The organism is Mesorhizobium sp. M1163, from assembly GCF_040318415.1.
GTDB lineage: Bacteria > Pseudomonadota > Alphaproteobacteria > Rhizobiales > Rhizobiaceae > Mesorhizobium.
This window is the reverse complement of record NZ_JAMYMF010000030.1, coordinates 56,494-98,635: the sequence shown is the minus strand read 5'-3', so window position 1 is coordinate 98,635 and position 42,142 is coordinate 56,494. Positions and strand designations below refer to the sequence as shown.

36 protein-coding genes and 7 pseudogenes (1 of these 43 cut by a window edge) are annotated in these 42,142 nt (G+C 60.2%); 10 read left to right on the top strand and 33 right to left on the bottom strand.

Translation table 11 applies throughout. The annotated features are described in order from the left end of the window. From NKH43_RS25690 to NKH43_RS25670, 5 genes and pseudogenes are all read right to left on the bottom strand, one after another. Positions 1-193: 2-oxoglutarate and iron-dependent oxygenase domain-containing protein (locus tag NKH43_RS25690; protein WP_352860407.1), on the bottom strand; the 193-nt coding region annotated here is incomplete at its 3' end. A 952-nt stretch (positions 194-1,145) separates the two neighbouring features. Then, entirely contained in the window at positions 1,146-1,937 is a 792-nt protein-coding gene (locus tag NKH43_RS25685; RefSeq protein ID WP_352860406.1) for a LuxR family transcriptional regulator, read from the bottom strand. 902 nt (positions 1,938-2,839) lie between these two features. Beyond that, positions 2,840-3,676 (bottom strand): 2OG-Fe(II)-dependent halogenase WelO5 family protein, encoded by an 837-nt coding sequence (locus NKH43_RS25680; RefSeq protein ID WP_352860404.1) that lies wholly within the window; start codon positions 3,674-3,676, stop codon positions 2,840-2,842. Continuing rightward, the gene (gene ectB, locus NKH43_RS25675) at positions 3,669-4,925 is read right to left on the bottom strand and encodes a diaminobutyrate--2-oxoglutarate transaminase (protein WP_352860417.1); all 1,257 of its coding nucleotides are present in this window, start codon (positions 4,923-4,925) and stop codon (positions 3,669-3,671) included. The genes NKH43_RS25680 and ectB overlap by 8 nt, the downstream gene beginning before the upstream one ends. A 450-nt stretch (positions 4,926-5,375) precedes the next feature. Next, positions 5,376-5,744: pseudogene (locus tag NKH43_RS25670) on the bottom strand (transposase); the annotation flags it as partial. Between the two features lie 240 nt (positions 5,745-5,984). Between NKH43_RS25670 and NKH43_RS25665 the strand changes: the two are divergent. Further along, positions 5,985-6,728, top strand: a pseudogene (locus tag NKH43_RS25665) (GDP-mannose 4,6-dehydratase); the annotation flags it as partial. A gap of 113 nt (positions 6,729-6,841) precedes the next feature. Here NKH43_RS25665 and NKH43_RS25660 read toward each other — a convergent pair. Continuing rightward, positions 6,842-7,228, bottom strand: a complete 387-nt coding sequence (locus tag NKH43_RS25660; protein WP_352860419.1) for a hypothetical protein — start codon at positions 7,226-7,228, stop codon at positions 6,842-6,844. Positions 7,229-8,185: 957 nt separating this feature from the next. On the opposite strand from NKH43_RS25660, the pseudogene NKH43_RS25655 reads away from it, so the two are divergent. The 3 genes and pseudogenes from NKH43_RS25655 to NKH43_RS25645 form a co-directional block, all read left to right on the top strand. Continuing rightward, a pseudogene (locus NKH43_RS25655) lies at positions 8,186-8,963 on the top strand (acetoacetate decarboxylase). A gap of 414 nt (positions 8,964-9,377) precedes the next feature. Then, positions 9,378-9,833, top strand: coding sequence for an orotate phosphoribosyltransferase (locus tag NKH43_RS25650; RefSeq protein WP_352860402.1), 456 nt, complete (start codon positions 9,378-9,380; stop codon positions 9,831-9,833). Positions 9,834-10,183: 350 nt separating this feature from the next. Beyond that, positions 10,184-10,306: pseudogene (locus NKH43_RS25645) on the top strand (glycine oxidase); the annotation flags it as partial. A 268-nt stretch (positions 10,307-10,574) separates the two neighbouring features. Here the strand turns inward: NKH43_RS25645 and NKH43_RS25640 are convergent. The 19 genes and pseudogenes from NKH43_RS25640 to NKH43_RS25550 all read right to left on the bottom strand — a co-directional run. Then, positions 10,575-11,588, bottom strand: coding sequence for a 1-aminocyclopropane-1-carboxylate deaminase (locus tag NKH43_RS25640; RefSeq protein ID WP_352860400.1), 1,014 nt, complete (start codon positions 11,586-11,588; stop codon positions 10,575-10,577). 324 nt (positions 11,589-11,912) lie between these two features. Next, complete coding sequence (locus NKH43_RS25635) at positions 11,913-12,236, bottom strand: exopolysaccharide production repressor protein (protein WP_352860398.1); 324 nt, start codon at positions 12,234-12,236, stop codon at positions 11,913-11,915. 27 nt (positions 12,237-12,263) lie between these two features. Further along, positions 12,264-12,581: a ferredoxin III, nif-specific gene (gene fdxB, locus NKH43_RS25630; RefSeq protein ID WP_352860396.1), complete on the bottom strand. Its 318-nt coding sequence runs from the start codon at positions 12,579-12,581 to the stop codon at positions 12,264-12,266. Then, positions 12,578-12,781, bottom strand: a complete 204-nt coding sequence (locus tag NKH43_RS25625; RefSeq protein ID WP_352860394.1) for a CCE_0567 family metalloprotein — start codon at positions 12,779-12,781, stop codon at positions 12,578-12,580. The genes fdxB and NKH43_RS25625 overlap by 4 nt, the downstream gene beginning before the upstream one ends. Positions 12,782-12,806: 25 nt before the next feature. Continuing rightward, positions 12,807-13,004 carry a DUF269 domain-containing protein gene (locus NKH43_RS25620; protein WP_352860393.1) on the bottom strand — a complete coding sequence of 66 codons (198 nt, stop codon included), beginning with the start codon at positions 13,002-13,004 and terminating at the stop codon, positions 12,807-12,809. Next, positions 13,004-13,279, bottom strand: a complete 276-nt coding sequence (locus NKH43_RS25615; protein ID WP_352860391.1) for a hypothetical protein — start codon at positions 13,277-13,279, stop codon at positions 13,004-13,006. Before NKH43_RS25615 ends, NKH43_RS25620 begins: the two co-directional genes overlap by 1 nt. Before the next feature lie 339 nt (positions 13,280-13,618). After that, positions 13,619-14,740 carry a TlpA disulfide reductase family protein gene (locus tag NKH43_RS25610; protein ID WP_352860390.1) on the bottom strand — a complete coding sequence of 374 codons (1,122 nt, stop codon included), beginning with the start codon at positions 14,738-14,740 and terminating at the stop codon, positions 13,619-13,621. A 328-nt stretch (positions 14,741-15,068) separates the two neighbouring features. Then, on the bottom strand, positions 15,069-15,362 hold the full coding sequence (locus NKH43_RS25605; protein WP_352860388.1) for a hypothetical protein: 294 nt from the start codon (positions 15,360-15,362) through the stop codon (positions 15,069-15,071). A gap of 768 nt (positions 15,363-16,130) precedes the next feature. Continuing rightward, positions 16,131-16,535, bottom strand: coding sequence for a universal stress protein (locus NKH43_RS35370; RefSeq protein ID WP_502906509.1), 405 nt, complete (start codon positions 16,533-16,535; stop codon positions 16,131-16,133). A 581-nt stretch (positions 16,536-17,116) separates the two neighbouring features. Then, positions 17,117-17,902 (bottom strand): response regulator transcription factor, encoded by a 786-nt coding sequence (locus NKH43_RS25595; protein WP_352860386.1) that lies wholly within the window; start codon positions 17,900-17,902, stop codon positions 17,117-17,119. 27 nt (positions 17,903-17,929) lie between these two features. Continuing rightward, entirely contained in the window at positions 17,930-18,409 is a 480-nt protein-coding gene (locus NKH43_RS25590; RefSeq protein WP_352860384.1) for a NifX-associated nitrogen fixation protein, read from the bottom strand. Between the two features lie 17 nt (positions 18,410-18,426). Beyond that, on the bottom strand, positions 18,427-18,924 hold the full coding sequence (gene nifX, locus NKH43_RS25585) for a nitrogen fixation protein NifX (protein ID WP_352860382.1): 498 nt from the start codon (positions 18,922-18,924) through the stop codon (positions 18,427-18,429). Continuing rightward, complete coding sequence (gene nifN / locus NKH43_RS25580; RefSeq protein ID WP_352860380.1) at positions 18,890-20,272, bottom strand: nitrogenase iron-molybdenum cofactor biosynthesis protein NifN; 1,383 nt, start codon at positions 20,270-20,272, stop codon at positions 18,890-18,892. Before nifN ends, nifX begins: the two co-directional genes overlap by 35 nt. Before the next feature lie 9 nt (positions 20,273-20,281). Further along, complete coding sequence (gene nifE, locus NKH43_RS25575; protein ID WP_352860379.1) at positions 20,282-21,772, bottom strand: nitrogenase iron-molybdenum cofactor biosynthesis protein NifE; 1,491 nt, start codon at positions 21,770-21,772, stop codon at positions 20,282-20,284. 55 nt (positions 21,773-21,827) lie between these two features. Next, positions 21,828-23,369 (bottom strand): nitrogenase molybdenum-iron protein subunit beta, encoded by a 1,542-nt coding sequence (nifK, locus tag NKH43_RS25570; protein WP_352860377.1) that lies wholly within the window; start codon positions 23,367-23,369, stop codon positions 21,828-21,830. A 128-nt stretch (positions 23,370-23,497) separates the two neighbouring features. Further along, positions 23,498-25,000: a nitrogenase molybdenum-iron protein alpha chain gene (nifD, locus tag NKH43_RS25565; protein WP_352860376.1), complete on the bottom strand. Its 1,503-nt coding sequence runs from the start codon at positions 24,998-25,000 to the stop codon at positions 23,498-23,500. Between the two features lie 98 nt (positions 25,001-25,098). Beyond that, entirely contained in the window at positions 25,099-25,992 is an 894-nt protein-coding gene (nifH, locus tag NKH43_RS25560; protein ID WP_352860375.1) for a nitrogenase iron protein, read from the bottom strand. 468 nt (positions 25,993-26,460) lie between these two features. Continuing rightward, positions 26,461-27,438, bottom strand: a pseudogene (locus NKH43_RS25555) (type II toxin-antitoxin system HipA family toxin). Next, a pseudogene (locus NKH43_RS25550) lies at positions 27,422-27,700 on the bottom strand (IS481 family transposase); the annotation flags it as partial. The pseudogenes NKH43_RS25555 and NKH43_RS25550, both read right to left, overlap by 17 nt. A gap of 121 nt (positions 27,701-27,821) precedes the next feature. Here NKH43_RS25550 and NKH43_RS25545 point away from each other — a divergent pair. The 3 genes and pseudogenes from NKH43_RS25545 to NKH43_RS25530 all read left to right on the top strand — a co-directional run. Beyond that, positions 27,822-28,508: pseudogene (locus NKH43_RS25545) on the top strand (transposase); the annotation flags it as partial. Between the two features lie 162 nt (positions 28,509-28,670). Beyond that, positions 28,671-28,919 carry a DUF6118 family protein gene (locus NKH43_RS25535; RefSeq protein ID WP_502906510.1) on the top strand — a complete coding sequence of 83 codons (249 nt, stop codon included), beginning with the start codon at positions 28,671-28,673 and terminating at the stop codon, positions 28,917-28,919. Positions 28,920-28,969: 50 nt separating this feature from the next. Beyond that, positions 28,970-29,410, top strand: a complete 441-nt coding sequence (locus NKH43_RS25530) for a conjugal transfer protein TraA (RefSeq protein ID WP_352860373.1) — start codon at positions 28,970-28,972, stop codon at positions 29,408-29,410. Positions 29,411-29,446: 36 nt separating this feature from the next. On the opposite strand, the gene NKH43_RS25525 is transcribed toward NKH43_RS25530, so the two are convergent. Together NKH43_RS25525 and NKH43_RS25520 are read right to left on the bottom strand one after the other, a co-directional pair. Further along, positions 29,447-30,172: a class I SAM-dependent DNA methyltransferase gene (locus tag NKH43_RS25525; RefSeq protein WP_352860371.1), complete on the bottom strand. Its 726-nt coding sequence runs from the start codon at positions 30,170-30,172 to the stop codon at positions 29,447-29,449. 217 nt (positions 30,173-30,389) lie between these two features. Continuing rightward, positions 30,390-30,656 carry a hypothetical protein gene (locus tag NKH43_RS25520; RefSeq protein ID WP_352860370.1) on the bottom strand — a complete coding sequence of 89 codons (267 nt, stop codon included), beginning with the start codon at positions 30,654-30,656 and terminating at the stop codon, positions 30,390-30,392. A 246-nt stretch (positions 30,657-30,902) separates the two neighbouring features. Here NKH43_RS25520 and NKH43_RS25515 point away from each other — a divergent pair, with 246 nt between their 5' ends. The 3 genes from NKH43_RS25515 (at position 30,903) to NKH43_RS25505 (ending at position 36,015) form a co-directional block, all read left to right on the top strand. Then, a complete protein-coding gene (locus NKH43_RS25515) occupies positions 30,903-32,249 on the top strand; it encodes a flavin monoamine oxidase family protein (protein ID WP_352860368.1) in 1,347 nt (448 codons plus the stop codon). Positions 32,250-32,484: 235 nt separating this feature from the next. Beyond that, positions 32,485-34,632 (top strand): N,N-dimethylformamidase beta subunit family domain-containing protein, encoded by a 2,148-nt coding sequence (locus NKH43_RS25510; protein ID WP_352860367.1) that lies wholly within the window; start codon positions 32,485-32,487, stop codon positions 34,630-34,632. Positions 34,633-35,175: 543 nt separating this feature from the next. Beyond that, positions 35,176-36,015, top strand: coding sequence for a GNAT family N-acetyltransferase (locus NKH43_RS25505; RefSeq protein ID WP_352860365.1), 840 nt, complete (start codon positions 35,176-35,178; stop codon positions 36,013-36,015). Between the two features lie 785 nt (positions 36,016-36,800). Here the strand turns inward: NKH43_RS25505 and NKH43_RS25500 are convergent. From NKH43_RS25500 to NKH43_RS25475, 6 genes are all read right to left on the bottom strand, one after another. Beyond that, entirely contained in the window at positions 36,801-36,986 is a 186-nt protein-coding gene (locus NKH43_RS25500; RefSeq protein ID WP_352860363.1) for a hypothetical protein, read from the bottom strand. A gap of 129 nt (positions 36,987-37,115) precedes the next feature. Then, positions 37,116-38,165, bottom strand: a complete 1,050-nt coding sequence (gene fni, locus NKH43_RS25495; protein WP_352860361.1) for a type 2 isopentenyl-diphosphate Delta-isomerase — start codon at positions 38,163-38,165, stop codon at positions 37,116-37,118. An 85-nt stretch (positions 38,166-38,250) separates the two neighbouring features. Beyond that, positions 38,251-39,153, bottom strand: a complete 903-nt coding sequence (locus NKH43_RS25490; RefSeq protein ID WP_352860359.1) for a terpene synthase family protein — start codon at positions 39,151-39,153, stop codon at positions 38,251-38,253. Further along, positions 39,150-40,700: a hypothetical protein gene (locus NKH43_RS25485; RefSeq protein ID WP_352860357.1), complete on the bottom strand. Its 1,551-nt coding sequence runs from the start codon at positions 40,698-40,700 to the stop codon at positions 39,150-39,152. The genes NKH43_RS25490 and NKH43_RS25485 overlap by 4 nt, the downstream gene beginning before the upstream one ends. 149 nt (positions 40,701-40,849) lie before the next feature. Beyond that, positions 40,850-41,848: a polyprenyl synthetase family protein gene (locus NKH43_RS25480; protein WP_352860415.1), complete on the bottom strand. Its 999-nt coding sequence runs from the start codon at positions 41,846-41,848 to the stop codon at positions 40,850-40,852. 154 nt (positions 41,849-42,002) lie between these two features. Then, positions 42,003-42,142, bottom strand: the 3' end of a protein-coding gene (locus NKH43_RS25475; RefSeq protein ID WP_352860356.1) for a cytochrome P450. It continues 1,204 nt past the right edge of the window; only the last 140 of its 1,344 coding nucleotides appear in the window; its start codon lies beyond the right edge, outside the window; its stop codon occupies positions 42,003-42,005.

Genomic DNA, 42,142 nt, shown 5'->3' with positions numbered 1-42,142 from the left:
TGATCGACTGTGGCAACGCGAAGAACCGCCGGGAAGCCTCGATGGCTTGTGCGATCTGTTCCTTCGGGATGCCGTGCTCGACAAGGTAGAAGAACCCGTACTCCTCGCAGGCCATGCGTAGGCGCTCGCGCTCGTCGTGCCGCGTTGCATCGGCTGCCAGTTTCGCAAGTGAAATTTGTGGTAGCGTGGTCATAATCGTTCATCCCTTGGTGCTTTGGGTCTTGTGAGACTCCTGGAAAACTTAGTAGTCCGCACCCTTGTCGCGATGTATCTGCCGTCGTTTAGGCAGTGTGCCGGCACAGGGATGCCTCGCATCCTGCAGATGGCGCGTCTCGCTTATCAAACGATGTGGCCGCGAACGAGCTCGCACAGCCAATCCGGCCGGACATCGCCGCGCGTAAGACGCCTCCGCGGACCGTGATGCATAATTTGTCCTGGAGTATTCGAAGAGCGGTCCATCAAGGTCGACATTGCCTGGAGATGGCGGCGACCGCGGGTTTGTCGAACCTTTCCGGCCATCTCCCATAAGGGCACTTTCTATTGGTTTTTGAGGTAAACATGGCGGTTTCCTTCTATGGTGGCGGCTGGATATCAGTATCCATACGCGTATATATCTATCGAACCCCTGGTGATCGCAATACAAAATATATTAAGAATATATTGCGATCACGTTTCACTCGCTACTGTTTTAACATTTCTGGCCAGATAACTTTTTCAATTCAAATTCAGAAGGTTACGTTAGAGCGGCCTCCTATAATGCTCGACGAGAGCCTGTTCAACGATACGCCGAAATCGGCCGGAACTCGTTCGATTTTCGCACCGACCGCGCAATCTGAACCTCACAAACGGGATCGTATGGTTAGAGTTTTACGCGTGATTTGCTGACTGAGACGGGAGCGGACAACCGGAGGCAATCGGGGTTTCGGACGCGCGGTAAAGACGGCACGCCGGTGGCCGAAAACCGCAGGGCAGAAGGAAGCGATCCCGAACACCCGGTGAGTGGAAGCGACGGCAAGCTCTGCTTATCGGACCATGCCTCCGCGACATCAAGACGGCCCAATTGTAAGAATGCCCTTCTTCTTCACAGCAGACCAACCGTGACTTCGGCGGGACCGTATTTTGAATGACGGTTTTAATCTCGAGTTTTACAAATCAATAATGCCACATTTTAGGGCTTTTACGGCTGCGGTTGTTCTGCTTGCAGTATCCATTTTTCTCATTACGTTTTTTATGTGGAAATTAACAGTATTTACAGATATCCCTGCAATCTTTCCTATCTCCCATGATGATTTCCCCTTCGCCGCCCATAGGATACACTCTTTTTCTCTAGGAGAAAGATTAGGTGTCTCCTCGATGCCGCTCGAATTAGCGAACTCCGCGACTCTCAGATGGAAATGTAACGCCGCAAGTTGTAAGTACGTGATTGTTCTATTTTGGAATTCACCGTCCCAAGGTTGAGCAAAGTTCATGATCGCAAAGCTGCCGTCGGGGCCGTGCAATGGAACGCTAATGCCTGACCTCAAGCCAAACGTGGCAGCCTCGTCGAAAACGCGCCGTTCGTCTTCAGTCGTGCTTTCGTCATTGTACACCTCGCTCCACCGAAAGGCTTCTGCTCGCCTCCGACTTCTCTTGATGGTGGGGTCTATCCTGTCATAACCCATTTCGGAATAGCGCTCCTGCCATTCATCAGGATAATTCAGCATGATGGCCGGATCGCCTCGCACCGGCTTTAAGCCTTTTTGGTCTGGTGCAAGAGAGCCATAGGCGATCCACGGACAATCCAAATTCAGGGCAAAAGCAGATAACAAGTCGAACAACTCCTCGGGTTTTCCAATACCATCGGTCTGGTCGAGAAATCGGCCGAACTCGACCGCAAACGCCTCCCTGGCCGCCTCAGGAAAATTCATCGCGGGGACCAAAAAAAGCTGGTCGGACACTCTGGTTGAGAGCCCTCGAAGTTGAGAGACAGCAGTCATCCGAGGGCGTTCCATAGTCTCTGCTCCGTAGCCATTTGCGCTGGATGTTGTCCCTGGCGCACCAAAGCTTCCGGCTGTGAGGCTGCGGCTCCGCGGCCGTCCTCGGCAGGCCAACATCGTCAGAGCTCTAGCATCTCACTGCAATTGGGCGGAGTTAATTTTAATTTAAATTGTGCTTCGCTGCCATGATGCGAGCGCAACAAAGATAAAAAACAAAGGCTATATCATGACAATTTTCGTCGCTTTGATGTCATAATCAATAGACATCTGAAGAGTTATTCAGACTACATCATTAGTCGGCGCATAACCTTCCTACCGAGAACAACCCGGAGACCTCGCACCTGCGTGTCAAGCTACATTGGTGGCGGTAAGAGACTCTGAACCTGCGTGTTCCGGGCTGTGGGTGCACTAATTGGATCCAGATCGAAAAAGGTTGAAGCGGCGCACTGCACATTGGCCAAGGTAGACGTCCGCTCGATCTGAGAAGACGTATACATTGCTCGATCACGCGAGGATGTTCTCGCGTTGCTTTTGCTTTGCTCAACATCATTTCGCGTTTCGTGTTCGCCTCCGCACCGGAACAATGGAACGCTGGAAGCCGCTAACATTCAGGAACGTCCGGCAACAAACAATCTCTGGCTAAATTTTTGGATCTATGATCAAGCAACGAGAAAAGAACGCGCAATAGGCAGTGACGCGGATAGATAATTGGCGATCGTATCGGAGACCGGCAGCACCTGAATTGCCAGATAATGTCGGTCTTTGGATCGGCCGAGGACCGTGACTGAAGGGGGCCCCCGTTGAGACCGATGTGACATCTTCCCTGTCGGCGGAGGTCGGTCAGTCGGCCGGGACATCCAGCGTCAGGTCCACCAGAGAACAAGATCCGGCCGCGCAAACCCGAAAAAGCTGTTCAGCACCAGACGCTTTCCGTGGCCTGATTGACCGGTGACCCCGTGAATGAAACCGCCATCAATTAGGGCGATATCCCCGGCCTTGAGCTGGAAGTCGCGACAAGGAACGGCCTCAAGATAAGCTGCCGAATAGGGATAGCCGGTGGTCTCCACACCCTGCGATTTTCGGTCGGTGACTGTCGGCTTGTGGCTCCAGAGCCGCAGATTGCCACCTTCCTCGGCCATGCTGGGATAAAAGTTGAGTGCTGCGACGGTGTTGTGCGCCACGGCAGAAAGCTCGTAATCGTTCCCGGCACACAGGACCTGAGCGACATCATCGTGGGGGTCCAAGGAAAACGTACCGCTGCCAGACCAGCTGAGAGCGCGACAGACATTAGCCTGACCGTGCGCCGAGCGAGCAAGTCTCAATTCAATGCCCTGCTTGTGAAGCTCGCGCTTCAACGCGTCGAACAATGCTCGGACTGGATCAACCAAATTCTCAAAAAGGGCGTCGACGTACGGTCGCGCAGTTTCCGCCTCTGCGAAATAGGTGGTTGCATCCTTCCTGTAGTGGGATGCGCCGACATATTGTCCGGGCACCCCATCTTTACGCTCATTGAGACCGGGACTGCCACTGAAGTTCGCGGTGATCTCCTCGGCTATTTCGGTGCTGAAAGCTTGCCTGATGTGCAGAGCGGTGATCTCACCTTTCAGGACTGAGATGATGTCCGCGGTGCTGATCGAGCCGGTTCGTTCTCTGATCGCAACAGGCGAATGGGCTGGCACTTGAGATATCTGGTTAGGCATTGTCTTGCTCCTGTAGTGCGTGATGAAGGATGGCCATGCCATGATCGAGTTCGACATCGGTGATGGTTATCGGCGGTAGCACTTTGATGACGTCGCGATCTGGCCCTGATGATTCGATCAGCAGGCCATTTTCGAACGCGACATCGTGCACACGGCCGACAACGGTCGGTGAACGGCATTTTATGCCAGCCATCAGGCCACGTCCGCGCTTTTGTTCAATGCACTTGGGAAACTTCGCAACGAGGCGGTCAAGGTGTCCTTGCAGCTTGACGGCTGTCCGCTCGACGCCTGCAGTAAACTGCCGGTCGGACCAGAGTTTGCACATGGCCGCTGCAGTCACGAAGGCGAAATTGTTGCCTCTGAAAGTCCCGCTATGTTCTCCGGGATTCCATACATCCACGTCGGGGCGAATCAGAACAATGGAGAATGGACTACCTGAACCGCTTAGGGACTTTGAAAGGCAAACGATGTCGGGTTCCATTTTCGCGAACTCGAAGGAGAAGAAATCGCCCGTTCGTCCCGCACCTGCCTGAATGTCGTCGACGATCAAAACAACGCCGTGCTTACGGCAAATGCGCTGAATTTCTATGAGCCAAGCTGCGGATGAGGCGTTCATGCCGCCTTCTGCCTGGATGGTCTCCAGAATGATCGCGGCGGGCTTTTCTATGCCGCTCCCCGGGTCGCCGAGAACGCAGTCGATGTAACTCGCTGAATCGAAAGCTTGGTTCGAATAGCCTTCATACGGAACACGAATCACATCGTGGCGAGCAACGCCGCCTAACTCCCTGGTTGACGCTGAACCCGACACCGCCAGAGAGCCGAGTGACATGCCGTGGAACGAATTTGTGAAGGCCATGACGCTCGAGCGGCCGGTATATTTTCGCGCCAGCGCCAGCGCCGCTTCGTTGGCATTTGTGCCGGTCGGCCCAGGAAACTGTATCTTGTAGGAAAGGCCTCTGGGCTTCAGGATCGAATTGACAAACGCTTCAATGAAGTCCCGCTTGGCCGCCGTATACATATCAAGCGACAGAAGGATGTTCTCACCGATGAGATATTCAATTGCTGGCGCAATAATACTCGGGTTGTTGTGTCCGTAATTAAGTGCGCCGGATCCTACAAGAAAATCGATATGAGGCTTACCGGTCTCGTCCCAAATTGTCGCGCCAAGGGCCTTCGTAAAGACTGCGGGAAACGATCGCCCATAGCGACGAACATTAGACTCATAGGCCGTGAAAGTGTCGGTATTCATTTTGAGGTCCTCTGCAGTAGGCGTCGCGTTCAACGAGAGAGCGATTATTGCCTTTGGCGGGTGGTTGTTTTCATTTTCATGGAAGATCAGAACAGTCCGAGCGAAATTTGGTTGTGCCGGATCCAGGCGCTCCGTTTCGTCTGCTGCACAGATGTACTTCAGACCGGCCCTGCGCTGGCTCATCTGCTGCACACAAGCACTTCGAAATCTTCAGCGTCATCACATTGCCCTGCATGCCGATACCTTTCGGCGAATGCGTTTACACGAGCTCGTTTCTAGAGTTGTCGGGCAAGCACCGAAACTACGGCATCTGGTAGTTGACGCATCTGCTCATCACGCACGACGCGCCTGCCAACATCAAAACCTTAGCGCCAACTGCGGTTCACATGTGACAGGCGCTTCCACATCCAGCACCGCACGTTGGGTATTGCTTTGGAGATGCCGCTCATCCAAGCCCTTGACTAGGTCGTCAACCGATCGGGTCCAGATGCCTTGCACATAGGCTTCGTGGATGACGGCGGTCGGCACCTTCTCCGCCATGCGGCTCGGTTCGAGGAAACTGGGAATCAGTTTCTCTTCCTGAGCTTCGGGATACGCAGCTCGACCGTGCCGGCCCGCGTCCCCGTCGCGGCAAGCCACTGCGCTGGGGCGAGTCGCGCGGGTTCTCGCCATGGCCGGCCCGGTGGCCGGGCTCACCTCCATCTTCATCAGGTGCTCTGCGGCAAACCCAATCATCTCCGATAGGGAGATCGGTACCTGGGTCTTCTCCACGAGGTGCGCAGGTTCATCATTGGTCCTTCCGAAACAGGTTGGCGTCAACAGCCAGACCCTACCCCAAAGGTGTTCGGCCCTTCGCACAGCCGCGTCTCGTGGTCGCCTTCTTGCAAACCATCATGCTTGCGATCGTCTCGCGCTTAGGAAAAATGGATGCCCCCGGAATAATGCGATGCGCCGATGGGCCCAAACGCTTGTTCGGTCACGATGATTTCGGAGAAGGCTCCGGCCTTCGAGAGGAGTTGTCCCCGCGTTCGTGTTGTCGAATGTGAAGCCCGAGATCCCAGCAATGCCGACGCTCTCGGCACACTGCGGCTGCTGGAAGCGATCCGCATTCTTCGCCTCGAAGGAAAAAGCGCGGTTTTGCCAGGCCTCCACGTCCGAACTCTTCGGTTCGGTCCAGGGCGTCCCGCAGGAGGAGACTACTCCGTTTTATCCACGCTCGCCCTATGCGGTGGCGAAGCTCTACGCCTACTGGATCACCGTGAACTACCGCGAGGCATACGGGCTCTATGCAAGCAACGGGATTCTGTTCAATCACGAATGGCCGACGCGCGGCGAAACTTTCATCACACGCAATGTGACGCGTGCGGTAGCTGCGATTATGGCCGGGAAGCAGGACTGCCTCTATCTCGGCAACCTGGAGGCAAAGCGCGACTGGGGCTCGGCGCGCGACTATGTCGAGGGCATGTGGCGCATCCTGCAGCACCATGAGCCTGACGATTTTGTGCTTGCGACCGGCGAGACGCATTCGGTCCGCAGCTTTGTCGAGGCTGCCTTCAGGCGGGTCGGCAAGGAGATCGTCTGGCAGGCGACGGCGTCGATGAGGTAGGCCGAGAACGCAGGAGTAACCAGGTGCTGATCCGGATAGACAAGCGTTATTTCCGCCCGACCGAGGTTGACCTGCTAATCGGCGATGCCTCAAAGGCGGCCACCAAGCTCGATTGGAAGCCGAAGACCACTTTCGATGAGCTCGTTTCGGAAATGGTCGAGGCCGACTGCCGCGCCTACGGAATAACGATCGATTAACGGGAAAGTCGCGACATTCCATCGCCGACCAACGAAAAAATTCGGCGTCGCATCGCCGTTGCTGATCCATCTCCTCCGGTCGGCGCCGACGTTGCCAGTCTCATGACCGCACTTCATCTCGCGCCCGAGCCGGTCTTGCTGTCCGGCGCGCCACTAGGATGCGAAGCCTCCGGCACGCTTACCCAAGGTGCACTTAGGGCGCGCCCTGGGGGGCCGAAGACAGCGTCGATCTGTATTCCCTTTTCCTCACCCAACTCCCGGTAAGCACCCAAAACGCCTCGGCTAAGTTTGCTGGCGTCGGATATTACAAATCGGGACAGTTTACCCGCGCTGTCGAAGCGGAACAGAAGAATGGGTGCATTGGTCTTCAGATCGAAGCCGGTGCGAGCGTCGCTCAACCGTTCACCGGACATCCCTGCTTGCCGCAGCGCCTGCCGCGACTGGCGGAGGAGATCCTGCAAGCGCTCCTCAACGAACACCTTGGCGTTAACCTCAAGCACGCGATCCGCCGCGCAGGTCGAGTCCAAGCGTGATTTGCTGTTTCGGGAACCAGCCAGGGAGACCGCCGAGCTGAGCCGATGTGTCACAGTGCTCGCGCACGGACTCAGTCCGGCGGCGAGACCGATCGTGAATAGGGATTGTTGTGCTGGTGGACGCCTCCAGGTTGCGTCCCGATCACACCGCGCGAATTGGCCGCGCGGGTGCTTCAAGACCGAGCGGCGGAGCAATCGGCTCGAACGGCCGTTCGACCGAGACAAAGATAGCACTCCCCGCCACCGAAGAGCAGGATCTCGCCAGGTAGCATCCCACCGACCGCCAACCGCCAGCCGAGGCTAGTCCATGCCGTTTCGTTGAGGCGCGGCGCCGTCGATCGCGATCGAGCGCGCCGCGTCGCGATTGCTGAGACCGGGCTGAGCGGATGGCCCGGATGACGGGCGACTTGAGCATGTGCGCGCGCTGGAAACCATCCAGTGTGTTGGGCGGGCATTGCTGCCCATTAACAGGCCGCAGACCAAAGGCGAACCTCGTCCGCTGCGCCAGTCCTCCTCTCCGCCAAATGTCTGGGCTCGTGCGCTTCAATCAATGTCGATGCGGCTATACTTCGATCGAAAATAGCGGGCTCTCGCTCTTTCGCCAGACATTCGCCTAACAGCGCTGTCTCTTGTTGACGCCGGCGCGCATTCACCCTCTCTCCGCTGATGAGCTGGTACAGCTCCGGGCCGATGGTGGGTGGAGCATAGCGTGGGAGCCATTTGCCTGAGCGGCGGAGACTTTCGAGGCGCAACCTCTTCCGCACGAGCGAGATACTCCCAACCCGCAAGCTGTTCCGTTCGGCGCTGTCCGATATCCGACAATGTCGGATATTCGAGGCCGAACGACGGCGCCAAGGAGAGCCTCGCCGCTAACACCCAGACCGATCTAAGCGCCGGTCGATCCAGCACAACGGAATTTCAGATATGCACCAAGACACCGTCCGGGCGAGAGCTCTCGCCATGCCCTGATCAGCCCGGCCTACCCGGCTGGCCCATATCGCTTCCAAAACCGGGAGTATCTGATCATCACATATCGCACCGATCCGCAGAAACTGCACGACCTGGTGCCGGAGCCGCTTCAGGTGTGCGAGCCTCTCGTCAAATTCGAGTTCATTCGCATGCCGGACTCGACGGGCTTCGGCGACTACACGGAAGGCGGACAGGTCATTCCTGTCTCCTTCCGTGGCCGCAGGGGGAGCTACACCCACTGCATGTTTCTCGATGACCATCCGCCGGCGGACGCGAGTTGTGGGGCTTTCCCAAGAAGCTCGCCAGCCCAACGCTCCGAACGGAGACGGATACCGTTGTTGGCACGCTGGATTACGGCCCCGTCCGCGTCGCGACGGGTACCATGGGCTACAAGCACCGAGCCGCCGACCTTGCGAGGGTGAAGGCCTCGCTCGCCGAACCGAACTTCCTCCTAAAAATCATCCCGCATGTCGACGGCACGCCGCGCATGTGTGAGCTCGTGGAGTATCACCTGAAGGACATCGATCTAAGGGTCGCCTTGACCGGCCCGGCAGCCCTGAACCTCTGGTCGCATGCGCTTGCCCCCGTCGCCGAACTGCCGGTGCTGGAAGTGGTCTCGGCCGTACACCTCGTCGCAGATCTCACGCTCGCGCTCGGGAAGGTCGTCCACGACTACCTCGCGCAAGCCGAGCCTCGCTATCCGAAAGGAAGAATCCATGAACTTTCAGAATGATATCCTATCGAACCAGCGCGACGACGGAGCGGGTGGCCGGCTTCTCGACCGGAGCCGCGAGTGGCGTCGGGAAGGAGATGGCGCTCATGGGAGCCTTCAACCCGTGATTACGCTTTAGGCACGCAATAACGATAAGGAAAAAATCTGCGCGAAACGGTCGCACCGGTATTGACTTTAATTGACACATCCCGCGAACACTTGCATAAGCCGCATAGCGGTAGTAGCTGAGGGGCATGCCGCACCCAATTTTTCCCTAGGGGCGAGGTCTGATCTATAGCGGCACTGGCAAAATTCAGACCAGTTGATTCCGGCCAACACGACAAGGACGAGCTCCGCGAGATTGTCCGTGAGCGCTCTTTTCGATTCGGACGCTACACGCTCTCGTCGGGCATAGAAAGCGACATCTATTTCAATATGAAGCCTACTATGATGGTGGCGCGCGGCGCGCAGCTTGCCGCTCTTGAGTTCCTAAAGATCGTTGAGCAAACGAAAGCAGAGTACGTCGGCGGCCTTGAAATGGGCGCGGTCCCCGTAATCGGATCAATGGCGGCTGTCAGCTCGGTCATGAACAAACCGATAAACACTATCTTCGTTCGCAAGGCTCCAAAGGCCCACGGCACAAGGGACGTGATTGAAGGCCTTGGCCCCAAAGAAGATCTCAAGGGAAAAGTCGTCCTGATCGTTGACGACGTTGCCACAAGCGGCAAGTCGATATTGAAGGCGATTGAAGAGGTTCGCCACGTCGGGGGCATTGTGCGTGACGCTGCTTGCCTCGTGGACCGCAACGAGGGAGCTACGGCGCTGCTAGCTCAACATGGCGTAGCGCTGCATTCCGTGCTGCATGCGAGCGAATTTGTGGAACGCCACTGACAATCTCATACATCGTCTTTCCGGCGACCTAGCCTTAGAGGACATTCCGCCGATTTGCAGCGAGTGCAAGCGCCTCGCGACTGAGAGCGATTGCCCTTGCCCATCCTCCTTGTTGTTGTTGGTGCAACACATGCTCGCTGCCGTCCCAGCGGCTTGAGGCCGTTGGCTACCTCTCTGAGCAAGGCGCCATAAGGCTGAAGGCTTTTACCGAATATCTGGCGGCCGTCGTTCGCATAGCTTCAGAGAACGGCGACGCGGCACCCTGGATTGATCTAGCCAGCCGGTTTAGCGCTCTTTTCGGTCCCGATGAGGTTGCCCATTAGGGCTTATCGGGCTTTTGCTGGACGAGCAGCCTCGGCGGCAATGCGTCATGGTTCGCCGGCGGCATCCCGGCGCCATGGTGCGAGCATAAACGCGCCGAGCAGCCGGTGCTGGATCTCGGACGCGACGCCGCCGACTGGTGGGATGCGGCGTTGGTGCACTGGGCCCTCGTGCCGCGGTCCAAGCACGGATGAGCTGCGTCGCCCATTCCGCGCGGTACGCGCGCGCCCCTCGGTGGCGTGTCATGCAAGCGGGCCCGAGCGAGTTGCCATCAGATAGACCCAATTAAGATATTCCGGATGAACACGGCCATCCTGGCGTTGGCGGCAGTTAACAGCCATCCCCGGTTGGCCGGGCAGGCCCCCGAACGAACTTTGAGCGCGTCGCCGGCACGGCAGCGCAATCTCAATCTGTCGAGCGTCAGCCATTGCGGAAGGCGTATCCATAACCGTTGATCGCCGGCGCGCCGCCGAGATGCGCGTAGAGGATCCTCGATCCCTCTGGAAAGAAACCTTTCTGGATGAGGTCGATCATCCCTTGCATCGATTTGCCCTCATAAACGGGATCGGTAATCATACCCTCGAGCCGCGCACACATGCGGATGCCCTCCTTCGTTTCCTCGGACGGGATGCCATAACGCGGGTATGCGTAGTCCTCGAGCAACACCACGTCATCCTCGACGGGTTCCGTTCCGAGATCGACGAGCTCCGATGTGTGTTGGGCAATCTTTAGCACCTGCGCCTTGGTTTTGGTGGGGGTGGCAGAGGAATCGATACCGACCACATTGCGCTGTCGACCGTCCTTGGCAAATCCGACGAGCATGCCGGCATGCGTCGACCCGGTGACGGTGCAAACGACGATATAGTCGAAGGCAAACCCAAGCTGTTTTTCCTCGGCGCGCACTTCCTCCGCGAACCCCACATAACCGAGGCCGCCGTTCGGGTGAACAGACGCCCCGGCTGGTATCGCATAGGGTCTGCCGCCCCTTGCCTTGACCTCATAGATTGCTTGTTCCCAACTGTGGCGGATGCCGATGTGAAAGCCCTCGTCGACCAGGCGCACCTCTGCACCCATGATGCGGCTCAGGAGAATATTGCCGACCCGGTCGTAGACGGCATCCTCATGGGGTACCCAGCTCTCCTGAACCAGGAGACATTTCATGCCGATCTTGGCGGCGACCGCGGCGACCATGCGCGTATGGTTGGACTGCACGCCGCCGACGGTGACGAGCGTATCAGCATTTGACGCGATCGCGTCGGGGATGATGTATTCGAGCTTGCGGAGCTTGTTTCCGCCGAACGCGAGACCGGAGTTGCAGTCCTCGCGTTTGGCGTAGATTTCCACCTTGCCCCCCAGATGCTTGGAGAGGCGGTCGAGCTTCTCGATCGGCGTGGGTCCAAATGTGAGCGGATAGCGTTCGAACTTTTCGAGCATTTTCTCTCCGGCAACACGCGATGGAGCTGAATGAGCCATTCACGATTCATCTAGAGGCGTCTTTGATTTCACGTCATCTGCATTTTCCGGCGCCAGAAGAGTCCATTACGATTCCAGCGCCTCGTTCGTCATTGAGAGTTGCAACCGCACGCCGACCTGCGAGAGAATCAATGCGTATGGGATTCAAGAACTGCATCTCCTGGATTAACTAGAATGAGCGGATTGCAGTCACCAACTCAAGCACAGTATTCCTTCTAATATCTGCTCAATGTTTGTGGTTGGGCCAGAGTTTGCCAGCTTGAGCACTGACCTTGTCACGGCGCCTCAAGGCAGCAGCAGCGATATGGCCAGCATTTGATCGCGCTGGAGCAAATCTGCGGATTCATCCGTCACCTCATAGAGATCTGGCGGCTCGGATACAACTTCCTTGCAACTGTCGAAATGCTCGGCCCTTTGGCCAGCTCGGCTAATGCAGCCAGACCGCCAAATCAGAAAGAGCACGCTTGCGAAATACGCCAGCTGAAGGAGCAGCGAACAAGCCAGCGTCGTGACGACTACTGTGCGGATGGAATGAGAAGCGAAATAGACGGTCAGGGCGGTGCTGCAAAGGACCATTCCCAGGACGCGACAGAAGATTCTGAAGGGCAATGCCGTTCTCCTGGATTGTCCACCAGATCATGCAGCGACATTGTCGGCCGCAACATGGGTCTGGCAGTTCTTCGGGCAGACGCGGGCGCAGGCTCCGCAGCCAATGCAGCGGCCAGCATGATCGACGACCATGATCATGCGATTGAGCTCGCCATCGAAATCGTCATCCCCGTCGTCGCAGGAGCCGAGGATTTCACCCGTGTCATCGACGCCGTAAAGATGCATCACCTCGCGCGAGCAGACTTTGAAACAGCGGCCGCAGCCGATGCAGGTCGCGCCGTCTATCGCGGTGAGATATTCCGGCATCCATCCGGAGCCGTCGCGGGTGTTGAATGTGCTCCTCATCGTAACTTCTTCATTGCAGCGAGCTCTCTCTTGGCACCATCCAACTCGGCAAAAACGGCCGACGCTTCCTCGGCAACTTCCTCTATCTCCGTCCATTTTCCCGGGAGATCCTCTACAAGGTCGCGCAATTTCATCTTGGCAATTGCCGCGCGCAGCTGAAGCTTTCGGACTTTCGTCCCCATCTCATCTAGCTTTGACATAGATCCTTCCTCGAAATCGGTTTCTTCACGCCGGCGCCACCCCGGGATAGGATTCAATGGCTGCAGTCGCATCGTCGACCAGTTTCGTACCGGCCTCCGCTAGCTTCCTGAGCGTCTCGAAGCCGAACCGGTGGATGTCTCGACAGAGCGACCAACCGCCCGGCCGTAAGCCGAAATCGTCCGAAGCCCCCATGGGTTTCATCTCCATAATTGGCGGTGTCATCAGGCCGGAGCGCTCCTCGATCGCAAGCCCCACGGCGCTGTAAAAACATATCGAGCCTCCACAGCACGTCCGGATCGGGATCTCCGATGACAGGGGATCGCACGGCGCTGTTTTCTGGTGACGATGAAGTCGGCCAGCAGCTCGGCGTCCGATTTGCCTTCCCATGAGCCGTAGGACTCCTGAGCACGGATCAGCCGCACGAGGCATTTGACGAACGGGGTGGCAAGGGCCGCCTCGTCCTCGTTGACAGCAGGGCTGACCGCGGCTTCAGGCATTTCGCTTTCTCCTCGTTTCAGTCCTCTTCCTCGGAGGACGATTTCTGTTTTCCGGGACGCCTACTCCGGGCAAACTTGCGCAGCCGACGTCCGGCTCGGGGCGGCCGATTCCACGCAATTGATGCCCCGGTGGCCGAGCTTGGTCGTGTCTTCGACTGCAAGGCCTTCCACGCGGATCCGCGTGGAACATCACTTCCACCGTGATGCTGCCGGAGGTAATCCCAAGATTTGAGCCTTGACCCTGCTGCAAACAATCCCTCCTTTGCTGCATGGGGCCTGCTTGCGGTCACGCCAGGGAAATGGACGAATTGGCCAGTAAACATTCCGACCTTCCCCTTTTTAAGTATTCTTCTCGCCCGGCCGCGCTTTGGCACCTCCGGGAAGCCTGTTTTGCGGAGCCGCACAGAGAGCGCCGTAACAAACCTTCCCGCCCCTGTAGTTGGCCAGGGCCTGCAGCAAATCCGGCAGATGCTGCTCTTTCAGTTCGCCCGGGACAGGCTCCGGACCGTCCAGCGACTTCAGTGCCAGCTCGACCAACTCGATCGCGCGATCGTTGTTGCCGTTATCGTGATAGTACCGGGCGACAGCCGGATAAGACCGGTACTTAAGGCTGTCGCCTTGCGGGGGATTCAGTGCCAGGATGTGTTCGGACAGCTCCTTGCCCATCGCGAAGCGCTCAGCAGGGGGAAGGCGCGAACGGTCATTAGCCGGATGGAAAAGTTGGTCTAGCGCCGACACCATCCAGTCCTCGGAGTTTTTGTCGATAGCGTCGCGAACCAATTGGCGCATCACGGGCAAGCCGGTCCACATGTCTTGGATTTTGTGAAGCAACAGATGCGCATGAGCCAGGCGGAAATTGTTGTCGTCCGGCATCAAAGCGATGCCCTCTTCGATCGCCCAGAGCGCCGTCTTCCAATCTTCTAACTTCACCGCCGCCCAGAATTTGTCATCGATCGGCTTCTTCAACGCTAGTTCGCGCGCCATGGGTTCGCTTTTGGCCATCCGCTCCGTATCGGCGGCTTTCGCTTTGTCGCTGGTGCGCCAGCTGCCGTTGAGCACTTCCGGCAAAATCTGATCGAGTTGGCTTGGATGACCGATAAAGGCGATCTGGCCGTCTCGATCGACCACGAACGAGGTCGGAAGCCCTGCGGAAAAGCTGGGTTCCATCCAAAGCTTGTTCATTTCGCCTGTGTAGTCGAACGCGATCCGATAGTTCAGATTCGAGCACTTTTCGGTCAACCACGCGTCCAACTTGGTGCGAGCCTCAACGGCCGTTGGAGCGTCTTCATTAGCCGCGACTGCGACGACCTCAAGTCCGCTGTCCCTGTATTTCTCCTGCAGCCGCATCAAATGGAGCATCTCCCCCACACCTGGTTGGCACCAAGTTGCCCAAAATTCGACGATGTAGACTTTGCCGGGCTGGAAGTTCGCAAGGGCATCGCCACGCAGCCAGTCCTCCACTTTGATGAAGGAGCCGGTGACCCCATCTGCAATACCATGTTGCTCTCCAAAGCTGTTGCCAAAGGTTGCGTGACCTTATGCGCGAGCTTGTTCCCCCTTTGAGACGGGGCACGAGGGTTCAAGGAAGGGAGAGCATCGCTCGTCTTGCGCGTCTGCGTGCAGTCAGCCTTCACTCAGTGTTGCTGAATCTCAATTCGCAAACGCCGTGCCAACGCGCTAAGCGCGCAGTAAACGCTTGATTACACTTCAAAAAAAGCTCCGGGTGCCCAAGATAGCCGGTTGTATGGACACGACATGTTTTCTGCCACTGTCAGGTCTTGGACACGCATCACGCGCTTCGCGTCGCCAGAGAAGCGTGGCCACGGACGACTCGACATATATTCGGGCTGAGGGAGGAGCAGATGGACATCATGACTGCGTTGGCTACCGCCAGGCTCGTCATCATCGTCCGCCTCAAGCCTTGCTTGAGCTTCTTGCCGTTTCGGTCGCTCAGGTGGTAGCGGAACGCCATTGCGATTGCAGGGGCCGCTCCATCCGAGCATCGCCTCTGCCCTACCTCTTCCGCTTTGCGATTGAATTCCTGGCTGGCGACGCAGGAGTTCTTCACGACGAAGCCGGTCATGTCCGGCTGCGGGTCGCGAGTACCGTCATAGCCAGATTGAGGATGATGATCGTGGCGAAGAGGGCCAGGATGAGTGCCGGCATGTGCCGGCCCGGTGAACTCTCCCGGATTCCTGCTTTCGTTGTTCTGTGTCCCTCTGCACAGGCCCTACAGGGACCGCCTGGTGCGAATGTGAGCGTTGTCGGAATGGACCGGCCAAAGACCACTCGGTCGCCACGCGGGTTGGGCCGGACCGACTGAAAACGCTGAAGATGCGGCCGTCCTCACCCCTAACCCGCCTGCCATTCCAGACCATGGCAACGTGATTTATGCGATCGATTCCCGCCGACCGCGGCAGGAGCCCGACCGTTCCGACTCGAAGTTGAGGGCGTCGGCCACGGCACGGTTGTTGCGTTGTTAAGCTCCCGGCCAGTAATGAGGAGATCGTGATAGCGCGCGTACGATGCCGCTACGGGTCCGAACTCGGCCTGCCGCGCTGAACGACTCTCTTTGACCTGACGCCGACCTGCGCCGTGATCGTGGCTGCAGTGAGGACTGCGCATACCTCTGCCCGGCCGTTGGTCTGCGCGTCACCGGTCATCTCGGTGTGCGGAAACCCCGATAGCGCGCTGGAGACGTCCGGGATGTTCTTCGCGACGGCGCGTGCAAATTGGCTCGAGGAGCTTCGGGAACCTGCGCGTTTGCCGCGACCTTTCTGCGACTTGGCGTCAGGATCGATGACGCAGGGGAGTAGAGCTTCGAACGGCATTGATGCACCTTCGGAATCCGTCAGCGAGCCAAAAACAGCGGCAGTGGCGGCTTGCGAACTATCCATCTCGTCACGCCACCGAAGAGCCGCTCGCGCAGCCGGCGGCTGCCGTAAGCGCCCATGACTATCATGTTGGCAGACGTGTCGATTGCGTGCTGCGAGAGCACCGTGGCCACCGATTTGCCGGCACTCGGCAGCAGGTCAACCGACACCCGAGCACCGTGCCGAGTGAGATAGGCAGCGATGTCGGCTCCGGCGCCGCTTCCGGTGCAGGTCGCCTCAGGATCGACGAGGGCGACACGAACTTCCTCAGCAGCGGATAGCAGATCCAGCGCTTCCCGAACCGCACGGGACGCCTCGGCTCGCGAATCCCATCCGACCAGCACGCGCCGTGGCGACAGAGTCGCCTCAGCGCCCTCAGGCACGACAAGCACCGGCTTCCGGTATCGAACAGGCTGCCGTTGATAACAAGGGGTCCAAGGTTAATGTCGTTGAGAAGTGCGGGGCCGACGATTGTCAGGTCGTTGCAGAGCGCCCGCCGTCGCACCGCGTCACCGACGCTGGCCTGATCGCAGTTGGCAATATCGACATCATAGCACCGCCACGTGGCTCTCAGCAGTTTGTGAATTTCCCTGGATGTTTTTTCCAGACTGGCCGTGTCCTCTGAAAATCTCTCGATTTGCCTGTACCGTTTTTCCAGTGCGGCAATGGCGTGGGCGCGATTTCTAGGCCACTCGGGGATGCCATCGCCCAGCGGCGGAGGCGACATAACGAGCCGCGGAGGCGACATAATCAGTACGGACAAATATGCGCCGACCTCGGCGCACAAGCTCGCAGCTGTTCTGACGTCCTGGTCGGAGTGGTCAGCTCCCGCTACACTGAGCAGGCTTTTGAACGCCATCTGACTGCTTCTTTCTAAGTATGTCGCGCCCGTAGCGCATTTCGAAGCCGCAAGACCTGCCCGGACCACGACGACAGATGGGGCGTGGCACCGCCCCTGCCCAATCTACTCGTCCGGCTTCTCGAGCGAGTAGCCGGCCGACCTCACGGTGCGGATGACGCTACCTGGCGAGGCCGCCTTCAGCGCCTTTCTAATCCGGCTGATATGGACGTCGACAGTGCGTGCTCCGATATGGATATTGTCCGGCCAGGCCGCGTCGATCAGCTCGTCTCGGCTGAAGACCTTGCCGGGAGCCTGAAGAAAATGCCGCAGCAGGTTGAACTCGAGAGGTCCGAGATGGATGTCGTGGCCATTACCGCGAACCCGGTAAGCATCGAGCTTCATCTCAAGACTGCCGCAACAGAGCCAGCTGCCGTTTTCTATCCCGTTTGACCCCGGCTGTGGCAGCGCCAGCTTCGTGCGTAGACAGTCAAGCAGCTTGGCCGGCGCGAAGGGCCGCACAAAGCTCTCGTCAATGCCTGCCTTCAAGAGATTGAGGTGCTGGTTCTCGGCGCCCGGCGCGATCAGGGCAATAACGGGCAGGCCGCCGGTCCGTGGCTCTCCCTTGAGCCGGGCGCAGATTGTGGAGCCTGTCGCGGTTGCCGGCCCGCAGTCCAGCACGACCGCCTGGATCTCCCGTTCATCGGCCAATTCGAGAGCTTCGTCCACGCCACCCGCCGGCTCACTCGTGAAGCCGTCCACCCCCAGAATGTGGCTGAGGAACAGATACAACTCCGCATCTTGCGAACAGATCAGGACCAGTGGCTTCATCAGCGCTACCCCAAGAACCACATCGGCCTCGACCGCCTCGATTGAGAGGGCTGGCCATCGCATGTCCTCAAGGCCTGACATGATCCCCCTGATCCAAAATCGGTTCCATCACGCCCGCACCACCTCGGGATGAGCCTCAATGGCTGCGGTCGCATCGCCGGCCAGTTTGGTACCGGCCACGGCTAGTTTCCAGAACGTCTCGAAGCCGAACCGGTGGACGTCGCGCAGGGTCTTCGACAAAACGACCAACCGCCCGGCCGTGAGAAGCACGCGCCCAAAGCCCTCATGGCTTATCTCCATCATCGGCGATGCCATCACGCCGGAGCGCTCCTCGGTCGCAAGCCCGACGGCCGCGTAAAACATCTCGAGCCTCCACAGCACGTCCGGATCGGGATCGCCGATGATCGGGATCGCACGGCGCTGTTCCCTGGTGATGATGAAGTCGCCCAGCAGCTCGGCGTCCGATTTGCCTTCCCAAGACCCGTGGGAATCATGAGCCCGGACCAGCCGCACGAGGCATTTGACGAACGGGGTGGCAAGGGCCGCCTCGTCTTCGGCGACAGCAGGGCTAACCACGACGTCAGACATTTCGCCCACTCCTCATTTCAGTCCTCGTCCTCGAACGACGGTTTCTGTTCGGCGACACCTGCCTGCGCCAGCACCTTGCGCAGCCAAGGGGGAGGACACGTCCTGAGCATCATCTGCGTGCGCAACAGCACCTCTTGGATGGTTTGTGGGTGCGGCAGTTTGATCGGATGAATTTTTGCCGAAACAACCTTGGCTGCCGAAGGTCCGCCGATCGCCAGACAAAACAGGAGATGACAGCCCTTCAGCGCCTCCACCTTCGGGGTGATGCGGTCTTCGCCCTCAGTTCGATGCTTCCCGCTCTCTTCGGAAACGTCATCGAAGGCCACGGCCTCGACGAGATCCCACTCCTCACGCGTCACGTCGTAGACAGCAAAGCGCTTGGCCGAACCGAAATGGGCGTTCAGGTTCTTCATGTCCTGCGTGGCGATCGCTACGCGCAATGCGCCGGCTTGGCGTTCCGGCGTCGGTGCATGAACCTCGTCAGTGACGAGCGAGAGGCGACGAACGGAGCTCATCTGGTATTTCTCGCTTACGGAGTGGATCAAGCGCCTCAGGCGTCGGCGCGTGCCGCTTGGCTTCAAAGATATTGGCAACCTCGAAGATCAGGTTGCGGGTCCCCTGATAGAGGATTGTGAGCTTGTGCTGGCTGCCGAGCCGGTCGAAGATCGGGAAGCCGACCCGCATGAGCGGAATGCCGAGGCGCTGCGCCGCCTGGCGGCCATGGGAATGGGTGACGAGAAGATCAGCGCCGGCGCCAAGAGCTTCCAAATCGCCGAGATCGCCGATCTGAACCGACTGCGCCGGTACTTCCTCCAAAATTTTCGACATGTCGGTCGTGGTGACCGCCGCCGCGATTTCGGAGCCCATTCCGATAAAGAAGCTCGCGAGTTGGTAGAGTTGGTCTGGTTCAGCAGCGATCGCAATTTTCTTGCCTCCAAAGTAGAAATGTCCGTCGAGCAACGCGTCCTGCAACTGCGCCCGGCGACGGCGCACCCCAGCCGGCGCCGCCGCGCCCGAAACCGCGGACAGCAGCGAGACAAACCGGTCGGCGTCCTTCAATCCAGTCAGCGACCGGAACAGCACGTAAGGCACGCCGGTCAACCTCTGCAGCAGCTCGGCCGGGCGGCGCATATGCTCACCGATGACGATGCATTGCTCGGCCGTGCCAAGCTCGCGGATATCCTCGACGCTGGTGCCGCCATAGGTGGTCGTGACCCAGCGGTCGGGCACCGTACCGTCGAGCGAGCCGGAGACGTCCGGCAGAATCACCGGCTTCAGTTCAAAGCTTTCAACCATCTCACGCAAATGCTCGATATCAGCCACAGTGAGGTTCCAGCCAGGCAGGATCACGATCTTCTTCGACTGCCGCGCCTGTTCGCCGGGCCGCGTAATCCTTTCGATCATCGCGGTGACAGCCTTGGCCCAGCCCTCTTCGATCGCGCCGTCGAAATCCGGTGTGTTGGCTAGCACCACCTCCGTACCCGCGAGTTCTTGCCTGCGCTTCAGCCTGATATCGGCGATATCTCCTGCGCAGTCTTCGCCCCGGGTTTCCACCAGCGCCGTGGTGCAGACCCCGATCAGCGTTGGCCTTGTGCGGGCCTTGAGGTTGAGGATCGCCTCTTCCAGATGGTCTGCCCCACCGAGAATCGTCGCCACCTCGTCCATCGCTGTTGTCTGCAAGGGGATGGCTTCCTTGAAATGCCGCACGAAGAGCACGAGGGCGAAGCTGGTGCACCCCTGGCTGCCGTGGAACAACGGCATCGCACCGTCGACGCCAAGAAAGGCCAAGGCGGCACCCAGCGGCTGCGATGACTTCAGCGGATTGACCGCCGCCGCTTTCGTCTGGGGAAGGATGCGGACCATCGGCTTTCCTCAACACTCGCCGAAACCGTCGGCCGTCGTGCCGGCGAATTCCTGGACAGCATGTAAGGTCGCGGTCTCGCTTTTCGTGCTCGGCAGTTCCTCCCTCACCGCAGGCTGGCAATCCCATGGCGCCGGTTCCCGCACCTGGCGCCAGATCGGGTTATAAATGGCGAGGTCGATCTGGCGTACGAGTTCCACCATGCCGTCATAGCCGGCGTAAGGATGTTGGCGCTCCTGGTTGATATCGAGCCAGGGTGTCTTGGCCTTGAGCGCGATGAACTGCGTGCGCCCGCCCGACAACATGATATCGGCCTTGTGTTCTGAGAACATGGCGTAAAGCTCGCGCGGCGTCATCTGCTCGAACATGTGGTTGTCGTCCTTGAGGATCTGCTTGATGCGCTCCTTGTCTCCGACGGTCGACTTCTTGACAGAGGTGCCAACGATCTCGATGCCGATCTCCATCAGCGCATGAACGACCGACCAGGACTTCACACCCCCGGTGTTGAGCAGCACGCGCTTGCCTTCGAGCCTCGGCCGGTAGGCCGCGAGCTTCTTCCAAGCGATCGCCTCCTCATCTGCAATCAATGCGTCGGTGCGGCCGAGGATCTCCGGATCGGCACCCTTCTTCACGAGTAGCTGAGATATCTGTCGAAGCGCTTCAGAGGTGTCGGTGATGCCGTAGAAGGAGCCCTCGAAAAACGGGATGTCCCAGCGCTGCTCCATCTTGCGGGCGAGATTGATGAGCGCGGTCGAGCACACCATCATAGCCGCCCGGGCGCGGTGCGCGCAGGCAATGTCGAAGTAACGCGCGTCGCCCGGAATGCAGGCGCGCACCCGGATGCCGAGCCGATCCAGCAGCGGCTTCACCAGCCAAAATTCGCCCGAGAGGTTGAATTCGCCAAGGATATTGATGTCGTAAGGGCCGGCATCGTCGGGCTCCGCCGTGCCGATGACATGATCGAGCAACGCCTCGCCGGCAAGCTTGTTGCCGAGATTCTTGGAGCCAACGAAGCCCGGCGCATTGACCGGCACCACCGGCAGCCCGAACTTTTCCGCCGCGCGCTTGCAGACGGCCTCGATGTCGTCGCCGATCAGCGCCGTCACGCAGGTCGGGTACACGAAGATAGCCGCTGGCCCATACTCTTCCTTGATCTCGCGGATCGCTTTGAAGAGCTTCCGCTCGCTCTGCCCCATCACAACATCGAGTTCGGTGAGGTCGGTCGTGAAGCTTGTACGCCACAGCGTTGGCCCGGACGAAGCCGCACCGCGGTTGTCCCAGGAATTGCCCTCGCAGGCGAGCGGCGCATGGATCAGGTGCGCGACGTCGGTGATCGGCTGCAGCACGATCTTTGCGCCATCAAAGGCACAGCCGCCGGCCGCCGCCCCGGGGGTCAGTGGCTTCGAACAGCCCTTTTTGCGCGCCTTGGCATCCTTGCCGCGGTTCTCCTCGCAGGCAGGCTCGTTGAAGGCATCCTGGATTTTGGCTCTGAGCAAGGACATTGCGTCGGTCTCCAAGTCCCTCGGGAAGACGACCGGCCAAAGCCGACCGTCACGCTTAGCGGGTGAGGTCATACGAATAGTCCGTCACGCCCGTCTCGCTTGTCTCGCGATCGAGCTTGTCGAAGATCTTGTCGAGGATCGTCGTCAGGACGCGCAACCCGCCTTGGTAGCCCATAAGCGCAAACCGATGGTGATGGTGGCGGTCGAAGATCGGAAACGTCAGCCGGATCAGCGGCGTGCCGGTGTCGCGCTCCAGATACTTGCCATAGGAGTTGCCGATCAGCAGGTCCACCGGCTCGGTGAAGAGCAGCGAGCGCATCGCCCAGAGGTCCTTGCCCGCCCAGACTTGAGCACCTTTGCCGAAGGGCGATGATGCAAGCAGTTCCTTCAACTCCGCTTCCCATGCCGAGGTGCCGTTGGTGGCGAGGCAATGGGTCGGCTCGCCGCCCGTCTCCATGATGAAGCGGGCCATGGCGTAGACAAAGTCCGGATCACCGTAGATGGCGTATTTCTTACCGTGCAGCCAGGATTGGCTGTCCGCCATGGCGTCAACAAGTCGGCCGCGCTCCAGGCGGATTGCCTCGGGGATTTGCTTGCCGGAAATCGCGGAGACCTCCATCAGGAAGTCGTCGGTCGCCTGGACTCCGAGCGGGTAATGGAACGAGGCAGTCGCCTGCCCTACCCCCTCGCAATACTCCAGTGTTTTTCGGGTGTTGTAATGCTGTAGCGAAAGTGTCGCCCCGGCGTTGAGTGCTTTCCTCACGTCTTCGATCTTCGTGCCGCCGTCGTACATGCGGTATTCGCCGTCCGACGGCGTGTCGAACTGGTCAGAGGCGTCTTGAATGAAGGTATAGGAGACGCCCAGCAGATCGAGCAGGCGCTTGAGTTCCCGGTTGTTGCCAACACAGAAGCCGTCGAAACCCGGAATGATGTTGATGGTTCTCTCGGCTTCCGTGCGCTCCTCGCCTTTCCAGAAATGCTCCAAAATGCCCTTGACCGCAACATCATAGCCGTCGACATGGCTGCCGACGAAGGCCGGCGTGTGGGCGAAGGGCACGTCGAAGTCGCGCGGGACCGAGCCTTCGTCCTTGGCGTTCTCGATGAAGCTGTGCAGGTCGTCACCAATGACCTCCGCCATACAAGTGGTCGAGACGGCGATCATCTTCGGATCGTAAAGTTGGTACGTGTTGGCGAGCCCGTCGACCATGTTCTTCAGGCCACCGAACACTGCCGCGTCCTCGGTCATCGAGGAGGAGACTGCCGAAGCAGGCTCCTTGAAATGGCGCGACAGGTGCGAGCGGTAATAGGCCACGCAGCCCTGGCTGCCGTGGACGAAGGACATGGTTCGCTCGAAGCCCGCGGCCGCGAACACCGCGCCGAGCGGCTGGCAGGCCTTGGCGGGGTTCACGACAAGCGCTTCGCGAGCAAGGTTCTTTTCGCGGTATTCCCACGTCTTGGTGAATTCGCCTTGGTCGGTAACGACCTGGTCCGGGTGAGGACATTCGAAATTCAGCCTCTTCTCGGCGAGCATCTGCCTGTATTCCGGCTCGCGGAACAGGGGAGCGTGGTCGAGAACTTTTTCAGCCGACTGCGGCATGGGTGGTTACCTCTTTCCATCTGGCCCGCCATACGGCGGCACAGGGACGTCGAAACGTTTCAGGTCTCCCGTGGACAAAGGGCCACAGGCGTTCAACGGCCTCCCGGCTTCCGGGAGGCCAGGCTTTTTCATTCGGCTGCGATCGCCGCCGACGGCTCGGCTTTTTTCTTCCAGGGGGCGTCGTAGAGGGTCCAGACCGGGTTGTTGATGGCCAGATCCATGTCGCGGGCGAAGATGGCGAAGCCGTCGTAGCCGTGATATGGGCCGGAATAATCCCAGGAATGCATTTGACGGAACGGTATGCCCATCTTCTGGACCGGGTACTTCTCTTTGATGCCGGAGCCAACGAGATCAGGACGAATCCCCTCGATGAACTTCTCCAGCTCGTAACCAGTCACGTCGTCATAGATCAGCGTGCCCTTCTTCACGTAATGGCCGGTGCGCTGATAGTCGTCGTTATGGCCAAATTCATAGCCAGTGCCGACGATCACCATGCCCAGATCCTCATATGCCGTAATGACGTGACGAGGGCGCAGCCCGCCGACATAGAGCATCACCGTCCTGCCGTCCAGGCGCGGCCGGTACTTGGCGATGACGGCATCGACCAACGGCCGGTATTTGGCGATGACCGCCTCGGCCTTGGCCTCGATTTCCGGCCCGAAATGCTTGGCTATCTTGCGCAGAGAGGCTTCGGTCTGGGAGGGGCCGAAGAAATTATACTCCATCCAGTCGATGCCATACTTTTCCTCCATGTGCCGGCAGATGTAGTTCATCGACCTGTAGCAATGGATGAGATTGAGCTTGGCCTTCGGCGCGCGCTCTATTTCGGCCAGCGTAGCGTCGCCCGACCAGTTGCCGACCACGCGCAGGCCCATCTCCTCGAGCAGGATGCGCGAAGCCCAGGCGTCGCCGCCGATGTTGTAGTCGCCGATCACATTGACATCGTACGGGCTGGCCTCGAACTCGACGTCTTTCTTCTCGAACACCCAGTCGCGGATCGCATCGTTGGCGATGTGGTGGCCGAGCGATTGCGAGACGCCGCGGAAGCCCTCGCAGCGCACCGGCACGATCGTCTTTTCGTGCTCCTTGGCCTTGTTGCGGGACACAGCTTCGGTGTCGTCCCCAATCAGGCCGATCGGACATTCGGATTGCACGCTCATGCCCTTGTTCAGCGGAAACAGTTCCTCGATCTCGTCGATGATCCGTTCCAGCTTTTTGTCGCCGCCGAAAACAATGTCCTTCTCCTGGAAATCGGAGGTGAACTGCATCGTGACGAACGTGTCGATGCCGGTCGTGCCGACGTAGTAGTTGCGGCGTTGCGACCAGGAATATTGCCCGCAGCCGACCGGGCCGTGCGAGATATGGACCATATCCTTGACTGGACCCCACACCACGCCTTTCGAGCCGGCATAGGCGCAGCCGCGAATTGTCATCACCCCGGGGATGGACTTGATGTTCGATTTGACCCCGCATTCGGAAAGGACCTCGTTTTCCTCGCCAGCCTCGTCGCCGCTCTTTGCGACGCTGAGGTGCTTTTTGCGGCGCTTCGCCGCCTTGTCAGGATATTGCGACAGCACCTCCTCGATAAGTTTCGCATGGAGGGTGCCGTCATTCTCGTATTCCAGGCTCATGGGACCCCTTTCAAGGTTCAGGGTGACGCCTCACCGACGAGGCGCCGTTCTTTGAAAGGCGCGCCATGTCAGGCCGCGCCCCCAGTCAGTAGCGGTCGTTACAGTGCGGCCGCCTTCGCCGCTTCCTTGACCTGAAGCTCGGCAAGCATCTGCTCGTCGGTCTTCATGATGCCGAAGTCGAGCAGCATGTCCTCGAGCTCCTCCATGGTGATCGGGGTGGGGATGGTGCCCTGGCCCGAATTGTTATGGATCTTCTCGGCCAGCGCCCTGTATTCTCCGGCCTGCTTGGAGTCTGGCGCATACTGGATCACAGACATCTTCCTGAGCTCGGCGTGCTGGACGATGTTGTCGCGCGGCACGAAGTGGATGAGCTTGGAATTGAGCCTGGAAGCCAGCGCTTCGGCGAGGTCGAGCTCGCGATCGGTTTGGCGCTCGTTGCAGATCAGGCCGCCGAGCCGCACGCCACCCGAATGGGCGTATTTCAGGATGCCCTTGGCGATGTTGTTGGCGGCATAGAGCGCCATCATCTCGCCGGACATGACGATATAGATTTCCTGGGCCTTGTTCTCGCGGATCGGCATCGCGAAACCGCCGCACACTACATCCCCGAGCACGTCGTAGGAGACATAGTCGACATCGTCGTAGGCGCCGTTTTCCTCGAGGAAGTTGATCGAGGTGATCACGCCGCGGCCGGCGCAGCCGACACCCGGCTCGGGGCCACCCGACTCCACGCATTTGATGCCTTTGTAGCCGACCTTGAGCACATCCTGGAGTTCGAGGTCTTCCACCGAACCTTCCTGAGCCGCGAGGTGCAGGACCGTATCCTGCGCCTTCGCGTTCAGGATCAGGCGGGTGGAGTCGGCTTTGGGGTCGCAGCCGACGATGAGGATTCTCTGCCCGAGGTCGACAAGGGCGGCGAGCGTATTTTGGGAGGTGGTGGACTTGCCGATGCCGCCCTTGCCGTAAAAGGCGATCTGACGCAGACCTGACATGTAGCTTTCCTTCCTTCGTTCCATTCATCGCGGCTGCCGCGACATGAATGCCGGTCGGGCAGCTGTCGCCGCCTCGCACCCAAGGATCTCAAGACTCGTGCCAATTTGGCTGATGGAACCGAAGAATAATTTCATGGTTGCTTTTCAGGGATTTAGCTTGAGGCCAAAGAAAGGATCGTCGGTACAAGCCGTGTAGCGGACCCGACAATGGCGACATAAAGCGTCGGATCGCGATCCTCAGTCACCGCATTCGTTCGAACCGAATCGTTGTGTTGAGGTGGGCGAACAGCGTCTCGACCCTCTAACGTTAATTGCGGGATGGGCGAACTCTTCTGTTCCGGCGAGCTGACCTGCTTGGTCTCGCGTGTCCTCATCGACACTGCGCGGAGTCTTGCGCGCCACCCACGGCCATCCATCCGGGGCTGCGGGCGATAATTCCGCCATATCACCAACTCAAGGGGACTCGGCTCACCTATCGGCGCAGGAGTTCAGTATCGGCGTCATCGCCTTCACATGTTCGTCGATCCGCTCGAGCACTTTCGCCGCGACAACCTCGCGCGCAAGCAGATGCCACCAGTGTTCGTTGACGAGTTCGACGGTCTCGACCACTGCCTTCAGGACTGCCGGCTCCGGAAGCCTTGCACGGTTCGCGAATGCTTTCCATCGCGGTGCTGGTAGCGCCTTGAACGAGCGTTCCCCTCCAAGCGAAAGCGCCATGGCGTCGGCGGGAATATATGGCACGGTCGACAGAACGTCGTAGATTGGTGCAAGCACCGGCTTGTCGCCGTTGCCGGGGTAAATCAAAGACCAGTTCTTCAGGTGCATGTCGCCATTGCCGGTGATGACCGTCAGCACCAGGCGGCGGACGAATTCGAGAGCCGCCGTAGGCGAGACGGCCACGCCAATGGCCAAGGCTATGTCGTGATAAGCGGCGCCCTGATATTTGCGCGAGGGATAGATACCAAGACCTGAGCGAAATCCTCCGTTTGTATCCTCTCGCCATCGGCGCCGCGATCGAAGCGTTTGACGAGAAGGACCTTGCCCTCCCCAGGGCCAAGTTCGCGAATTCGTTCTCTGAAACGCCCGGAAACTCCTTCGAAGGGAAACTTGGCGATGTACTGGCCCTGCTCGTCGTCCATCGGCAAGGTCAGGCCGCCGCCTTTTCCAGTGCTCTTCATGACCGACAGCTTCATCTGCACGCCGGCAAGTGAGAACCGTGCCTTGGGCTTATCCTTTGAAGCATCCTGCGAAACCGCTATCGCGCCGTCACTGGGTAGCGCCCATACGGCTCCCGGCAGATCGGCGCCCAGCGCCGCTAAGAGATCGAATCATCGCCTGGCCACACATTGCCTTGTGGTGCTTTTCCATCGTCTCGCGCAACTTCTCCTCCGGCAGAGAGTTCGCGAAAAAGCGGGCAAGACGCCCGCCAGGTCGGCTGCAATGCATAGAGGCAATCGTCCGACGGCAGCAGCGTGTACCGTCGGAAGGCGACAATGACGGCCTCTTCCTCGAGAGACAGAACCGTCGACCTCGGCTCCTTCGGGCCAGTCGGAACGTCCGCGACCAAAGCCCGCTTCTTCCACTTTGCGACGGTCTTCTGGTTGATCCCGTAGCGCTTGGCCAGCGCCCTCAGGCTCGCTTGGCTATGTTGTATCGCTCGACGGATCGCCTCTGTCGTCGTGGCGCTCCCGTGAAGAACCTGGCCCATAGCGCATCCTTTGATTCGGACGACAAGGATGCTCCATCAAAGATCCCATGACCGGTGGTGGATAGCGACCTGCGCTCTGGCAGAGTGGGGTTGCTGACCAACAACTCTGTGGAGGCCAATCATGCGTGTTGTTGCCGATCGATCTGCGGCGTCTGCCGCTATCCGCACCGATCTTGGCGCGATCTTCATTTCTTTGGAACTCAGTAAATCGACCTGGTTGATCACTTCGCTGTCGCCGGGCAGTGGGGAGAAGATGTCGAAACATGCGGTACGCGGCGGCGATATCACAGGACTGCTGGCACGCTTTGCCCAGCTTCAGGACAAGGCACAGGCGCGCGCCGGCCGGCACTTTGCGCTTGTGGTCATTCAGGAGGCGGGTCTCGACGGCTTCTGGATCCATCGAATCCTGGAGGCCGAGGGGATCGAAAGCCATGTCGTCGACGCCGCCTCGCTTGCCACGTCGCGCCGGCGGCGTGGTGCCAAGACCGACAAGATCGATGGTGAGGCGTTGGTGCGTGCGCTGCTCGCCTACAAACGAGGCGAGCCGCGCGTGTGCGCGATGGTTAGGGTACCCAGCGTCAAGGAGAAGGACCATCGGCGCATCGGCCGTGAACGCAAGGTTCTGGTTGGTGAGCGGACCTGCCATGTCAACCGGATCAAGGGCCTGCTGTTTGCTCAGGGCATCACCGGCTACGAGCCGCTGGGACGTGACCGGCGACATCGGCTTGAGGAATTGAGGACCGGCGACGGCCGCGCAATGCCAGAACATCTGAAGGGGCAAATCCGTCGCGAGCTTGACCGACTCGAACCGAAAGGGCGTGGAGACCGCATTCGATCAGATCGAGCGGCAGGGTACGCCAGTCGACTACAGCGCGGAGCTCGGGCGCATCGTCCAGAGCCTCACCACGCTGGGCGAGCGGCTAAAAGGCCGTCGAGCAATCCCCCGTTCTGCGGCAGGGCGCCGAGCACTATGCCCGCGCTCTTGAGCGCAGCGGCGACGGGCTGGTTCGCACCTGTTCAGCAGCGCGAGCGGCAGGCGTCCGACCTCGAGCGCATCAGCGCCGTTCTCGCCGCCCATAACCGAAGCGCCTTTCTCCGGAAGGATCAGGATTTCCGAATGTGGATTGCCGGCGGGATCGGCCTCATCAGGGGCATGGTCCTGCTCGTCGCCGGCTATGCCATGATCGGGCCGTCGATCCCTTTGCGGTCAAGAAATTGAAATGGGGGGCCAGTTCTACGACGCCGGCACAGGACCGGCTTTCGGAGCGGATGCGGCCTCTAACGGGCTTTGAGCAGGCTGTCGACCATTGTGCGCGGGCATTCAGCGCCGCCGACAAGCAGCTTCGGGAGGACCTGCCCGTTCTCGAAACGCAGAAGCAGGAACTGCGTACGTCAGCCGAGCGCCTCGATCAGGCGCGGCCGGGATCGTATGAGCTGATGAAATCGGCGTTGCAATACGATCCGAAGACGGCAACGGCGATGAGCGAGCTTTCCGGCCGCGAGCGTGTCGGCGAGTTCGTCGCCGGCATGGACCGGGAGCGGGCGGCGGTTGCCGACCCCTACGTCAGGGCCGATCGCTTTATCGAGCGCTGGCACGAGTTGCAGGCTGAGCGTCGGACGCTCACAACCGGTTGTTGGCATGTCGAAGCACGGGCAAAGGTCGACAGCCAGATGAAGGGCCTTACGAAAACTCCGCTCGAATTGGGCTGACCAGGCGGTAGGCAGTCCAGCCCGTGCGGTCACGAACTACAGTCTGGTTCGGCGGTAAACCGAGACATGACGTTTGGAGTCGTCGGTGAACGCACCTCTCGTCCAATCTCCCCAACGCTCCGCGAGCTCCAGCCCGACGCATTCGGCCATGGTGTCGAGCTCCTGATGATAAACGTAACGAACGCGTTCTGGAAAACGTGTCACCGATGTACCAGAAAACCAGAGGAAGGTTTGAACCAAGTTCTGGTTAAGCGGATCGTGTATTTGCGTATTGACGAATGTATTCTCGTGATCCACGAACACAGTAGTAGTTTTCTGGCCGCCAACGAAACCTTCCAATGCTGGCACACGCACTTCTAGAACCACAACCCCATCCTCATCTAGCGCGTCGGCGGCAGATCTGAGGCAAGCTATTTGCTCTTCGCGTCTGGAGAGCTGCATGAACGTGTCAAAAACGCAATAGATAAGATGGTAGCGTTGCTCTGAGCTGAAATCGGCGATGTTCCCCTTCCAAGCCTTGATCAGATTAGTACTCTCGGCGAGAAGCTTCAACATGCCGTCCGATTGGTCGATACCTTCGACCTGGACGCCCCGCTCACTCAGCGGTATCGCCACGCGCCCGTTGCCAATACCAAGTTCGAGAGCACTCCTTCCGCTGGAAAATCGTTCAAGAAAGGCGGCGGTTTCCTCTGCCTCAGCGACTTTACCCACCAGGTTGGTGTATTTTTCATAGCTCGACGCGTCATCATAGGGGAGGGGCATATGACATTTTCCATTGCTGTGTTCAGATATTAGACGGTGGTCAGCTCAAGCGAGATCATCATTGCGGACGCGAGGGCTATGCCAACTTGAAAAGCGATTTTGGTTCAATACGTTGAGTGTTCGCGTCCGATTCCGTCTGTTCGGGGCGGCACAATTTTGCCCGGAGTGCGACAATTTTGCCCGGAGTGCGACAATCGAGTAGCCAACTGGATACCTTCTATAATCGGTCAACGGTCTGCCGCTCGGCATCGATGGCCTCGTCGCCTTCGGGTTTCACGCTTCTGTCGTGGTCACCGCTATGGCGCCACATTCCGGTTCGTTGGTGATTGGGGATATTCCGATCAGGCGGTAATGGTGGTCGGCCTTTTTTCATCGAGAAGTCTGTTCGTTCGATCCACATGCGGTGAAACACGACGGCGAGCCGCCGCGCGAAGGCGACCTTGCCTTTCGTGCGCCACCGCAGCGAGCGATGCCAAGCGCCCAAGTCTTGAGCCAGTTGTCTGCGCGGCAGCGCGTCACCATCACGTTGGCCGCCTCATAGAGCAGTGCCTGACCCATGGCATCGCCGCATTAACTGCAAACTCTGCAAATGAACCGAAATACGCTCGTTTTATGCGTTATCAAGGCTGAACTTTCAGCATTTGAGCCATCCTCGCATTGTATTCAAATAACCAAGCGCTCCGTTGCAAGCTAGATTGCAGCGGCAGACTGTTCGAGCGGAGGACAAACGATGACGCCGAAAAACTGTGACGTGTTGGTTGTAGGGGCCGGATTCGCCGGCGCGGTGGCGGCGCGCGAACTCAGCAACAGCGGGCTAAACGTCGTGGTTCTCGAGGGCCGTGACCGGGTGGGCGGAAGAGTGTGGTCACGCCAAGCCTGGGGGCGCACCTTCGAAGTCGGCGGACAACTGGTTCACTGGTCCCAGCCGCATATCTGGGCGGAGTTGACCCGATATGGTTTCGAAATCTACGATCTGCACGACGAGTCTCACGATTTTGCCACGTCGCTGTATTTGAACGGCGATCAGCTTGAGGAGATGTCGCCCGAGGAGATGGGTGAACGGATCGGTAAAGGCTTCAAGCGCATCGTCCCCGTCGCCGACAATGTTTTTGAGCGGCCATACGAGCCGTTCTTTCGCGAATCGGAACTTGAGCTTGTCGACCATTTAACTATGGCGGAAGGACTGACCCAGCTTGGGATGCTAAAGGATGAGCGTGATATCCTTGACGCCGCCTTGACTGGTGCCTTTAGTGCCCCCACCGAAAATGGCGCTTATTCTCAATGCCTTCGCCGATTAGCAACCGGCCGTGGCTACAGCACAGGTGACATTATTCGCTTTCGCGTTAGAGGCGGTTTTCAGGCGGTAGTCGGGGCGATACTGGCTGATGCGAGTGCCGAAGTTCTATTGCAAACTGCTGTGGTACGCGTCGAACAGATCGATGGGGGCGTTCGGGTCCACACTAGCGACGGTGCAACATGGTCCGCCAAAAGCGCCGTGGTTACCGTACCTGTGAACGCCCTAGCAGGGATCGACTTCGTTCCGTCCCTTAGCGAAGGTAAGCGTGCGATGATGGACGAACGCCAGGCAACGCAGGGAATCATGTTCTTTGTACACCTGCTGGGCGAATACAAGCCATTTATGGCGTTGGCCTCGTCCGAACACCCACTGACCTGGATGGAAACCCGCGCGAAGATCGACGGCGGCATGATCGCGCAAGTTCTCGGGCCGGATGCTGAGCGGTTAGATATGGCTGATTTAGGTCAGGTCCAGACCGCCGTGCGCCAATGGCTGCCGGACGCCATCGTCGCGGGGACCCTGGGGCACAATTGGACCGCGGACCCATTCTCGCGCCAGACTTGGGCGATCGCACGTCCCGGTCAGTTGGTTAAGTACCACCGCGAGCTCGTCAGACCCGAAGGGGGCGTATACCTCGCGGGAGCGGACTATGCGAGCGGCTGGTACGGGTACGTTGAGGGCGCCATCGAGAGCGGCTTAGCCGTCGCTCACAAGATAAGGCGAGCACTCGGCGGGGCGCAAACGCCCGACGTGCGGCATGACACGGCTGCTGTGAGTTAACCAGGTAGCGCGTCGCCGCACAACGCTCGCGCAAAGGACCGGCGACTGGGTGCTCAGCTTCCTGTGTAGCGGACGACACTTCGAATGAATAACCGTTTATCACTTGCTAGGGTTCACGGGGTTCACGTGAACATCCGGAACCGCACATGTGCCTACACGGAGTTGACCCGCTCGCTCTTGCCGCCGAGTCGACCTTAACACCGAGTGAACCTGGATCGCGAAGGAGAATAGGCGCATGCTGATCGGCTATACCAACCGGCTTTCGGCCCATGCTGGCGAAAACATCGAAGTGAAAGTATCCAGCGACTTTTGCAGCGACTACACTGCTGATCTCGTTCGCATCTTCTCAGCGGACCCCAATCCGGACGGACCAGGAGTGGATGTTCGCCCGGTCCCGGCGGTCTTCGAAGGCACCTACCGATCAGTCGCGAAGCCATCGCGTCCGGGGTCCTACGGCATCATTCCCCTCGGCGGTGCGGATATTACCGCGGATGCTACGTTTTCTGTCAGGTTTCAACCGCGTCTCCTACGCGTGTCACCCCAGGTTTTGTTCTCTTTTATTGGCCTATCGGGTGGCGCAGTCTCGATTAGCATTCAGACCAGCGGCCTAAAGCTGGAGGCGTTTGGCGAGACGAGCGCCATCTCCTTCGCGCTGGAAATCGGTCGGTGGTATGAGTTGCGCTTCGCGATTGCAGAACACGCTCTGCATCTGGTCGGATATTCTGTCGAGACTGGATTACGGTCCTTCGAGATTAGGACGCGGCCGCTGAGAATGCAGGCCGGATTTACATACCTAGTGCTGGCGGCTACGCCGCAGCCTGGAGACCCATTATCGTTCACTTCGTTTTTCAACGGGCGGCTTGAAGCCCCCATGTTGTTGCGCGGGCAGGTTGTCGATCGCCTTTTGGACGGTCCTGTACCGGTAGAGGACATACTCGCGTTCTGGGATTTCGGCATCGACATTCCGACATCGCACCTCCGCGACACAGGCCCGTTGCGGCTCGACGGAACGTTGCATAATCTGCCGGCACGCGCCGTGCGTGGTTCGCGTTGGTCCGGCGAGGAAATGTGCTGGAAGCACGCGCTTGATGAATATGCAGCCGTCCATTTCCACGAGGACGACCTTTATGACTGCGGCTGGGAAACTGATTTCTGCTTTGATATTCCCCACGACCTTCCGAGCGGGGTGTATGGTATCCGTTTGAGATGCGAGAACGCTGAGGACATCATCCCCTTCTTTGTCCGCCCAGCCAGGGATGCCACAAAGGCCAAGGTTGCAGTACTTTTCTCGACATTCACTTATCTTGCCTACGCGAATCATCCCCGCGGCAACTTCGACGACGCCTACGTCGAAAGGCGCGACGCCTGGCGTGCTTATCCGCACCATCCCGAGGAGCATCCGGAGTTTGGGCGTTCGCTCTATGATTACCACCCTGACGGCGGCGGAATCCAGTTCAGCTCTCTGTTGCGGCCACAGCTTAGCATGCGGCCCGGTTACTTCGCTTACCCTGACGCTCGTGGCTCGGGTTTGCGCATCTTCCCCGCCGATATGCATCTAGTTGCGTGGTGTGCGGCGAAAGACATTGTTTTTGATGTTGTCACTGATCATGACCTCGAAGCGGAGGGTAGCAGCGCACTTGAAGACTACGCGCTAGTGCTCACTGTGACCCACCCGGAGTACCACACGGCTCGCACCCTAGACGCGATCGGAAGCTTTGTGGAAGCCGGCGGCAGCTTGGGTTATCTTGGGGGCAACGGTTTCTACTGGAGGATAGCCACTAGCGAGGCCTTTCCCGGCGCGATAGAGATTCGACGCGGCGAGACGGGGGCCAGGGAGTGGGAGGCAGAACCCGGAGAGTGCTTTCACGCTTTTGATGGCCGATATGGTGGTCTCTGGCTCAAAAATGATAGACCTCCACAGCGGCTCGTCGGCGTCGGCATGTCTGCTCACGGCCCTTTCACTGGCTCCTATTATCGCCGCACCAAAGCCTCTTATGATCCGAGTTTTGCATGGCTGTTTGACGGGATCGATGACGAGATCATTGGCGATTTTGGATTTTCCGGCGGCGGCGCTGCTGGGTTCGAAGTCGATATTGTCGATGCGTCGTTAGGCACGCCGCCCGAAGCGGTTGTCCTTGCGAGTTCCGAGAAGTTTCTTGGCGATTACTACGTGGTTCCGGAAAGATTAAACTGGGGAGCGGAAGTGAACATGCCGGCCTGGCAGGTGGCGCAGATCAGGGCGGATCTCTCCTACGTCCCGAAAGCACAGGGGAATTTTGTCTTCTCTGCAGGTTCGATCCTGTTTTGCGGGAGCCTCCCGATGAACGACTTCAACAACAACATCTCAAAACTGCTGGAGAACGTTGTGCGGCGCTGCCTTTGAAAAGCGCCTTCCGAAAATATCAATGACAGCCGCTTCTCCGATAGGACAACCGCGCAGCTGGCCAGCCTACTTGCGCCGTGCCTCAGCCGTTGTAACAAACCCTTAAATGAAATTCACAGAATTTTTTCACCTCCGATCGCTGATAGTGGTACGTTCACCGTATAGGTCTGATACCGACCTGCGCCGATATTGACCGAATGCGTGGGACCGGCTGCGGGTGTCCGGTAAGGAGCACACCACAGAGCGATGCTTATGCCTCGGTCGACGATCGCGACGCGGCCGGCGGCCGACAGACGGCCACCCGAAGGGCCGGGCGCTTTCGGTCAATATCGGTGCAGCTTGGTATGAGCAACCACGGATAAGAAAAGTCGACTGCTTCGACTTCCACACCTCAAGCCTTGCTTGTCCCCGCTTGATGACGAGCCGGTCGCAGTGATCGGTACCCTCGACGCTCGGTCTTCTGCGAAATGAGTTAGCTCCACGCTCCAAGTGGCATCGCCGTCGTGGCGCTGGTTAAGCCTTACCTGGAAAGAGGAATACACTATGCAGAGCACCGAGATCGAGTTTGCCGAGTTCCGAACCGAACACCTCGACGAGACGCTGAAGCTCACGGCTCAGGCCGGATGGACCTACCGCAAGGATGATTGGTCGATGCTTCTGGGTTTGGGCTGTGGCTATGTAGCTATTGTGAACAATCATCTCGTCGGATCGATGTGCATGACGTTCTTTGGGGAGGTCGCGACCATCGGCCTTCTGGTTGTCAACGAGGAGATGCGCCGCCAGGGGATCGGCGGTCAACTCATGAAACTCGCCCTAGAAAAAGCGGGCAAACGTGAATGCCGCCTCATAGCATCGTCCGATGGGAAGCCCCTCTACCGCAAGCTCGGATTTGACCGGGTGGAAGCTGCACCTACTCATCGAGGGGTAGTTGGATGCGTGGACGCCCCGGATGGCGCCGAATGGGCAACCCGAGATGATTTTGATCAGATTTCCGAAATCGACCGAAGTGCAACGGGGATAGATCGCCGGGCACTCATATCCACACTTTGGAAAAAGGGGGTGTTTGCCGTCATCCGGAATGCGGGGAAAGTGGTGGGCTATGCTGCAGTGATGCGGTACGGGCGTGACGAAGTCGCCGGGCCGATCGTCGCAGGGAGCACCGACGAAGCAAGGCGCCTGTTGTCCTTTTTGTTTTCACAACGTGTCGGCGCGTTAATGCGCGTATCCCTCCGTCAGCAGTCCGGGTTGGCAGACTGGCTGAACTCGATTGGGATTGCAGAGGTGTCAACTAGCACTGCGATGCGCCGCGGCAAGGTCCACGCTGATAGGGAAGCGCCCTTGCGCACCTATGCGCTTGCCTCAAAGGAGTTTGGTTTTCCATAACTAGACTTGATCGGTGGATGTTCCAGCATCACCGTAGGATAGCACCAATTGAAACATCAGTAGAACGGCATGAGCGGGCCCGGTGACCCATGCCGTAGACAGCCAAGTGGCTGTCGTCAGCATTGGCAACCTGCCGGTCAAGGCACCCGGGGTGCGCTTGCGCACGGTCGCATGCGTCTCAGTCGGTCCAGTGGGCAGGAAATCGGCCAGCACCTTCGCCGCCTGCCGGTAGGGGAGCATGCTTCCTAGCCGTGCCGTCAGTTCCATCAGCTCCGGTGGTCGCTCGATCGGGACAAATTTCCTTGAGCGGCGCTAAGGTACCGACCATCCCCGGATGGCATTTCCCTGCACAGCATCCAACTGGCATTGCGAACCTCAACGGTGCCGAAGGCGGTTCGGATCCGGCGTGTCGTGTAGTCCTACCGGTCGGAACGTATGGCAATCCGGGCAAACCCGGCGAAGAAGGGCATACGTCTCCGCCCCAGAATTCACGACCGCGTTCTGCAGCTGCCATGATGTTCTTGCTATCGCCGATCGACAAGCCGATGTCGCCCGTGGAACAGGCTCTCCCAGCTCTTGTCTATGCGGACCTCCTTCCGGCATGTGTCGCCAAATTCGTTCCGGCCCTCGATCGTAACCGTCCATTCCACCGCCATCGCTTTGTCTCAAAACGACGCTGATGGACTGCTCGAGCAATAACAAGCCGTGTTTGACCCCAGATAAGTCAGCGGTCTCCTCACGAGCGACCGCGCATGACTCGCGATCAATGTGGATCGGTAACTCCTTCATTGCAATGGATTTGCACCACTTAATCCTTGCCGGCCTCCCGGCGCACCTTGTTCCGACCCCTTCAGGGGCTCAGCTCGGTCGGCGTGACCGATCACCCCGATCAAGGCGTCGACATAGGCGTCGACATAGGCGTCGACATAGGCGTCGAATGCGGCTTCACTCTCGGCTGTCCGGTCGGGCATGGCGGGGCGATTTCCTGATCACGAAGCAGCACCCTCACAAATCCCCGACCAGCGCGAATCCCCCCGCATCCGCGACTTTCTGACTCAGTAAGACGAGCCGCCCGCCGCCACGTGCGGGCGATGCCGGCATCAACCGGCGGGCAGATGTGCCGAGGGCAACAAGCGCGCCTGACGCAACGCCGCCAGATCAGCCGAGCCGGTGCAGAAGCAGGCGACGGCCAACTGGCGGATGACGATCTCGAAATGCGCGACAACCGCCTCGGTGGATACCGTAGCCGCGCGCAGCACGCCGGCCGCCTGCCCGGCGATGTCCGCGCCCAGGCGGATGGCCTTGGCCACGTCGACGCCGTCGCGGATCCCGCCCGACGCGATCAGCTTCACCGCTGGCAGCGCCCGGCGTACCGCCTGCACGCTGGCGGGGGTCGGAATCCCCCAATCGGCGAACGCCATCGCCACTTCACGGTCGCCGGAATCGCGGGCGCGCTCGCCCTCCACCGCGGCCCAACTGGTGCCGCCGGCGCCGGCAACATCGATCACCGCCACGCCCGCCTCGACTAGCGCACAGGCCACCGAGGCGGACAGGCCCGACCCCACTTCCTTGGCTACGATCGGCACGCCCACGCTGCGCGCGGCGCGAGCGATCTGCGCCAGGACGCCGCGCCAGTCGCGGTCGCCCTCCGGCTGTACCGCTTCCTGCAGCGGATTGAGATGGACGATGAGTCCATCGGCTTCCAGCGCATCCACCGCCCGGCGCGCCAAGTCCATGCCGTCGGCCTCGCGCAGTTGCGCGGCGCCGACATTGGCCAGCAAGGGAATGTCTGGGGCCAGGCGGCGCAGCGCGCGCGTCAGCCCCTGGGAGTTCCGGGATTGCAGGCTCACGCGCTGCGAACCGACGCACATGGCGATCCCCAAGGCTTGCGCTGCCTCGCTCAGATGCCGGTTGATGGCCTCGGCGCGCGGCATGCCGCCGGTCATGGAGCTGATCAGCAGCGGCGCGCGCATGGTCTTGCCCAGCAGCGAGGCGCGCAGGTCGATCTGCGTCAGGTCCAACTCGGGCAATGCGCAGTGTTCGAAACGGATGTACTCCCAGCCGGCGGCGGCCTTGGCCAGCGCCGTTCGCCGATCCAGCACGATGTCCAGGTGGTCGTTCTTGCGCCGGCTCAGGTTGGTGTCGCTCATGCTCGCTCCATCCGTCGCATCGGGCGACGGCGTTGCGTCGGATCGGACCGACGGCAGCGCGCGCACGCCGCCGCCTCCCGCGCGTTCAGGCCGGCGCACGCTGGCCTCCCCCCGCAGCGTCGCTGCGGTAGCGGCTGGTTGAGGTCTGGTAGTACTGCGCGCGGATGGCCGCCATGGCCTCGATCAACGGTCCCCACGGCGCGGGAAAGCGTTCTTCCGCCATCACCCGGTGCAGCATGCGCGTATGGCCGGCCAGCTCGTCGTTGAGGAACTCCACCACTGGCATAGCCGGATAGCGCTGCAGCAGCACGATCGCCGCGTTGTCGGCCTCGCCGGCCGACCTGTCCTTGTCCCGTCCATGCAGATCGTTCTGCAGGCGCCCTATCGCGGAGATGAGCCGCAGGACCTGGCGGAACGCCGGACGCGCGCGCAAGGTCGCCATGTCCAGTCCCCACAGCAACGACAGGCAACAGAACACGTTCGTGTAGGCGATCGAATCGATGCCGTTGTGCAGGTACTCGGCGTAGCACCAGCGTTCCGCCCCTGCCGCCTGCGCGCGTCCGGCGCGCAGCGCCGCGCAGTAGCACCGGGTATCGTCGAGAAGCTGAGCATAGTCGCGACGATCGTAGGCGAGCGCGGCCAGCGAAGCGCGCAGCACAGCACAGCCCTCGAATCCGGGGAGCGCGCACGGCACGCCCTGCCCGAGCGCCTGCTCCACCGCGGCGAGCTGCTCCGGCGCGATCAGGTTAAGGTCGTTGCAATCGTCGAGCCAGAACAGCAGCGCCAGTTCGCGATAGAACGCCACGATCAGCGTTTCGTCCTGCGGATCGCGGCCGGTGCAGGCGCTGGTGTCGCGCAGGCTCGGGTGGATGCGCTGCAGGATGTACTGGCCGCCCCTAACCGCTTCCATGGCATGCTCGTCGGCGAACCCGGTCAGGGAACGCCCCCACTCCAGCACCTGCTGCAGCGCGCGTTCGTTCTGGATCATGGCGCCGCTCCTGCTCCCTCAGCCAGGACGCGCCGCCCCCAACGAAGCGCCAGCCACAAGCCGGCGAGTTCGGCCACGCGCACCACTCGGGTGGGGCAATACAGTTCCTTGCCGATCCACAGCGGCGTTTGCGGCAATGCATGCGCCGCATGGCGGGCGAGCATCCACTCCAGCGCACGCGCCACCGCCTGCGCGATGCGCCGGCGCCCTGTCGGCTCTTCGCTCCCGTCCAACACGTGCAACGCGAACAGCGCATAGGCGGTTTCCTCGAATGTGGACGCGCGACCGGCGCCCCAGCCCCCGTCGTCGCGCTGCGCCTGCAGCAGCGCCGCCAGCGCGCGCTCGTCGCGCCACTGGGGCTTGCCTTGCGCCAGCGCAGCGACCGCATGCGCGGTGGGATACAGCCACGAAACGTGCCATTTTTCGTTGTCCCATAGACCGTGCGGGTTGCGATTGGCCTCTACGTAGGCGCTGGTGCCGGCGGCGGGCTTTCCCAACAGTCGCAACGCATGCAGGGCATGGATGTTGGTCGACACCGAGGCATTGCGCTCGCCGGGGAAGGTGACGAACAACTCGCCGATTTCGAAATGGCGCAACGCATCGACCGCCGGGTCGCGGCCTGCAAGGCGCAGGACGCACATCGCAACGGCGGTATCGTCCCCATCGGCCGCGAAGTGCAAGGCCGGGCCCAGACCGCGCACGCCCAGGCGGGCGTCGAGCTGCGCTACGATCACTTGCACCGCCTCGGCGAGCGCGGGATGGGCGAAAAGCCCGGCCAGATGCAGGGTGTACAGCGACCAGCATGGCTCGAACACATTGATCGGCCAGACGTTGGGAACGACACCTTCGATGCCGCTGCGCGTCGCCCGCGATGCCGCCTGCAGATACGCGTCGGCGCGCCCTACCTGCGGCGTGCTCCCCTGTGTCACGGCGTGCGCACGCCACGCGGCAGTGGCCGCCGGACTGATGCCGATGCTGCCGTCGTCATCCGGGCATGCGGTGGTCGGCGACGTCCCCCAGGCTTCCCAGGAGTGCAGCAACGGATGGCCGCTCGGCAAGGTCGCCACCGCCCCCAGCTTGACCAGGCACGCTTGCTGCAGCGGCAACAGCGCCGGGTGGCGCGGAAACGCCACGCCGCCCAGCAAGGATGCGGCCTCGCCGCACAACTGCGGCAGGATCAGCTCCGCGCCGATCGGCGCGTCTTCCGGCACCGCATGCGCGTAGGGATCGGGCTGGCGCTCGAGGAACCGGGTTGCAGCCTGGACTGCGTCGGCAGCGCCGGGAAGAGGATCGGCACGCTGCAATGCCAGCAACGCCGCCCACGTGGGCGCATGGCGGAACAGCGGGAAGTCCGCGCTTCCCCATCCGCCATCGGCCTGTTGCTGCGCGATGAGCCACGCGTATGCGTCCTGCCGACCGGTGACGTTGCCATGGAACTGCAGAGCTCGCGCCGTGTCGTAGACGGACGGACCGACGCTGCCGCCGTCGCTCATCTCGCTCAGCAGGTGGCGCAATTCGGAAAGGATCTGTTCGGACAGCGCGTTCACGCGGGATGTTCCTTCTGCAGACGGTTGACGAGAACCAGGATCGGACAGACGCCGCGCACGTCGCCGCGGACTCGGACACAGTGCAGCATGCACCGCTGCCGCCGGCCGATCGCAGCGGCACAGGGGCGACTCCATGCGGACGGGCGCGCTCATGCGCATGGCGCGTGCTTGAACAGATACGCGTTGACCCGCTGCAGCATCTGCGCCAACCGTTCCGCACGCGGCCCCAGCGGGGCGATGGCTTCCCCGGCGTCGCGCAACAAATCCAGCGCGAACTGGCGCGCTGTCTGCAGCCCCATGATCGACGCGCAGGTCGGCTTCCGCGCCGCCGCGTCCTTGCCGGGGGTCTTGCCCAGCGTCGCGGTATCCGCTGTCGCGTCGAGAATGTCGTCGATCACCTGCAACGCCAGGCCGAAACAGGCGGTGTAGCGATCGAGCGCACAGTACAGCGCAGCGTGCGCGGCATCGTCCGCGATGGAGTATAGCGCGCCCATGCGAACGGACGCTCGCACTAGCGCTCCGCTCTTCTTCCGGTGCATCGCCACGATCCTGTCCAGCTCGGCGTGCTTTCCGACCAGCGACAGATCCATGGCCTGCCCGCCTGCGGCACCCTCGGCGGACACCGCCTGCGCCAGTTCGCGCACGAGCGCGATACGGTTGTCGCCCGGCGCATCCAGGCTCGCCAGGGTCAGGAAGGCGTGCGCCTGCAGCGCATCGCCGACCAGGATCGCAGTGGCTTCGCCGAACTTGACGTGCACGGTCGGAAGGCCGCGGCGAAGCACGTCGTCGTCCATGGCGGGCAGGTCGTCGTGGACCAGGGTACAGGCGTGCATCATCTCGATGGCGGCGCCGACGTCGTCGAGCATGTGCGTCGGCGTGTCGGCCAGTGCGCCGGCAGCCAGACAGAGCAAGGCGCGGGTGCGCTTCCCGCCATGCAAGGTGGCGTAGCGCATCGCCGACATCAGCTCGGTCTCACCGTCGTCTTCGGCGCAGAGAAGACGCGCCAGCGCCTGTTCGACCCGCTTTGCGCCGTCCTGCATCCAGATCTCCGGCAGCAGCCTGCCGGATGCGCCGCGCGCCTGCGCGCCCAATCCGCCGAGCGCAGAAACGCCAGTTCGGTCGTCGTGTAGCGTGGAACCGGTCTGCATGTTTTTCATGTCCTTGTACCTGACACGAGATGGCCACGGCGAGCGCCAAGCCGCCGCGGTGTTGCCGGCGTCGCACCGAGCGCGTGCGCTGAGTGCGGCAATGCCGCGCCTCGCCGGCGCCGCTGCCTCGCCACACGGGACATGCGATGCCAGCTCATGAGAAGCCTATGCGGATTGCCATGCACGGATGTGCGGTCGGGTAATAGCGCCGGCCTTTTTCGACCCCGCTCAGCAACCGCGGCCGCACCCCGGCCTTGTGCATGGTCAGCGCCAAGGCGATGCAGAACTGCACCA

What these genes read in the sequence shown, in the direction of transcription:
- NKH43_RS25490 (WP_352860359.1), bottom strand. Translation starts at nt 39,153, where the DNA reads ATGATCCAGAACGAACGCGCGCTGCAGCAGGTGCTGGAGTGGGGGCGT.
- NKH43_RS25510 (WP_352860367.1), top strand. Translation starts at nt 32,485, where the DNA reads ATGCTGATCGGCTATACCAACCGGCTTTCGGCCCATGCTGGCGAAAAC.
- NKH43_RS25620 (WP_352860393.1), bottom strand. Translation starts at nt 13,004, where the DNA reads ATGACACCGCCAATTATGGAGATGAAACCCATGGGGGCTTCGGACGAT.
- NKH43_RS25650 (WP_352860402.1), top strand. Translation starts at nt 9,378, where the DNA reads ATGAAGCCTACTATGATGGTGGCGCGCGGCGCGCAGCTTGCCGCTCTT.
- fdxB (WP_352860396.1), bottom strand. Translation starts at nt 12,581, where the DNA reads ATGAGGAGCACATTCAACACCCGCGACGGCTCCGGATGGATGCCGGAA.
- NKH43_RS25500 (WP_352860363.1), bottom strand. Translation starts at nt 36,986, where the DNA reads ATGCCCGACCGGACAGCCGAGAGTGAAGCCGCATTCGACGCCTATGTC.
- nifE (WP_352860379.1), bottom strand. Translation starts at nt 21,772, where the DNA reads ATGTCCTTGCTCAGAGCCAAAATCCAGGATGCCTTCAACGAGCCTGCC.
- NKH43_RS25615 (WP_352860391.1), bottom strand. Translation starts at nt 13,279, where the DNA reads ATGCCTGAAGCCGCGGTCAGCCCTGCTGTCAACGAGGACGAGGCGGCC.
- NKH43_RS25590 (WP_352860384.1), bottom strand. Translation starts at nt 18,409, where the DNA reads ATGTCTGACGTCGTGGTTAGCCCTGCTGTCGCCGAAGACGAGGCGGCC.
- NKH43_RS25480 (WP_352860415.1), bottom strand. Translation starts at nt 41,848, where the DNA reads ATGCAGACCGGTTCCACGCTACACGACGACCGAACTGGCGTTTCTGCG.
- NKH43_RS25535 (WP_502906510.1), top strand. Translation starts at nt 28,671, where the DNA reads ATGCCCGCGCTCTTGAGCGCAGCGGCGACGGGCTGGTTCGCACCTGTT.
- nifX (WP_352860382.1), bottom strand. Translation starts at nt 18,924, where the DNA reads ATGAGCTCCGTTCGTCGCCTCTCGCTCGTCACTGACGAGGTTCATGCA.
- NKH43_RS25505 (WP_352860365.1), top strand. Translation starts at nt 35,176, where the DNA reads ATGCAGAGCACCGAGATCGAGTTTGCCGAGTTCCGAACCGAACACCTC.
- NKH43_RS25640 (WP_352860400.1), bottom strand. Translation starts at nt 11,588, where the DNA reads ATGCTCGAAAAGTTCGAACGCTATCCGCTCACATTTGGACCCACGCCG.
- nifH (WP_352860375.1), bottom strand. Translation starts at nt 25,992, where the DNA reads ATGTCAGGTCTGCGTCAGATCGCCTTTTACGGCAAGGGCGGCATCGGC.
- NKH43_RS25525 (WP_352860371.1), bottom strand. Translation starts at nt 30,172, where the DNA reads ATGCCCCTCCCCTATGATGACGCGTCGAGCTATGAAAAATACACCAAC.
- NKH43_RS25595 (WP_352860386.1), bottom strand. Translation starts at nt 17,902, where the DNA reads ATGTCAGGCCTTGAGGACATGCGATGGCCAGCCCTCTCAATCGAGGCG.
- fni (WP_352860361.1), bottom strand. Translation starts at nt 38,165, where the DNA reads ATGAGCGACACCAACCTGAGCCGGCGCAAGAACGACCACCTGGACATC.
- NKH43_RS25625 (WP_352860394.1), bottom strand. Translation starts at nt 12,781, where the DNA reads ATGTCAAAGCTAGATGAGATGGGGACGAAAGTCCGAAAGCTTCAGCTG.
- nifK (WP_352860377.1), bottom strand. Translation starts at nt 23,369, where the DNA reads ATGCCGCAGTCGGCTGAAAAAGTTCTCGACCACGCTCCCCTGTTCCGC.
- nifD (WP_352860376.1), bottom strand. Translation starts at nt 25,000, where the DNA reads ATGAGCCTGGAATACGAGAATGACGGCACCCTCCATGCGAAACTTATC.
- NKH43_RS25605 (WP_352860388.1), bottom strand. Translation starts at nt 15,362, where the DNA reads ATGACCGGCTTCGTCGTGAAGAACTCCTGCGTCGCCAGCCAGGAATTC.
- nifN (WP_352860380.1), bottom strand. Translation starts at nt 20,272, where the DNA reads ATGGTCCGCATCCTTCCCCAGACGAAAGCGGCGGCGGTCAATCCGCTG.
- NKH43_RS25515 (WP_352860368.1), top strand. Translation starts at nt 30,903, where the DNA reads ATGACGCCGAAAAACTGTGACGTGTTGGTTGTAGGGGCCGGATTCGCC.
- NKH43_RS25680 (WP_352860404.1), bottom strand. Translation starts at nt 3,676, where the DNA reads ATGCCTAACCAGATATCTCAAGTGCCAGCCCATTCGCCTGTTGCGATC.
- ectB (WP_352860417.1), bottom strand. Translation starts at nt 4,925, where the DNA reads ATGAATACCGACACTTTCACGGCCTATGAGTCTAATGTTCGTCGCTAT.
- NKH43_RS25530 (WP_352860373.1), top strand. Translation starts at nt 28,970, where the DNA reads ATGCGGCCTCTAACGGGCTTTGAGCAGGCTGTCGACCATTGTGCGCGG.